The sequence below is a fragment of the Microbacterium sp. SLBN-146 genome, assembly GCF_006715145.1.
GTDB lineage: Bacteria > Actinomycetota > Actinomycetes > Actinomycetales > Microbacteriaceae > Microbacterium.
Map to the genome: position 1 here is coordinate 2,066,766 of NZ_VFMR01000001.1, position 57,671 is coordinate 2,124,436.

Consider the following 57,671-nt stretch of genomic DNA (forward strand, 5'->3'; position numbering starts at 1 on the left):
CCCCGCCGAGCTCAGCTACAACGCGCGGATCGCCGCGAACCTCGGGGCACCCGTTCTTCTCGTCCTGAGCGGACGAGCGGGTGCGGGGGAGCAGTTGGGCACATCGACGGCCCGCACTCCCGCCGAAGTCGGCCAGATCGCTTCGCTCGCGCTTCCCGAACTGGCGCACGCTCGCGCGGGACTCCTCGCGATCATCGCCAACCGTGTGACACCCGACGCGATCTCCGAGGTCGTCGAGGCGCTCGAATCCGTCACGGAGGGTCTCCCTCTCGCGCTGCGCGCGAACGCCGATCGTCCCGTCGCCGTCTGGGCGCTTCCCGAGGACCGTTCGCTCGTCGCGCCGTCGGTGCGCGGGGTCATGCGTTCGGTTGAAGGGCACCTCGTCAAGGGCGATCCCGAACTCCTCACGCGCGAAGTGCTCGCCGTCGTGGTCGCGGGCATGTCGATGGTCAATGTGCTGCCGCGGCTCGAGGAGAGCGCGATCGTTGTGATCCCCGCGGATCGCACCGAGGTGCTCCTCGCGACCCTCCTCGCCAACGCCTCCGGAACATTCCCGTCGCTCGCCGGCGTCGTGCTCAACGGCCCCTTTCCCCTTCCCGAGGCGATCGACACCCTCATCGACGGACTCGACTCGTCGCTGCCGATCATCGCCACCGATCTCGGCACCTACGAGACGGCCGTCGCCGTGATGTCGACACGCGGACGCCTGGCGGCAGACTCGCAGCGCCGCTACGACACGGCGCTCGCTCTGTTCGAGAAGAGCGTCGACACCGCCGAGCTCGCCGAATCGCTCGGCCTCGCCCGGCCCACCGTCGTCACACCGCTCATGTTCGAGTACGCCCTCATCGAGCGGGCACGCGCCGCGCGCAAGCGCATCGTGCTGCCCGAGGGAGGCGACGACCGCGTGCTCCGCGCGGCCGCGACCGTTCTCGCGCGGGGGATCGCCGACCTCACGATCCTCGGCGAGGAGATCGAAGTGCGCTCCCGCGCGATCGAACTCGGCATCGACCTCCGTGCCGCGCAGGTCCTGTCGCCGTTCGATGCCGTCCACGTCGACCGCTTCGCACGCGAGTACGAGCGCCTGCGGGCCCACAAGGGCGTGACGTACGCGAAGGCCGCCGACACGGTGACCGACCTGTCGTACTTCGGGACGCTCATGGTCCACCTGGGTCTCGCCGACGGCATGGTGTCGGGGGCCGCGCACACGACGGCGCACACGATCCGTCCCGCGTTCGAGATCATCAAGACGAAGCCCGGGGTCTCCGTCGTCTCCTCCGTCTTCCTCATGGCCCTCGCCGACCGCGTGCTCGTCTACGGCGACTGCGCCGTCGTCCCCGACCCCACGATGGAGCAGCTGGCCGACATCGCGATCTCGTCGGCCGCGACGGCATCCCAGTTCGGGATCGAGCCGCGCGTCGCGATGCTGTCGTACTCGACGGGCGAATCGGGATCCGGCGCCGACGTCGAGAAGGTGCGGGGAGCGACGGCCCTCGTGCGCGAGCGCGCACCCGAGCTCCTCGTCGAGGGACCGATCCAGTACGACGCCGCGGCCGACGCCGCGGTAGCCGCGGCCAAGATGCCGGGTTCGCAGGTCGCGGGCCGCGCGACCGTCTTCGTCTTCCCCGACCTCAATACCGGCAACAACACCTACAAAGCCGTGCAGCGCTCGGCCGGGGCCGTCGCGATCGGCCCTGTCCTGCAGGGCCTCAACAAGCCCATCAACGACCTCTCGCGGGGCGCCCTCGTCGAGGACATCGTCAACACCATCGCGATCACCGCGATCCAGGCGCAGGGGGAGTCGCAGGCATGAGCAACGTGCTCGTCGTCAACAGCGGATCGTCGTCGTTCAAGTACCAGCTCATCGACATGGCGAGCGAGTCGGTGCTCGCTTCGGGCCTCGTCGAACGCATCGGCGAAGAGACCGGACGCTCGTCGCACACCGTGACAGCTGCAGCGATCGACTCGGTGACGGATGCCGCTCCCACGATGCTCGACGCGACGTACACGCGCGAGGTGCCGATCCCCGACCACACGGCGGGGTTCCGCATCATGCTCGAGGCGTTCGCCGAACACGGGCCCTCGCTCGAGGAGCGCGCCCCGGTCGCCGTCGGTCACCGGGTCGTCCACGGAGGAGCGCGGTTCTTCGAGCCCACTCTCATCACGCCGCTCGTCGAGATCAACATCGACGAGCTGTCGGTGCTCGCACCGCTCCACAATCCTGGAGCGCTCCAGGGGATCCGGGCCGCGAAGGCGGCGTTCGGCGGGATCCCGCACGTCGCCGTCTTCGACACCGCCTTCCACCAGACGCTCCCCGCCGCTGCCTACACGTACGCGATCGACCGCGAGCTCGCGGAGTCGTATCGCATCCGCCGCTACGGCTTCCACGGCACATCGCACAAGTTCGTGTCCGAAGCCGCCGCAGCCTTCCTCGGACGCCCGCTCGGCGAGCTGAAGCAGATCGTCTTCCACCTCGGCAACGGGGCATCTGCGACAGCGATCGACGGGGGACGGTCCGTCGACACGTCGATGGGTCTCACCCCCCTCGAGGGACTCGTGATGGGAACCCGATCGGGTGACGTCGACCCCGCCGTGCTCTTCCAGCTCGCGAGGCGCGCCGGAATGTCGATCGACGACCTCGACACGCTCCTGAACAAGCGCTCGGGCCTGCTCGGACTCGCGGGCGTCTCCGACATGCGCGACGTCGTCGAGGGTGCGCAGTCGGGGGATGCCGCGGCGACCCTCGCCTTCGAGGTCTACCTGCACCGCCTCCGCGCCTATGCCGGGGCATATCTCGCGCAGTTGGGCGGTGCGGACGTCATCTCCTTCACGGCAGGAGTCGGCGAGAACTCGGCCGACGTCCGGGCCGGAGCCCTCTCGACTCTCGGCTTCGCGGGCGTCGAGATCGACCCCGCGAGGAACGCGGCGCGCGAGCGCGGCATCCGTGTGATTTCGACCGACGAATCGCGCATCACCGTCCTCGTCGTTCCGACGAACGAGGAGCTCGAGATCGCCCGCCAGACACTGGAGATTTCACCCTCCTGACGGACTCGTGGCGTGTACGGTCGACCACCTCCGCGCCACTACGCTGACAACCGGTGCGAAAGTGCGTCGCGCCCGCCTGCAGAACTCCGAGCGAAAGGGCCTCGTGACCGCCGCAGCCCCACCCGACCTGACCGCATACGACGCCGTCCTCTTCGATCTCGACGGCGTGCTGACACCCACCGCCGAGGTGCACATGCACGCGTGGCGAACCATGTTCGAGGACCTCTTCGCCGCGTGGGGGTTGACCCCCGCCTACACCGACGACGACTACTTCGCCTACCTCGACGGCAAGAAGCGCTACGACGGCGTCGCGAGCCTTCTGCGTTCGCGCGATGTCGAGGTTCCATGGGGCGACCCGAGCGACCCCGTCGAGGCCGACACCGTGTGCGGGATCGGCAACCGCAAGAACGTCGTGTTCGAGCGGGTGCTGCGGACCGACGGCATCGCCGCCTATCCGGGCTCCCTCGCGCTCCTGGACGTCCTCGAAGCCGCAGGGACCCCCGTCGCCGTCGTGTCGAGCTCGAAGAACGCCGAAGAGGTTCTCCGCGTCGCGGGACTCCGCGACCGCTTCCCCGTCGTCATGGACGGCGTCATCGCAGAGCGCGACCACCTCGCATCGAAGCCGGCGCCCGACGTCTTCCTCGAAGCGGCTCGGATGCTGGGCGTCGAGCCTGCGCGCTCCGTCGCGATCGAAGACGCCATCAGCGGCGTCGAGTCCGCGGCATCCGGTGGTTTCTCGCTCGTCATCGGTGTCGACCGCGGTGTCGGTGCCTCCGCCCTCACCGACGCGGGGGCGCACCTCGTCGTCACCGATCTCCAGGAGCTCGTCCCGTGATGGATCGCGACCGCTTCCCCGTCGACCCGTGGCGGCTCGTCGAGCGCTCGTACTCGGGTGAAGACGCGGGCGTCACCGAGACGATCTTCGCCGTCGGCAACGGATACCTCGGGCTGAGAGGCAACCATGTCGAGGGCCGTCACTCCTATGAGGACGGCACCTTCATCAACGGTTTCCACGAGACCTTCCCCATTCGGCATGCCGAGCAGGCCTACGGGTTCGCAGAGGTCGGCCAGACGATCGTGAACGCCCCCGACCCCAAGGTCATGCGCGTCTACGTCGACGACGAGCCCATTTCGCTCGACGTCGCCGACGTCCGCGAGTACGAACGCTCCCTCGATATGCGCGACGGCGTCCTGCGGCGGCGTGTCGTGTGGATGACTCCGTCCGGCAAAGAAGTGCTCATCGAGGATGAGCGTCTCGTCTCGTTCGACGAGAAGCATCTCGCCGTGCTGCGGCTGCAGGTCACGGTGCTCAACGCCGATGCGCCCGTCACCGTGAGCTGTCAGGTGATCAACCGTCAGGACGGCGAGAACGTGTACGGCGGCACGCCGAACGCCTCGAAGCAGAAGGGCTTCGATCCGCGGAAAGCCGACAAGATCCACGAACGCATCCTGCAGCCACAGGAGTTCTGGCAGGACGAGGAACGGTCGGCGCTGTCGTACTGCGTGACCGAATCCGGCATGACACTCGCTCTCGTCGCCGACCACGTCATCGAGACCCAGAACGAGTACAGCGCGCGACGCCTCATCGAACCGGACATCGCCAAGAACGTCTTCCGGGTGCAGGCGAAGGCCGGGGTTCCGATCCGCATCACGAAGCTCGTGAGCTACCACACGTCGCGAGGCGTTCCCGCTCGCGAACTCGTCGACCGCTGTCGCCGCACGATCGATCGCGTCCTCGCCGAGGGCGTCGACTCCGTCTTCTCGGCTCAGCGCGCCTGGCTCGACCGGTTCTGGGAGCGATCCGACGTGCGGATCGGGGGCCATGACGACCTGCAGCAGGCGACGCGCTGGTGTCTCTTCCAGCTCGCGCAGGCAGCCGCCCGCGCCGACGGTCAGGGCGTCCCGGCGAAGGGCGTCACGGGATCGGGCTACAGCGGCCACTACTTCTGGGACACCGAGATCTACGTCCTGCCGTTCCTCGCGTATACGACGCCGCTCTGGGCGCGGAACGCGCTGCGGATGCGGTACCTCATGCTGCCGGCGGCCCGGCGGCGCGCGTACCAACTCAACGAGGCCGGGGCGCTCTTCCCGTGGCGCACGATCAACGGCGAAGAGGCGTCCGCGTATTACGCCGCGGGCACGGCGCAGTACCACATCAACGCCGACGTCAGCTTCGCCCTCGCCAAGTACGTCCGGGCGACCGACGACGTCGAGTTCCTCTACCGCGAAGGCGTCGATATCGCCGTGGAGACGGCGAGGCTCTGGGCGACGCTCGGATTCTGGCGACAGAGCGACGGCGATGTGGAGATCGAGTCGTTCCATATCCACGGCGTCACGGGACCCGACGAATACACGACGGTCGTCAACGACAACCTCTTCACGAACGTCATGGCCCGGTTCAATCTGCGCTTCGCCGCGCGCACGGTTCGCGACATGGCGCAGGACGCCCCCGAGGCCTACCGGCTCATGGCCGATCGGCTCGGCCTGGAGGAGGATGAGGCCGACGGATGGGACCGCGCCGCCGAGGCGATGCACATCCCCTTCAGCCCGGCGCTCGGCATCCATCCTCAGGACCACGTGTTCCTCGAGCGCGAGATCTGGGACCTCGAGAACACGCCGCCTGACAAGCGACCGCTGCTCCTGCACTTCCACCCGCTGGTCATCTACCGCTACCAGGTGCTCAAGCAGGCCGATGTCGTGCTCGCCCTCTTCCTGCAGGGCAACCACTTCTCGGCCGAGGACAAGCTCGCCGACTTCGAGTACTACGACCCGCTCACGACGGGCGACTCGACCCTCTCGGCGGTCGTGCAGGCGATCCTCGCGGCGGAGGTCGGCTATCAGGACCTCGCACTGGACTACTTCCGTCAGTCGATCTTCGTCGACCTCGCCGACCTCCACCACAACGCCTCGGACGGCGTGCACGTCGCATCGGCCGGCGGAGTGTGGACGGCTCTCGTGTGCGGCTTCGGCGGGATGCGAGACCACTTCGGCGAGCTCTCGTTCGACCCGCGGCTTCCCGCAGCGTGGCCGTCGCTCGAGTTCGTGCTGCACTGGCATGGCACGCGACTCGACGTGACGCTGACGCGCGAATCGCTGAGCATCCGGGCGACGGGGGAGACCCCGGTCGGATTCAGCGTGCGAGGGATCGGCTACGTCGTCGGCGACGGGGATGAGGTCATCGTGCCGCTGGCGGGACAGGGGCCCGTCATCGCGGGGCGCCCGTCGCTGGGGGAACTCAGCGAAGCCCGTCGCGAAGACGGATCGATCCTGTCCGCCTCCGTGCCGACGGTCACGTCGACGATCCCCGTCATCGGCATGGCGACCGACGTCGACCTCGGTCTGGACGCCTGACCTTCCGTGCCATCCGGGCGTCGTTCCCCAGACGGGGACGACGCCCGGACCGATGTCGGCGTCACGCCGTAGGCTAGGCGGGTGACCGCCGCTCTCTACCGCCGCTACCGACCCGAGTCGTTCGGCGAGATGATCGGTCAGGGGCAGGTCACCGAGCCGCTCATGACGGCTCTCCGTGGTGACCGGGTCGGACACGCCTACCTCTTCTCGGGGCCACGAGGCTGCGGAAAGACGACGTCGGCGAGGATCCTCGCGCGCTGCCTCAACTGCGCGCAGGGGCCGACTGACACGCCGTGCGGCACCTGCGACAGCTGCGTCGAACTCGGTCGCGGCGGAGGCGGGTCACTCGACGTGGTCGAGATCGATGCGGCATCCCACAATGGTGTCGACGACGCCCGCGACCTGCGTGAGCGCGCGATCTTCGCGCCCGCGCGCGACCGGTTCAAGATCTTCATCCTCGATGAGGCGCACATGGTGACGCCGCAGGGGTTCAACGCCCTCCTGAAGCTCGTCGAGGAGCCGCCGGACCACGTCAAGTTCATCTTCGCCACGACCGAGCCCGAGAAGGTCATCGGCACGATCCGGTCGCGGACCCACCACTACCCCTTCCGACTCGTCCCTCCGGCCGCGATGCTGGCGTACGTCGAAGAGCTCTGCCGCACCGAGGGCGTCGAGGTCGAGCCGGGAGTGCTGCCGCTGGTCGTGCGCGCGGGCGGCGGGTCACCGCGTGACACGCTGTCGCTCCTCGACCAGTTGATCGCCGGATCCGACGACGCGAAAGTCGCCTATGCGCGCGCCGTCTCGCTGCTCGGCTACACGCACGCCGAACTGCTCGACGAGGTCGCCGACGCGTTCGCGACGAGCGACGCCGCCGCAGCTTTCGCCGCAGTCGACCGCGTGATCCAGACGGGACAGGATCCGCGCCGGTTCGTCGACGACCTCCTCGAGCGGCTGCGTGACCTCATCGTCATCGCCGCCACCGGCGAAGGCGCAAGCGCGGTGCTGCGCGGACTCTCCGCCGACGACATCGCGCACCTCTCGCGCCAGGCCGACGCCTTCGGCTCGGCCAGACTGTCTCGTACGGCCGACATCGTCATCTCCGCGCTCGACGAGATGACGGGTGCGACCTCGCCCCGCCTTCAGCTCGAACTCATGGTCGCGCGCGTGCTCGCTCAGGGCGCCGCCCCGGCTTCCGCGCCGGCCCCCACCGGTGTATCGACCGCGGCTCCCGCTGCGGCGGCCGCTCCCACTGCGCCGACAGCCGCCCCGGCGGGCCCGACCGCTCCCACTACGCCGGCCAGTCCAACTGCGCCGACGGCCGCCCCGGCGGTCCCGACGACGCCGGAGCCGCGGCTCGCGGCATCCGTCACACCTCCCAGTGCTGTCGCCTCGGCGCCCGAGGTTTCTTCTGACGTGGTCGACCCGCCCGCAGCAGCGCCGGCGCCGGTGCCGACCGGACCGGTCACGACGGGCCGATTGCAGGATGCCTGGCCCGAAGTACTCGGTCGACTGGAGGCCATCAGCCGAACGTCGTGGCTCCTCGCGTCGAACGCGCGCGTGACGAACCTGGCCGACGATGTGCTGACGCTGACCTTCTCGAGCGCTGCCGACGTCGCGAAGTTCAAGGAACGCCGCGCCGGCGCGGGACCCAGCGAAGACTTGCGGCGCGCCATCCAGAGCGTCGTCGGGATCACGGTGAAGTACCTTGCGCGGCACGAACCAGACGGTGGCTCGCGCACCGACGACGAGCCGCCACCGCCCCCCGACGACGAACCTCCGCCACCCGACGACGCACCGCCGGCACCGCCGCAACCGTCGTCGAAGCCGTCTGTCGCACCGTCCTCCTCACGACCCGCGGGGTCACAGCGTCCCCCCGCTCCCCGAAGTGCCCCCTCGGCGGCCGCGCCCGTGACGGAGTGGGCGGTCGCGCCGATCCCGACGACGCCCGGAGCCCCATCCGCGCTCCCGGCCCTCGCCGTCGACGACGAGCCCGAAGATGCGGCATCCGCACTCGGCCACTCCCGTGTCGCCACGATCGCTCCCGCTCGCGAGGGCGACGTGCTGCCGTCGGAGTCGGGCACGACCGACGACGATGACGACGACGGTGCGCCCGAGCCCGAGTCGCCCGACGCGCCGGTGCCGCCGGTCGTCGCCCCGCGCATCCAGACGACGTTGCGCACGAACGGCGTGCAGCGTGTGGGTGAGGCCGTCGTCCGGCAGATGCTCGGCGCGCGCTACGTCGGCGACGAGCCTTTCACCCCGCCCACGAGGTTCAACTGACCCATGTATGACGGCATCGTCCAAGACCTGATCGACGAATTCGGTCGGCTTCCCGGCATCGGCCCGAAGTCTGCCCAGCGCATCACGTTCCACATCCTGCAGTCGCCGTCCTTCGACGTCTCACGGCTCGCCGAACTGCTGAGCGTGGTGCGGGAGCGCGTGCGGTTCTGCGACATCTGCGGCAACGTGTCCGAGCAGGAGCGCTGTTCGATCTGTCGCGATCCGCGTCGCAATGCGACCCTGATCTGTGTCGTCGAAGACGCGAAGGACGTCTCCGCCATCGAGCGAACCCGCGAGTTCCGCGGGCTCTACCACGTCCTCGGCGGCGCGATCAGTCCCATCGCGGGCGTCGGTCCCGACGACCTGCGGATCACGCAGCTCATGCAGCGTCTGGCCGACGGCACGGTGCAGGAAGTCATCCTGGCGACGAACCCCAACCTCGAGGGCGAGGCGACCGCCACCTACCTCAGCAGGCTCCTCCGCACCCTCGAGATCTCGGTCACGCGCCTGGCATCGGGGCTCCCCGTCGGAGGCGACCTCGAATACGCCGACGAGGTCACCCTCGGTCGCGCCTTCGAAGGCCGCCGCGCCATCGGCTGAGCCCCGCCGCATCCGCCGCCGGTGTCGCCGAGACCGGGGGTTTCGCCGACTCCGGGTGGTGTGCGGGTGTGTTTCGGCGAGGCCCTCGGTCTCAGCGGCGGTGCGTCCGGCCTGCGACGGCGCGGGCGACGAGGGTCAGCGGAGCACTTCGACGAGTGCCACCCACGACACGACGAGCGCTGTGATGATCGCCAGGATGGCTCCCACCGCCGCGACGGCGAGGGCTGACGGAAGCCCGGCGATGCCGAGCACGCCCGCGGCGAGATACGTCAGGGCGGGAAGGAACCCGATCGCGGCCTTCACGCCACGCGCGCGGTCGCGCCGATCGTCGTCGGTCGCGAGGATCCGAGCCGTCTGGACCGGGAAGACCAGAGCGATGAGCGAGGCCAGAGTCACGAGTACGCCGAACCACATCTCATCGAGATCGGGCATCAACCCGAGCGCCGAGACGACGAGTGCGAGGACGAGCATGACGATCCCCGTGCCCAGGCGGGCAGTGAGTCCGCGCGACTTGACGATGTCGCCGATGTTGACGCTGGCCGCGACGATGACGAGACCCCCGAGCGTCGCCGTCGCCCCCACGATCGCGACGTTGAAGTCCTTCCACTCGGCGAGCACCTCGGTCATGCCCGCACTCTAGCGCTATCCGTCATCTCGCGATCAGACGCCGGTCACAGAGTGCTCACCCGTCGGGCACGCGTCGGTTCCCGGTACGGGCGAAGATGGCGCGCGGTGAGTGCATCTGCCGCGCCGCGCGCCGTTGTCAGGTGCTTCGAGGCACGTTCCGTGGGAAGGCGTCAGTGATAGACGACGTTCCCCCACAGGATCCGCCGATCGGTCTCATCGCCGACAGGTTTCGAGTTGCAGGTCTCCTCGGGACCGGCGGGTCGGCATCCGTCTTCAGAGCCTTCGACAGCACGGAGAACCGCGCCGTCGCGATCAAGCTCCTGCATCCGCACCTGTCGGATGACGCGGGGATCCGTGCCGCGTTCCTCGCCGAGGCGCGGCGATCCCGGGAGCTTCGGCATCCGCGGATCGTCGAGGTGATCGACGTCGGAGTGTTCCACGACGACGGCAGCGTCATCGCCTGGATCGCAGAGGAACTCATCGCGGGCGCAACGCTCGCCGAGCACGTGCGCGCCCACGGTCCGCTCTCGACGCGCCACGCCGTCGAGCTCGGGCGCGGGATCCTCGACGCCCTGAGCGCAGCCCACGACGCTGGGCTCGTCCACCGCGACGTTTCGCCGACGAACGTGATGCTCGAGTTCGACGGCGACACCCTTGTCGACGTGACGCTCCTCGACTTCGGACTGGCCGATGTGACGGGCGCGGATGCCGTCGGCAGCGACGTTCTGCGGAGCAGGTCGCACGCGGGGCGAACGGGAGTCGTCGGCAACGTCCACTTCGCCTCACCTGAACAGCTCAGGGGCGAGCCGATCGACGGACGCGGCGACCTCTATCAGCTCGGGGCTGTGCTCTTCTTCGCCGTGACCGGTCGTCGTCCCTACGACTCGCCCGACCGGACGGCCGTCATGCGAGCCCACCTCTCGTCGCCGCCACCTGTGCCCTCCGTCCGAGCGCCGGGGGTGCCGGGGGCATTCGATCGGGTCGTCGTCCGTGCGATGCTGAAGTCGCCCGAGGATCGATTTCAGGATGCCGCGGAAATGCGCGCTGCGCTCGACACGGTGATCGTGGCGTCCGGGTCGGTCGACGCGACGACCGTCACTCGGGTGTGGGGCCCTCCGCAGTCAGGACAGCGGCCAGCACAGACGGGGGTGTCGGCGACGACGGATGCCGAGCCAGTCCGCCCGCGTGAGTCCATCGCGTGGGGGGTGGGGCTCGCTGCGGCAGCGCTCCTGACGGCCGTCGTCATCGCCGTGCCGCTTCTCATCCCCGCCGAATCCGCAGCGCCGCGGCCGGTGTCCTCGACGCCCGCGGCATCCGTGCCAGCTCCGTCGCCGAGCACGCCGGTACCGAACGCGCCGGCCGTCGCCCAGACGGTCGTCGTTCCCTCTCTCGGCGCACTCGGAGAGTTCCTGACGGCGCTGCACGCAGGTGGGCTCGTCGCGGGAGACATCCGCTACGTCGACTCGCCGGCGGATCCGGACACGGTTATCGACGCCATGCCCGCGCCCGGTGAACAGGTCGCGGCGGGCACCGTGGTCGCGCTGACCGTCGCTTCGGGGGCGAACGTCGTACCCGCCGTGGCGGGCCTCACCCCCGTCCAGGCGCTCGAGGTCGTGCGTTCCGCGGGTTTCGACGCGCAGCTGGCGATCGTGACGTCGTCGGACCTCCCGCGCGATGTCGTGATCGGGACGGACCCCGCGACAGGGTCGCATCGCCTCGGCTCGACCGTGCGGATCGTCGTCTCGGCGGGGCCCGTGCAGCCGACCCCGAAGCCGACTCCGACCCCCGAGCCGACCCCCGAGCCGACGTCGACGGTTCCCGGGAATCCTCCCGACGGTGAGTGACTCGAACCCGTCCAGTCCGCGTTCATCTTTCAGACATGCGACGTGGCGGCTCGACGAGACCCGCGTTCATGACGCGGGCATAACTTCTGGATGCTGGCGGCTCGGGCCGGCCTGTGGGAGAGCGAGTCTGAGGCGTGAAGGGTCCGCGCATCATCGTCAAGCAATTGGCGTCATCACGGCATGTCCGCAAGTGGCGCGACCATTGCATGACAGCCCTTGGAGGGGCAACCGATCGATTCGGTCAAGAGTCCGCTGACGATCTCATCGTCTGGCAGCTGTCGTCGGCGAACAACCGGCCGCTGGCTCGCAGTACGCGTGCGTACGGAAGCTTCGAAGACGCGAATGACGCGGCCACGGCGATCCGCGCTCACGCGGGACAGATCACGTATCGCTCGCTGAAACTGACGTCGCGCTCCGAGTATGTGTGGATCGGGTCGCTGGACTCGCAGAGCGTGCTCATCTCCGCGCGCATCTACTCGACCGTCCGCGATGCGCGAGACTCCATCGTCGTCGTCTCGGGAGCGCTTCCGGATGCCACGGTCGAGTCGGCCGCACGCGCTCTGACGAGAGGCGCGCGATGACCGATGCATCCACCGAGGTCATCGAGACGCGCGCGGATGCCGCGACGGGCACAGCGTCTCCACGCTCCCTCGCGACGCGCGCTTCCGTTGCGGATGTCTGGTTTCGAGGGTTCCTGCGCGCGGCGGGAACCGCGACAGTCGGCATCATGCTCGCGGTCGGGCTGTTCCTCGCTCTTCGTGCGAGCGACGCTCTGTCGGTCGCGGGCTTCTCGTTCCTCACGACGGAGGAGTGGTCGCCGCAGACGGGCGAGTTCGGTGTCGCGGCGGTGCTGTTCGGCACCGTGACGATCGCTCTCGTCGCGATGTGCGTGTCCATCCCGCTCTCGGTGGGAACGGCGCTCCTCCTCTCGGAGGTGGTCCGTGGCCGACTCCGTCAGACGCTCATCTCGCTCGTCGATCTCATGGCGGCCGTCCCCAGCATCGTCTTCGGTCTCTGGGGACTGTTCTTCCTCCAGGCGGCGATCATCCCGGTGTCGCGCTGGATCTCGACGTACTTCGGGTGGATCCCGATCTTCGCCGTCACCGACCCGTCGGGGGCTCCGCTCACGGACGCGAGTGCGTTCACCTCGTCGGCGTTCATCGCCGGTGTCGTCGTGGGGATGATGGTCATCCCGATCCAGACCTCCGTCATGCGAGAGGCGTTCACGCAGGCGCCGCCGGGGGAGCGCGAGGGTGCGTACGCGCTCGGGTCCACGCGGTGGGGGATGATCCGCACGGTCGTGCTCCCGTTCGGTCGCGGAGGCATGATCGGCGGCACGATGCTCGGCCTCGGCAGGGCGCTCGGCGAGACGATCGCGGTGTATCTCGTCATCTCGCCGATCTTCACGATCAACTGGCATGTCCTGCAGACAGGCACCAACTCCGTGTCCGCGCTCATCGCCCTCCGGTACGGCGAGGCCAGCGCCTTCGGCCTGTCGGCGCTCATGGCGGCGGGCCTCGTGCTGTTCATCATCACGCTCATCGTCAACTTCTCGGCGTCGCTCATCGTCGCCCGTTCGCGCTCCGGCGCCGGTTCGGAGGCATGATGAGCACCGTTCTCGAACGCGAGAAGACGATGACTTCCGCGACATCCGCCGGGTGGACGGCGATCCCCGACAAGACAGGGATCGGCGTCGGCGAGCGCCGGCGCCTGCGCGGGATGTCGTTCGACGACACCTTCAACCTCGTGGGTGCGGGAGCTGCGGCGACGTGCACCGCGACGCTGCTCTTCGGATGGCTGACGCCGCTCACGGGGGTGGTCGGATGGATCGCGTTGTCCTATCTGCTGTTCCTCGGTCTCTACGTCGTGCTGACCTCGCTCCGCGCCGACCGCCAGGAGGTCGCCGACCGCGTCGTCACGGTGCTGCTCGTGTCCGCCGGCGTGACGCTGCTCGGTGCCCTCATCTTCGTGATCACGTTCACGATCATCCGAGGATCGAGTGCGCTTCTCCACCTCAACTTCTTCACCCAGACGCTCGAAGGCACCGGACCGCTCGATCCGCTGACCTCCGGTGGCATCCTTCATGCGATCGTGGGCAGTCTCATCCAGATCGGAATCGCGCTCGTCATCACGATTCCGCTGGGACTGGCGACCGCGGTCTTCCTCAACGAGGTCGGCGGGCGATTCGCGCGTTTCGTCAGGACGATCGTGGATGCCATGACGGCACTGCCATCCGTGGTCGCCGGGCTCTTCGTCTACGCGGCCGTCATCCAGCTCGTGACGCAGCAGCGGAACGGCTTCGCGGCATCCCTCGCGATCACGGTCATGATGCTCCCCATCGTCATCCGGGCATCCGACGTCGTCCTGCGCCTTGTCGCGAACAATCTGCGGGAGGCGGCGTACGCGCTCGGAGCCACTCGCGTGAGCACCGTGTGGCGCGTCATCCTCCCGACCGCCCGCTCGGGACTCATGACGGCCCTCATCCTCGGCACGGCTCGCGGTATCGGCGAGACGGCTCCGGTCCTGCTCACGTCGGGCGTGACGGCCGTTCTCAATCTCAATCCCTTCGAGGGCCCGATGATCTCGCTCCCGCTCGCGATCTTCGACCTCGTCAAGTCACCCGAGCCCGCCATGATCGCGCGGGGATTCGGTGCTGCCGCGGTGCTCCTGATCCTTGTGCTCGGACTCTTCCTGACAGCGCGAGCCATCGGCGGTCGCGGTCCCGGCGATCTGACGAACCGTCAGCGCCGCCGCGTCGCCGAGGCATCCCGACGCGACGCGGCGCGCATGTCGCGCCGAGAGTCCATCCCCGTCTTCCCGACGACTGAGGAGTCCCGCCCATGATCCGCCGTTCCCGCGCCCTGCGCGCAGCGCTCGCCGTCGCTGCCTTCGCCGTGGTCGCCTCTCTGATTCCCGGCAGCGCGACGGCCGCCAGCTCGTGGTACGCGATCGGCGGCAGCGGGTCGACCTGGTCCGAGAATGCGCTCAAGCAGTGGAGCGAGAACGCCAAGAACAACTACGGCATGACCGTCAACTTCAGTGGTCAGGGGTCGACGGCGGGGCGTACCGACTTCATCGCGGGCACCGTCGACTTCGCCGTGAGCGAGATCCCGTTCCAGACGAGTCCACAGGACGGCTCGCTTCCCGAGCGGCCGAGCCGCGGATACGCCTACATGCCGATCGTCGCAGGCGGCACATCGTTCATGTACAACCTCAAGATCGGCGGCAAGAAGGTCACGAACCTCCGTCTCTCCGGCGAGGTCATCACGCGGATCTTCACCGGCGAGATCCGGAAGTGGAACGATCCGGCGATCCAGGCGGACAACCCGGGGCTCGCGATGCCCGACAAGAACATCACGCCCGTGGTCAGATCGGACGGTTCTGGCACGAGCGCGCAGTTCACGCTCTGGATGTCGAAGCAGTTCGGCAACATCTGGCCGCACGGCATGACATCTCAGTTCCCCACTCCTGCGAACGGCAAGGCACAGGCGCAGTCGATCGGCGTCGCCGGATACGTCAGCCAGGACTATGGCGAGGGCTCGATCACGTATGTCGAGTACTCCTACGCGATCAATGCCGGATTCCCGGTCGCGAAGGTTCTCAACCGTGCCGGCTACTACATCGAGCCGACGTCCAACTCGGTCGCCGTCGCACTCCTCGGCGCCCAGATCAACAATGACGCCAACTCGCCCGACTACCTGACACAGAATCTCGACAACGTCTACAACAACGCCGACGCACGTACCTACCCCCTGTCGAGCTACTCGTACATGATCGTCCCGACCAAGGTCGAGGGGATCTTCAATAACGAGAAGGGCAAGACCCTCGGTGCGTTCACGCGCTACGTCCTGTGCGACGGCCAGCAGTACGCGTCGCGGTTGGGGTACTCGCCCCTGCCGCTGAACCTCGTCCTCGCCGGTTCGGAGCAGATCAAGCGGATCCCCGGCGCCGGGGGCACCGGCATCGACATCAACAACTGCAAGAATCCGACCTTCGCACCCGGCGACTCACCGGGGAGCAATCGTCTCGCCGCGTCGGCGCCGCAGCCCGCCGACTGCGACAAGCAGGGGCCGAACCAGTGCACGACGGGCACGGCCGGCGCCATCGACGAGACCCCGATCACGGGCGGCGGAGCCGGAGGCGGGTCCACCGACGGTGCGGCAACCGGTGGTGGCGGCGGGGGAGCGGCCGCTGCCGGTCCGGATGCCGTCAGCGCGACGGGCGATGCCGTGTACGACGAGACCGGCGCGCTGATCTCGGGCGGGGGCGCGCTGGCGGGTGGTGCCGTCTCCAGTCCCTTCACCCTCGCGGCGGATGGCATGGGTGCCCCGCAATGGATGATGCTGGCAGCCGGCGTTCTCCTCCTCGCCGTGATCATCGCGCCCGTTTTCGTGGCGCGGGGTCGAGGCGGGACAAGAGGCTCCCCGCCGGCGAAGTAGGCCTGTGGGCGAAGAGCGGCACACGACAGACGTCGGTGCCGCTCTTCGGCGTTCGCCGGACCTCATGAGGGCTTTGCCTCGGGCCGGGAGAACCGGGGAGATCACGGGGGGTTCCGACTACCAGGCGGCGCGGTCGCGTTGGGCAGTTGTTCATGGCGATTCCATCACCTGCCGTTTCGCTGTTACACGTTGCGCGATCTGGGGAGTGTCTGTGAAATCTGAAGCCGTTCGCCGAGGCGGCACGCTCCGGGCGATCTTCGTCGGGGTTGTCGTGATGGGAATCGTCCTCGTCGCGGGACTCGCTGTCGCTCCTGCCAGCCAGGCGGCAGTCGAAGACTCGTCGGCCGTCACCGTCACGGCGCAGGAGCAGGACCCCGACTGGAAGAACGCGCCGTTCCCCGATCTCGAACTGACGGTCTCGCAGACCACGGGTCTCGTCGATCAGGGCATCACGCTGACCTGGAAGGGCGGAAAGCGCTCGGGCTTCCCGGACAGTCAGAACGCGGGATCGAACTTCCTCCAGATCATGCAGTGCTGGGGAGACGATCCCGCAGGGGGGCCCGATCGCACGACGTGCCAGTACGGTTCGACGTTGACGGCAGGCAACACGCGCGACAACTTCGTCCCTGCAGGCAGCGCGGCACCCGAGGATGCCGCCTACACCGCCCCCGGGGCGGGTTCTTTCGGGTCGGACTACGTTTCGATCCCCTTCCGATCCGTCACGGGAACGACCGTTGCGAGCGTCGTCGACGGCAAGCAGAACGTCGCTGTCGATGTCAACACGAATGAGTTCTTCACGCGACTGTCCACCAACGAACTTCCCTGGGCGGGCACCGGCGCCGACGGCACCGGCCGCGTCGGATTCGAGCTGCAGACGGGGCTGCGGGCGCCCGGGCTGGGGTGCGGCGCGCCAACGGGAGACGGAGCTGATGCCGAGGGTCGGTCCTGCTGGCTCGTCGTCGTCCCGCGCGGCACGGCGGATGCCGGAGAGCAGGGAAACATCCTCTCCGGACTCTTCTGGAACAACTGGAAGCACAAGCTCGCCGTGAAGCTCGACTTCCGTGCGCTCGGTGTGAGGTGCCCGATCGGCGCCGCTGAACGACAGGTCGCCGGCAGCGAACTCGCATCCCACGCGATCGCGTCGTGGCAGCCGTCTTTGTGTTCCGTCGAGGACGGCTCGATCTACTCGCTCATCACGACGAACGAGTCCGACGCCCTCCTCGACGCGAATGTCCGCGATACGGCGAGTGCCCTCGCGCTGGCCAGTCGCTCGCTCGGCGACGCGGAAGCCGACCGGCTCCGGTACGCGCCCATCGGTCTTGCCGGTATCGCCGTCGGCTTCGCGATCGACCGGTCCCCACTCAGCACGGACGTCCCCGACGACGTTCGCAACCGTGCACGCCTGCCGTTCGAGCGCGTCAAGCTCACGCCGCGCCTCATCGCGAAGCTCCTGACGTACTCGTACCGCGATTCGCTCCCCGCGGGTGCCGACCGATCCCACATCGGCTACGTCGACAGCGCGAACCCCGGCGACAATCCGCGCAACGTGACGCGCGACCCCGACTTCCTCGCGATCAACGACGAGGAGTGGAAGTACCAGGGGCTGCAGAGTTCGGCCCTGGCGGATCTGCTGATCCCGCAGGGCCGATCGGATGCCGCGTGGGCGGTGTGGCAGTACGTCATCGCCGACGATGAAGCCCGACGCTTCCTCGAGGGTGAGCCGGACCCGTGGGGAATGGTCGTCAATCCCTGGTTCGCGACGACCGCGGAAGAGAACCTGAGCGGAACCGCGCTCACACTCCCGCGCGACAACTTCCCCAAGGCGGACCCGATCGAAGTCCCTGCCGCCGGGGGAGCCGGGGCCATCAACCTCGTCACGTGGCGGCCCTACACGGGCGGCCTCGCGCAGAGCGCCGTCCTGACGCTCCGGGGGGACGGGCAGACGCTCGGGACGTGGGACCCGAACTCGATCCCGCCGCGCTACGCGAAGAACCCTCGGGAGCTACCGGGCGGACAGCGCGTCGTCGGGCTCACCGACTGGGCGTCGGCGTCGCGGTATCAGGTGCTCACCGCCGAACTCCGCAATCCTGCAGGGCAGTTCGTGGCACCGACGACGGAGAGTCTCGAAGCCGCCGCGGCGGCGATGACGCGGGATCCGCAGCAGGATCAGGTCGTCGCGCTCGACCCGCGGTCGGCCGAGGCCAAAGCGGCGACGTCGGCCTACCCACTCGCGATGCCGGTCTACGCCGCCTCCCGGGTCGACCTTCCCGACGCCGACCTGCGTGGTTCCTTCGCTCAGTTCATCCGCTACGCCGTCGGTCCCGGGCAGGAGCCCGGCGAAGGTCTCGGCCAACTCCCGAGCGGCTACGCGCCGATCCCCGAGTCGTGGCGAGACCAGGCGCTCGCGGCTGCGGCAGCGATCGAGACCGGTCCGGTACCGACCACCTCGCCTGCTCCCGTGCCGCCGACCGCGGTCTCCCTCCCGGCCGGACAGGGCGCCGCCGCGGGCACGGTGCCGCCCGCCGCGACCGCGGCCGTCGTCGGTCAGCCCGCCGCCGAGGGAGACGCCGTCACGGTGCTGTCCGGCCCGCCCTCCGCACCGGACGCCGATCTCGGCGCGTTCGGGGCCGTCGTTCCCCTGAGCGCCGGGGCCGGCGTCGCCGCCACGGCCGTCGCGCTCGTCTTCTCGCGTCGCAGAGTCATCTGACGCCGCTCCACGACTCACTCCTCCGCACCATCACCCCACCCAACAAGACAGGGAAACGCATGAAACTCTCCAGGAAGCTCATCGCGGCCGGTGCCGCACTGGGCATCGCCGTCGCCGGTGTCGTGGCAGCTGCCCCGGCCAACGCGGAACCCGTTTCGGACAGCTACGTGCTGGTCGGGTCGGACACGCTGCAGGACATCGGGAACGCCCTCGCCAACGGAAGCCGCAACAACCCCGCCAACGCGCTCGTGCGTGTCACGGCCGGCGCGACGCGCATCGGCTCGTTCGATGCCTTCGGCTCCGCGGTCATCCAGACCAAGGAGAACGGTCCGTACTTCCCGCGCCCGAACGGCTCGGGCGCAGGCGTCAACGCTCTCATCGCCTCCATCAACAACACGACGTACCTGACCAGCGCCAGCCCGATCGGCGGCCAGGTCGACATCGCGCGGTCATCGTCGAGCGCCGGCTCGAACGCCAACGCCGCCGGCGATCTGCTGTACGTCCCGTTCGGCCGCGATGCCCTCGGCTACATCTACCGTGTCGACCCGGCATGGAGCCAGAGCACGAAGGACGCCTTCGCGGCATTGAGCTTCGCGCAGATCAAGGACATCTACGAGGGCAACGTCACCACGATCGGTGGACAGACGGTTCGTCCGCGTCTGCCGCAGTCGGCGTCGGGCACGCGCTCCTCGTTCATCAGCAAGATGGGTCTCACGGGGTCGCCCTCCACCGTCCCCGCTGCCGACAACACGCCTCAGGGACCGCCGGAGAACGACGCGACCGTCCTCACGCAGCCCGGCGAGATCATCCCCTTCTCCGCGGCGAACTGGGTCGCACAGGCCAACGGTGCATCGGCGACCAACACGACCACGACGGCGAACGTGTCCTACGGCAACGCGGACGGCCTGACGCCCTTCACGGTCTCGTCCGGCAAGCTCGTTCCCGGAGCGGCCTACTACGCCTCGACCTGGGGTCGCGACACGTACCTCGTCGTCGAGTACGCCCGCACCGTTGCCACCTACCCGTCGGGCCCCAACGCGGGTCAGCCGAACCCCCGCTACGACGCGAAGCTCACGGCGCTGGTCAACCCCACGGGTGCCGGCCAGACGAGCCTCGTCACGAACGCCGCCAGCGGCTCCAGCGTCGGCGCCGTCAAGCGCTCGTACGGCTTCCTGGCTCCCGCGAGCACGACTCCGGTCCGCTCGCACCCCAACGTCTACGCCGACTCGGTGTGGCCGGGCGTCTGAACTGTCTCGAACTGAATACCGGAAAGGAATTCACTCAATGAACGTCTCCATCAAGAAGCGCGTCCTCGTCGGGGTGGCCGCCATGGCCGCGCTCGGCCTGGTTCTCGCGCCCGCGACGGCTGCCACCGCAGCCCCGCTCGACAACGGCTCGGAGTTCCCGATCTACCTCGTGGATGCCGACACCGAAACGACCATCGCAGGGCAGACCCTGCAGTGGGACTCCGTCGTGTCCGCTGTCGCCAACCTCGAGAGCCCCTACGACCGCTTCCCCGCGAGCCTCGACGCGACCGGCGTGAAGTACTTCATCTCCGCTCCCGGCGAAGAGCTCACGCAGGCGCAGTGGTACGGCACGCGTACCGGTTCGCTCGACACCACCGACAAGACCAACGGCCTGAGCTACATGCCGCTGAACACGTTCGGCGACGGCGACCGCGCGGGTGACGTCAGCGAGGTGCAGATCAACGGCGGTACCTTCAGCCTGGGCTTCGTCTACACGAAGGAGAACGGCAACCAGATCGCCAGCCGCAAGGGCGCCTGGTTCACGATCACGGTCGCAGCGGGCGGCAGCTGGACGTTCACCGAGCCGGTGCCCGTCCAGGGCGACGAGGCGCCGCAGATCACGACGCAGCCGTCCGACACGACGGTCTCCGCAGGTGCGGATGCCACGTTCACGGCCGCGGCGTCGGGTTCGCCGGCGCCGACGGTCGCATGGCAGTCGTCGACGAACGGCACCACCTGGACCGCCGTGGCGGGTGCGACGACCGCGACGCTGACCGTTCCGGCGACGACCGTCGCACAGTCGGGCACGCAGTACCGCGCCGTCTTCACGAACTCGGCCGGCACGGTCGAGTCCGACGCGGCAACTCTCACGGTCAACCGGACGGCACCCACGGAGCCGACCGGATCCGACGCGGGCAACGTCGTCATCGAGGCCCCGGCCGAGGGCGAGTCCACGATCACGGTTTCCGCGGGAATCGCGAACGCCAACAAGACGCTGACGGCGTGGGCGTGGTCGACCCCGACCAACCTCGGTCAGGTGACGACGGACGCGTCCGGTGACGCCGAGGTCGACATCTCGGGTCTCCCCGCCGGCACCCACACGATCGCGCTCGCGGAGTCGGACTTCACCGTCGTCGCGTGGGGCACGATCGAGATCGCGTCGCAGGTCGGCGACCCGATCGCCGGCGACGTCGACCTGTCGGCGACGGTCACGGCGAGCGACCTCTGGGCCCTCCAGGGTGTCCCCGCCGCGATCGACTTCGGTGCGGTGAAGCGCAACGCGACGGCTACGCAGGCGCTCGGCGCCGTCAAGGTCGTCGACGACCGCGCCGAGCTCACGGGCTGGTCGCTGGATGCCACGTGGGAGGACTTCGTCTCGGGCACCGATGAGATCCCGGCCTCCGCGCTGACGATCGCGGCGAAGCCCGCTGCCGGCAGCACGCTCCTGGACGGCATCACGATCGGCACGGGTACCAACCTTGCTCAGAGCACGGCGGTCTCGACCCTCGAGGAGGGCGCTCTCTTCGACGCCGACCTCACCTTCACGGCGCCCAAGGACGCCAAGGTCGGCGAGTACCACTCGACGCTGACCATCACGCTCACCTCCAAGTGAGCCTGTCCGGCGCCGCCGGATGACAGGAACCCTGGTGGGGAGGCCGCGTGCGGCCTCCCCACCAGGCGTCTTGCCCGGAGCATCCGGCATCCGTGACATTCTCCGGAGTGGTCCTGCTCACTCCGTGTTCATCTGCGCTCTGCGCGTTCTTCCTCCTGGTCTGGGGAGATGGAGCGTGTCTTCTTCACCCACCCGACGGAGCGGGCGCATCGCGAAGGCGTTCGGCGCAGTCCTGCTCGTCGGCACGCTTCTCACGGTGCCGCTCCTCACCGCGCACCCCGCGACCGCATCGACGGTCGACGATCCCGAAGGGGCGGGGACGGTCAGCGTCTCGGGGCGACCCGCGGATGCCGAAGGGCGCCCTGACGGGCGGACGCGCTTCAGCTACGCAGCCGATCCGGGTCAGACCGTCACCGATCGGTTCCTCGTCGGAAACCGTGGCTCCGCGCGCCAGGACTTCACCGTCTACGGCACCGACGCGTTCAATTCGCCCGACGGGGGTTTCGCCCTCCTCTCCACGTCGGAGGAGCCGGTCGCCATCGGCGCATGGACGCGATTCGAGAACGGCGAACCCCGGATCCAGTTCTCCCTCGAGCCCGGCGAGGTGCGCGTCCTGCCGTTCACGATCGACTTCCCCGCCGAAGCAACGCCCGGCGACCACGTCGGCGGCATCGTCGCGTCGGTCGTCGAAGCGGGCACGCAGGTGAACGTCGATCGTCGTGTCGCGACCGCCGTCTACGCGCGGGTCTCCGGCGAGCTTCAGCCCAGACTCGTCGTGAGCGAGTTCGAGGCGACGCATGTCGGCGACTGGTGGAATCCGTTCTCCGGGTCGGTCCTGATCAGGTACACGGTCGAGAATCCCGGCAATGTCGCTCTCGCGGCGAACGTCACGATGGGCGTCGATACGTGGTTCGGTATCCCTGCGACGCAGGCGCAGGGCGGGAGCGTTCCCGACATCCTTCCCGGCAATTCAGCCGCGTTCGAGTTCGAGGCGGGCGGCGTCGCGCAGTGGCTCTACCTTCTCGCGCACGTGCGCCTCAACCCCTTCGTCGACGACCCGGACACCGCCAAGCAGCTGCCTGTTCCCGCCACGACACGCGACGTCGTCACGTGGGCCGTGCCGTGGACGGTCCTCATCCTGATCGTCCTCGCAGCGGGAATCGCTGCCGCTGTCTGGTGGAAGCGCCGCCGCGACGATGAGTACGCGCGCGAGTGGCTGGAGAAGACGCAGAGCGAGGCGCGGGCAGCCGCGCAGCGCGAGGTGGAACTCGTCGCAGCGGGCAAGGCGCCGACGAATGACTAGCCCTCCTCGGCCGAGCACGAGGCGAGCGCGGAGCGGACTCGTCGTGGTCGCCCTCGTCGCCTCATGGATGCTGGCGGGCGGCGTCATGGTCTGGGGTGCCGCGGCGGCCTCCGCATCCGACATCGCCGTCGACATCGTCGACGACACGGCGACGCCCGCGCCGTCGGCGCCTGCCCCGGCGCCGCAGGCGTCGTCCGGACCCGGCGGGGGATCGGGTTCGGGATACTCCGGCAGCACCTCCAGCCCTGTGCCCGTGTCGACGCCGATTCCCGTCGACACGGCCCCGCCGGGCGAGCGCATCATGTTCGTCGTCAGCGGTCTGACGGCGGTGGGACATCCGTCGGCGAATCCGCTCGCGGGCGGACGGGTGACGGCCGAGGTGACGGTCCAGAACCTCACGGGCGAGGCCCTCGACGCGTCGGTGGACTTCCGCGTGGACGACATCTTCGGCAACGAGCTCGCCTCGCTGAGCGATGTCCCGATCGGGAACCTCCTTTCCGGTGATCGGCGAACGATCGACGTGGACCTCGGTGACGTCCGCATCTCGGGTCTCGTCCACGTCAGCGCAACCGTGACACCGCCGTCGCAGGTGGGTGACCTGGAGCTTTCGCCGGTGAAGCGCGACGCGTGGACGATGCTCCCGTCCTGGTACGCGGTCGGCTTCCTCCTCGCGACGGCGGCGAGCCTCGCGACGTGGGCGTACCTCAGGTACGGGAGGAAGCTGTGACGGTCGCACCCGCGCACGTGGGTCCCGAGGAGCGCACCGAGGTGCTGCCCGCGGCACGCCCGGACGGAGGGTCGCCACGGCCACCCCGACCGCCCCGGAGCAGGCGCCCCGAGCGTGAGCCCCGGCCACCGCGCCCGCCGCGGAGGCCGCCCCGCACGTTCGCGCCTCTGAGCCCGCGGCAGCGCGCCGTGCGCACGGTCAGCATGCTGGTCGCGGTCGTCTCGCTCGCCTTCGTCTTCTTCCTCGTGATTCTGAGCAGCGTGCAGCATGCCGCGACCCAGCAGCAACTGTCGGATGCGTTTCGCGCACAGCTGGCCGAGGGGACTGCGCCTGTGAGCGAGGGCGACTTCGAAGGGAATCTGCTCGCCGACGGGGCACCGGTGGCGATGATCGAGATTCCCGCGATCGGTGTGCGTGAAGTCGTCGTCGAAGGGACGTCGGCCTCAGAGCTGGCGCTCGGGCCGGGCCACCGGCGCGACACGATCCTGCCGGGTCAGCAGGGGACGAGCGTCATCTACGGTCGTGCCGCCGCGTACGGCGGTCCCTTCGCCCGCCTCCAGCAGTTGGCCATCGACTCCGAGATCGTCGTGACGACAGGCCAGGGCGAGCACACCTACCGGGTCATGGGGATCCGCTACGCGGGGGAGTCGACCCCGCCGCCGATCGGCAGCGACGAGGGACGTCTCGTGCTCGTCTCGGCTCGCGGGCTTCCCTACGTGCCCACGGGTGCCGTCTTCGTCGACGCCGAGCTGACGAGCGAGGTCGAGGATCGCGGGGCGCGCTTCACGACCTATGCGACCGTCCCGCCGAGCGCGAAGCCGTTCGCGAGTGACACCTCAACGGTGTGGGCACTCGTCTTCGCGCTGCAGTTCCTCGTTCTCGCCGAGATCCTCCTCCTGTGGCTCATGCCGCGTCTGGACTCGCGTCGCGCGTGGATCGTGTTCTTCCCCCCGATGCTCCTCGGCGGCATCTGGGCGGCCTACCAGCTCACACTTCTCCTGCCCAATCTCCTGTGAGGGGAACCCGCATGTCGAATGCACCCACCGAACCCCGCGCGGATGTCGTCGAAACGTCCTCGCCCGCCAGCTCGGCGTCGTCCGCTGTCGAATGGACGCCCGGAAGCGACATCACGACGGTCCTCGGCTTCGACGACGATAGAGACGCGGAGTCGACAGGCGGTGACGCGGCGATAGCGTCCGCGTCACCGACCGGCCCGCAGAACTCCGCGCCGGTGCGCGAGCGAAATCGCCGCCGCGGCGCGTTCAGATCGTGGTCGCCGATCGAGCGACGCGGGACAGGGGAGCGCCCGGCGCCCGTCGATGCGACCACTCCTCGGCTCGCGAGTCCGCCCCTGGAACTCGCGTCTCTCGAAGCGCGCGACATCACGGCATGGTTCGGCGACCACCAGGTGCTCGACCGCGTGTCCCTGACGATGCAGGCGGGCCAGGTCACAGCCCTCATCGGGCCGAGCGGATGCGGCAAGTCGACGTTCCTGCGGATCCTGAACCGGATGCACGAGCTCGTTCCCTCCGCGTCGCTCGCCGGCGAGGTGCTCCTGGACGGCGAGGACATCTACGACGCGCGCCGTCGCCTCGTGGACGCCCGCAAGCACATCGGCATGGTCTTCCAGAAGCCCAATCCGTTCCCCGCGATGTCGATCTACGACAACGTCATCGCGGGCTTGAGCCTTACGGGAGTGAAAGCGGATCGCGACACGAAGGACTACCTCGTCGAGCGCTCTCTCACTTCGGCGGGGCTGTGGAAAGAGGTCAAGGATCGCCTCCGCGCCCCGGGCGGAGGCCTGTCGGGCGGACAGCAGCAGCGCCTGTGCATTGCGCGGTCTCTCGCCGTGAAGCCCAAAGTGCTCCTCATGGACGAACCGTGCTCGGCCCTCGACCCCACCTCGACGCGCGTCATCGAAGAGACGATGGTGGAGCTGCAGCGCGAGGTCACGATCGTCATCGTGACCCACAACATGCAGCAGGCGCAGCGGGTGTCGCAGCAGTGCGCGTTCTTCCTCGCATCGCAGGGCACGCCGGGTGCCATCGTCGAGCACGGCGACACGGCGATGATGTTCGACTCGCCCATCGATCCGCGGACGTACGACTACGTCAACGGTCGGTTCGGCTGATCCGCAGATCGGCGTCGTCCCAGAGCCTCCACGTACCATGTCCGACACGGACGGATCGACTCACCACATGCGCGGCATCATTCTCGCCCTCGCGGGAGTGCTCGTCGTCGTGCTCGGCGTCTGGATCTTCCTCGTCGTGGGGTCGATGCCGAGCGCCGATCCGCCGACTCCGCCGCTGCCCGCACCCGCCGAAGGATCGCAGCCCGACCAGGCCGCACCGTCCGCCGACGTCGCTTCTGCGGATGCCCTCCCGAACGTGCACGCCGATCCGGCCTGGGTCGAGCGGACGTCGCAGTCCACCGGCATCCCGGTCCGTGCCCTGCAGGCGTACGCGACGGCTCACCTCATCGTGCAGATCGAGCAGCCCGACTGCGGACTGAGCTGGAACACCCTCGCGGGCATCGGTCTCATCGAGACGGCGCACGGTTCCCACGGGGGAGCGGTGCTCGGGGTCGACGGCCGACCCGAGCCGCCCATCCGCGGTCCCGCGCTCGACGGGAACGGCGTCGCGGCGATCTCCGACACCGACGGTGGCGTGTGGGACGGCGACACCGTGTGGGACCGCGCGGTCGGACCGATGCAATTCATCCCCGACACGTGGTCGCGATGGGGAGTCGACGCCGACGGCGACGGGCGGGCCGACCCGAATCAGATCGACGACGCGGCGCTCGCCGCCGGGAGATACCTCTGCGCGTCCGGCGAGATGCGCAGCGTCGACGGATGGCGCGGCGCCGTCTTCAGCTACAACCACCTCGACACGTACGTCGACGCCGTCGCGGATGCCGCCAACCGCTACGCAACGCCGACGGCATGAGGCCCCTCCCGTGAGCGAGAAGACCCAGACCGCTGCTTTCGGCGCCGAGTTCGAACGGTCTGCGTCTTCTCGGCACCGGGGGACGGGCACCGGAGGGATGAGCGTCGCGGGGATGACCGCCGTCACATGACCGAGCGCGCATGGGCGCATCCGTAAGATGGTGCGGTGGCCGCGGCATCCGCCTGTGCGCCACCACAAGATTCGCTCGCCGCCCAGCGGCATCCCCGGGAGTTCCATCGTGGCGCTGATCGTCCAGAAGTACGGCGGGTCGTCTGTCGCCGATGCCGAGAGCATCAAGCGGGTCGCCAAGCGCATCGTCGACACCCGCCGCGCGGGCAACGACGTCGTCGTCGCCGTCAGTGCGATGGGCGATACGACCGACGAGCTCCTCGACCTCGCGAGCCAGGTCGCCCCGATCCCCGCGCCGCGCGAGCTCGACATGCTGCTCTCCAGCGGCGAGCGCATCTCGATGGCACTCCTCGCCATGACGATCCACTCGATGGGATTCGAGGCGCGGTCGTTCACGGGCAGCCAGGCGGGAATGATCACGGATGCCACGCACGGCGCCGCCCGCATCGTCGACGTCACACCCGTACGCCTTCGCGAGGCCCTCGACGAGGGGGCGATCGTCATCGTCGCGGGGTTCCAGGGGTTCAACCGGGACACACGCGACATCACGACCCTCGGGCGCGGCGGATCCGACACGACGGCTGTGGCTCTCGCTGCGGCCCTCGACGCCGACGTCTGCGAGATCTACAGCGACGTCGACGGCATCTTCACGGCCGACCCGCGCGTCGTACCCAAGGCTCAGAAGCTCGGCTCGGTCTCGAGCGAAGAGATGCTCGAGCTCGCCGCCAACGGGGCGAAGGTGCTGTACATCCGTGCGGTGGAGTACGCACGGCGTCACGGCGTCCTCATCCACGCGCGCTCGACATTCAGCTCGGGCGTGGGAACCTACGTGCTCGGACCCGGGATGACGCTGCCCGCCGGTGAAGGAGAAGAGATGGAAGAACCGATCGTCGCAGGGGTCGCCACCGACCTCGGACAAGCCAAGATCACCGTCATCGGCGTTCCCGACGTTCCCGGCAAGGCCGCCGAGATCTTCAAGGTCGTCGCGAAGTCGGGTGCCAACGTCGACATGATCGTCCAGAACGTGTCGCTGGCCACGACGGGTCGCACCGACATCTCGTTCACGCTTCCGAAGTCCGATGCCACGGCGGCCCTCAAGGCGCTGGCATCCGACCAGGCGGAGATCGGGTTCGAGAGCCTCGTGCACGACGACCAGATCGGCAAGCTGTCGGTCGTGGGCGCCGGGATGCGCACCCACTCGGGCGTCTCGGCGACGCTCTTCGAGGCGCTGAGCGTCTCGGGGATCAACCTCGAGATGATCTCGACCTCTGAGATCCGCATTTCCGTCGTCGTGCGTGGCGACGACCTCGCCGAGGCGGCACGACTCGTGCACACGGCCTACGGCCTCGACGGCGAGGTCGAAGCGGTCGTACACGCCGGTACGGGACGGTAGTCCTCCACCTCCCCGCGTGTTCCGACGCGTCTGATAGTGTGACCGCACGCTCTCATACCACTGGGGTTTGGTGGGCGTCTCCGGTTTGGGGCCGGGAAGAACGTGAGCGGTCGCAACCCGTATGCGGCCGTGACTCTGGGGAGTCTGCACAATGATCGACCGCGTCAGCGCGCCTGTGGCCATCGCCACCGAGCGCGCTCTCACCACCCGCGCGCGGTTCGTCCTCCTCGACCCCATGCTGGCGACCGACGCTGCGCGTCGGTCTGCGCGGCGCTGACCTCCCCCCGGTCGGCATCGCGCCGGGGCCTGGCGAATCCCCCCTCGCCAGGCCCCGCCCCGTGTCCCGGTGCCCTGCAGAGCGTCAGACCGGCCCGTCGTTCGACCGGTAGGATCGGCTCAACCCGCGCACCCGACGTCGTCTGCGCCGCCCGCTCCACGCCGAGGAACACCATGACCCGTATCTCTGACTCAGGACTCTCCGTCGCCGTCGTCGGCGCCACCGGCCAGGTCGGCACGGTCATGCGCGAGATTCTCGCGGAGCGGTCCTTCCCGATCCGCGAGCTGCGACTGTTCGCGACGGCACGTTCGGCAGGCACCGCCGTCGAGTTCGCGGGCGAGACGATCATCATCGAAGACGTCGAGACCGCCGACCCGGCGGACATCGACATCGCGCTCTTCTCCGCGGGGGCGACGGGTAGCCGCGCGCACGCACCGCGCTTCGCGGAAGCCGGTGCTCTCGTCATCGACAACTCCAGCGCGTGGCGCATGGATCCCGATGTGCCGCTCGTCGTCAGCGAGGTCAACCCGCACGCGATCGCCGAGGCTCGCAAGGGGATCGTCGCCAACCCCAACTGCACGACGATGGCCGCCATGCCGGTTCTCAAGGTGCTCGATGCCGAGGCCGGCCTCGAACGCCTCATCGTGAGCACGTACCAGGCCGTGAGCGGCTCGGGCCTCGCGGGCGCCGAGGAGCTCCTCGGGCAGGTGGAGGGCGTGCTCGCACAGGGGAACACGATCGACCTCGTCCACGACGGCGGCGCCGTCGACTTCCCGCAGCCCGAGAAGTACATCGCTCCCATCGCCTTCGACGTCATCCCGTTCGCGGGCAACCTCGTCGACGACGGATGGAACGAGACCGACGAGGAGAAGAAGCTCCGCAACGAGAGCCGCAAGATCCTCGAGCTTCCCGACCTGCGCGTCGCGGGCACGTGCGTTCGTGTCCCCGTCTTCACGGGCCACTCGCTCAGCATCAACGTCGAGTTCGCGCGTGACATCACGCCCGACCGGGCACGAGAGCTGCTCAGTGCCGCTCCGGGTGTCGCGCTGGAGGAAGTGCCCACGCCGCTGCAGGCGGCAGGCAACGACCCGAGCTATGTCGGCCGCATCCGTGCGGATCAGTCGGCGCCCGAGGGCAAGGGGCTCGTCCTGTTCATCTCGAACGACAACCTCCGGAAGGGCGCTGCGCTCAACGCGGTGCAGATCGCCGAGGTCGTCGCCGCGAAGCTCGGCACGAACGCCTGACGACGCGTGGGGGTCCGCCGCGGTCTGCGGCACTCCGTGCGAAGCCTAGAATCGTAGGGTGACTGAACCCGTGGATGTCGTTCTCGTCGGCGGTGGCATCATGAGCGCCACCCTGGGCACACTGCTCTCCGAGCTTCAGCCCGACTGGCGAATCGTCGTATACGAACGCCTGGGCGACGTCGCTCTGGAGAGCTCGAACGCGTGGAACAACGCCGGCACGGGGCACGCGGCCCTGTGCGAGCTGAACTACATGCCGCAGGGCAAGGACGGCTCGGTCGATCCGGCGAAGGCTGTCTCGATCAACGAGCAGTTCCAGCAGAGCCGTCAGCTGTGGGCATCCCTCGTCGAGGAGGGCGTACTCGACGAGCCGTCGACGTTCATCAACTCGACCGCGCACATGACCTTCGTGCGCGGAGAGAAGGACGTCGCGTACCTCAAGAAGCGCTACGAGGCGTTGAAGGACCAGCCGCTGTTCGGCGGCATCCAGTACAGCGAAGACTCCCGTGTCATCAACCAGTGGGCCCCGCTGCTCATGCAAAAGCGCCGCGCAGGTGAGCCGTTCGCGGCGACGCGCGTTCCCGCGGGCACCGACGTCGATTTCGGGGCGCTCACGCGGCAGATGTTCGACAACCTCCGCAAGCGCGGAGTCGAGGTCATCACGAACTGCGAAGTGCGGAAGATCCGTCGCCGGAAGGACGGCACGTGGCGCCTCAACTGGCGCAACACGATCGGACGCACACCCGGTCACACCGATGCGAAGTTCGTCTTCGTCGGGGCGGGTGGATGGGCACTCAAGCTCCTGCAGTCCTCGCGCATCCCCGAGATCTCCGGGTACGGCGTGTTCCCGATCGGCGGGCAGTGGCTCAAGACCTCGAACCCGGCCCTCGTCGCGCAGCACCGGGCGAAGGTCTACTCACAGGCATCCGTCGGAGCACCGCCCATGTCGGTACCTCACCTCGACACGCGCGTCGTGGACGGCGAGGCGTCGCTCCTCTTCGGCCCGTTCGCGACCTTCAGCCCGAAGTTCCTCAAGCACGGCAAGATCACCGACATCATCGCGCAGGTGCGGCCGGGCAACATCGGCCCCATGCTCAAGGTCGCGATCGACAATCCGTCGCTCATCTCGTACCTGGTCGGCGAGCTGCTGAAGAACCACGCCAAGAAGGTCGACAGCCTCCGCGAGTTCATGCCCACCGCGAAGGATGAGGACTGGGAGCTCCTGCAGGCCGGTCAGCGCGCGCAGGTCATGAAGAAGGACCCCGAGAAGGGCGGCATCCTGCAGTTCGGCACCGAGGTCGTGACGTCGGCCGACGGCTCGATCGCGGGTCTCCTCGGGGCTTCTCCGGGAGCGTCGACGGCCGTGTCGATCATGCTGGGGCTGCTGAAGACCTGCTTCCCCGAGCACCAGGAGGCGTGGGAGCCTCGCCTGCGAGAGCTGATCCCGAGCTTCGGGCAGACGCTCAACCCGCAGCCCGAGAAGGCCGCCGAGACGCTTGCGGAGACCGCGCAGGTCCTCTCGCTGACGGCCTGACCCCGCCCGCCCCGCACACGACTACGCTCGGGACGTGGCAAAACTGTACTTCCGCTACGGCGCGATGAATTCGGGAAAGTCGACATCGCTCCTGCAGGCGGCGTACAACTATGAGGAGCGCGGGCAGCACGTGCTCCTCGCGAAGCCGGCCGTCGACACGAAGGATGCTGAGCGCGTCTCCTCCCGCCTCGGTATGTCCCGCCCCGTCGACTTCCTCATCAAGCCCGACGACGACCTGCGCACCCTTTTCGAGCTCCACCGTTCGCGGTTGCGTCATGATGCCGTCGAGACCCTCATTCCGGATGCCACCGTCTCGGGGCGCGCTGCCGATGTCGCGTGCCTCCTCGTCGACGAGGCGCAGTTCCTCACGCGAGACCAGGTCGATGACCTGCTGCGGATCGTCGTGCTCGACGGGGTCCCGGTCCTGGCGTACGGCATCCGCACCGATTTCCGGACGGAAGCGTTCCCCGGTTCCCGCCGCCTGATGGAGCTCGCGCACAGCCTCGAGGAGCTCAAGACCATCTGCCGCTGCGGGCGCAAGGCACTCTTCAATGCGCGACTCGTCGGCGGACGCTTCGTCTTCGACGGTGACCAGGTCGCGATCGACGAACTGACGGCCGACCGCGTCACGTACGAGTCGATGTGCGCCGAGTGCTACCTGCGCGAGTCGGGCGGACGCCTGGGCTGAGCGGGTACGCGCGGACATCTACGCTAGAGATATGCGCGTTCTTCTCGCCGGCGGCGCCGGCTACGTCGGAGCCCACACGGCCGTCGCCCTCCTCGACGCAGGACACGAGATCGTCCTTCTCGACGACCTCTCCAACACGTCGGCTCTCGCGGCCGAGCGGGTGTCGCAGATCACGGGTCGCCCCGCGCCCCTCGTCGTCGGCGACGCGTCCGACGAGAGCGTCGTCGCCGCCACGTTCGACGAGTTCGGACCGTTCGACGCCATCGTGCACCTCGCCGCCTTCAAGGCGGTGGGGGAGTCGATGGAGAAGCCGCTCGACTACTACTCCAACAACCTCGACACGACCTTCGCGCTCGCGCGCGTGGGGCTCGAGCGCGGCATCCGCTCGTTCCTCTTCTCGAGCACCGGCACGGTCTACTCCGACCCGTCCGATCTGCCCTTCACCGAGGAGTCGACGACGAGCGTCGACCTGTCGAACCCGTACAGCAAGTCCAAGCGCATGAACGAGGTCGTGCTCGCCGACATGGCGCGCGTGAACCCCGAACTCGACGTCACGGTCCTGCGCTACTTCAATCCCGTCGGCGCCCACGAGTCGGGCCTCATCGGCGAAGACCCGTCCGGCATCCCGAACAACCTCATGCCCTACATACAGCGTGTCGCCGTCGGATCGCTCGAGCGCATCGGGATCTTCGGAGACGACTACGACACCCCCGACGGCACGGGTCTTCGCGACTACATCCACGTCGTCGACCTCGCGCTGGGACACGTCGCCGCGCTCGAGCGGGCGCAGCCGGGGTTCGTCGTGTACAACCTGGGCACCGGTCGCCCCGTCAGCGTCCGCGAGCTGATCGCCGCCTTCGAGCGTGCCGTCGGACGAGAGCTGCCGAAGGTCGTGCTTCCGCGCCGCGCGGGCGACGTCGATGCGACCTACTGCGATCCGTCGAAGGCCGCTCGCGAGCTCGACTGGGTCGCGACGCGCACGATCGACGACGCTGCGCGGGACGCCTGGAACTGGCAGTCACGCAACCCGCAGGGGTTCGCGTCCGCCTGATTCCTCACGCGGGCTTCGGGGCGGGTGCCTTCGAACCCTTCGGCTTTGCACGCGACCCATTCGCGGGAGAACCCTTGCGCGCCTTCGCCGATGACCGACGCGGCGGAAGCGGCACGAGCATCGACGTCGTGCGCTTGTACTCGGCGTAGGCGGGGTACTTCGACGACGAGATGGACTCTGTGAAGATCGTCGACCCGATGAAGAGGATCGTCAGGAGGATGGCGCCCGCGATCGTCCAATTGATCGCGCCGCCCCAGAACCCCAGACCGGATGCCACGGCGGCCGTCGCGCCGAGCGCGTAGAACGCCCACCACTGCGCCTGCTCGAAGAAGAAGTTGGGGTGGCGGCTCCAGGCGAAGAGGCCGCTCGCGAGGAAGCCTTCGGCTCGCCCTTCGTGCTTCGCGCGGTGGAAGTCCCATTGCTGCTGGTCTGCGATGAACTCGCCCACGAGGAACGCGAGGAACAGGAGCGCGAACACGGCATCCCAGACGCCCATCGGTGCGGGGTTCTGCCACGCCATGAGAGCCGGGAGGGTGATGAGGACGAGGAGTGCGTTCTGGTAGAGCACGATGAACAACAGGTTGAAGATCTGGAACTGCCACGGCTTCATGCGCCCACGCAGGATCGCCCACCGGTAGTCCTCCATGCCGGTGTATCCGCCCTTGCGAGCGAAGTTGTAGGTGAGGCGCGCTCCCCACGCGGTCACGAGGAGCGCCATGACGACGAGGCGCGTCGCGTCGTTCCCGTCGAGGATTCCCGCCACGGCGAAGATCCACACGTAGACGACCGGGACGATCGACCAGATGCGATCGACCCAGGAGGTGTCCTTCGTGATGAGGGACGCAACCCAGCAGAACAGGCAGGATGCACCGGCGACGAGGAGCACGAGGAGGAGCGGATCCATGCGGTCAGACTACAGACGAGGCCCCGTTGGACCCAGGCTCTCCGGTCGGCGGGTCGCTTGCATGTGGTCAGACCATGCATGTACTGTGGTCGGACCACACGCGGGTGGATGAAAGACCGGAGCAACGCATGCCCACGACCTCGACGGAATCCGTCGCGTCCGCGCGCGCATGGCGTGTCGTCCTGGAGAAGATCGAGACGGATCTCCTCGAGGGGCGCCTTGGCCCGGGGGATCGCCTCGCGTCGGAGCGCGACCTCGCGACGTCCCTCGGCGTCGGCCGGTCGAGCGTCCGCGAAGCACTCCGCGTCCTCGAGGTCATGGGGCTCCTGCGCACCGGCACTGGGTCCGGGCCTCACGCCGGGGCCATCATCACGGCGACACCGCAGGGCGGCATGTCGGCTCTTCTCCGGCTCCAGGTCGCGGCGCAGGGGTTTCCGCTCGACGATGTCGTCGCGACCCGTCTCGTCCTCGAGACCGCCGTCGCCGAAGCCCTCGCGAACATGACCGACCCGACGCTCGACGCTGCGCATGCGATCCTCGACGCGATGGACGCCGAGGAGCTGACCCCTGCCGAGTTCCTCGTGCTCGACGCGCAGCTCCACCTCGCCCTGGCCGAAGCCTCCGGGAATCAGGTCATCGCCGCCACGATGGCGGGTCTTCGCACGGCCATCGAGTCGTACGTCCTCGCGGGCGTCGAGCGCATTCCCGATTGGGATGCCGCGGCCACGCGCCTGCGCGCCGAACACTGCGCGATCGTCGCCGCCGTGTCCTCTGGCGACGCACAGGCCGCCCGAACCCTTATCCACGACCACATCACCGGCTACTACGCGGCGGCGGCGCTCTCGCGCCCGTCCGCCTGACGAACCCGCAGAAGGAAACGACCACGATGGTGCAGCGCCAGCTTCCCAAGCCCGCAGAACTCCTCGAACTCATGCAGTTCAAGAAGCCGACTCTCGACGCGAGAAAGCGTCGCCTGGATGCCGCGCTCACAATCTACGACCTGCGCACGATCGCAAAGCGGCGTACACCCAAGGCTGCGTTCGACTACACCGACGGCGCGGCGGAGGCGGAACTCTCGCTCTCTCGCGCTCGTCAGGCGTTCGAAGACATCGAGCTCCACCCCGATATCCTGCGTCCGGCCGCCGAGGTCGACATGTCGACCGAGATCCTGGGAGGCCCGTCCGCGCTCCCGTTCGGCATCGCGCCGACCGGCTTCACACGGCTCATGCAGACCGAGGGTGAGTCGGCCGGTGCGGGTGCGGCTGGGGGAGCCGGCATCCCGTTCACCCTCTCGACGCTCGGTACGACCTCCATCGAAGACGTCAAGAAGGCCAATCCGCACGGACGCAACTGGTTCCAGCTGTACGTCATGCGTGATCGGGAGATCTCCTACGGCCTCGTGAAGCGCGCCGCAGCGGCGGGCTTCGACACGCTCCAGTTCACGGTGGACACGCCCGTCGCCGGCGCGCGCCTGCGAGACAAGCGCAACGGCTTCGCGATTCCGCCGCAGCTCACGGTCGGCACGATCATCAACGCGATCCCGCGCCCGTGGTGGTGGATCGACTTCCTCACGACGCCGAAGCTCGAGTTCGCGTCACTCTCGACGACGGGCGGGACCGTCGGCGAGCTCCTGAACTCCGCGATGGACCCCACGATCAGCTATGACGACCTCGACGTCATCCGCGGAATGTGGCCGGGGAAGATCGTCGTCAAGGGCGTTCAGAACGTCGAGGACTCGAAGCGGCTCATCGACGCGGGTGTCGACGGCATCATCCTCTCGAACCATGGTGGACGCCAGCTCGACCGCGCGCCGATCCCGTTCCACCTCCTGCCGGAGGTCGTCCGCGAGGTCGGCAAGGATGCGACGGTCATGATCGACACGGGCATCATGAACGGCGCTGACATCGTGGCATCCATCGCGATGGGCGCGAAGTTCACCCTCATCGGGCGCGCGTACCTCTACGGCCTGATGGCGGGCGGACGCGCGGGCGTCGACCGCACGATCGAGATCCTGCGCGTCGAGATCGAGCGCACGATGAAGCTCCTCGGCGTCTCGTCGCTCGCTGAGCTCGAGCCGCGCCACGTCACGCAGCTCACGCGTCTCGTTCCCGTGGGGGCCTCCGCCGCGCGCGCGACGACCTCCGCCTAGCGAACCTGAGCCGGGGCGCGGGCGCCTTGCTCAGGCGCGCGCGGGGAGGGTCGGGATGAGTTCCTCGAGGTAGACGGCGGTGTCTTCCCAGCCGTGCACCGCGTGGCACGTGACGCCCATCGCGAGGACGGGGTAGTCGTTACCATCGGGATCGAGGCGGTCACCGACGAAGAGCATGTCGTCGAGCGAGATGCCGGTCTGCTCGGCGAGTTTGTTCATGCCGTACGCCTTGTCGATCCCGCGGTGGGTGATGTCGACCGACGTCGAACCTCCCGAGCGCACTTCGAGATCGGGGATGCGGGCCGCAACCGCCGCCCGCAGCGTGTTCTTCTTCTCGCCCGTCGGATCCCATGCCGTCTTCGCGTCCAAGGGAGCCCGCTGCCCGAGTGCCGAGAAGGTGATCTGCGAGCCACGGTCTTCGAGGATGTCGCCCCACGTCTCGGACTCCCACAGGCCCAGGCGACGTGCCTCCTCCTCGACAGCGGAGAGTGCCCGCGACTTCTCGTCGTCGGTCAGCGACAGGGCGTAGACCGTACGGATGCCGTCGCCGTCGATGCGGTAGTACTGGGTGCCGCACGTCGGGAGCAGGTGGAACGAGTCGGAGACCGCGGCGGCCGAATCCGGGAGCAGATCGATCACCTGGGCGGTGAACTGGGCTAGCTGCCCGCCGGAGATGATGGCGACCTCGACTCGCTCGGCGAGTGCGACGAGGAGATCTCCGATACGGGGATCGATGGCACTCTTCGACGGAGCGAGAGTGTCGTCGAGGTCGAATGCGACGAGAAGCGGGGCGGCGGACATCATGCTCCTTCTTGCGAGAAGGGCCCCACCTTGCGGCGGAGCCCTCCATTGGTCGACCGCTCCTGCCGTGGGTCTGGGGCCGCTGGGCAAGGGGTCAGGCGTCCCCACGAGCCTAGCGGAGTCGATCGATGGCGAGAACGAACGCTCACGACGCGCCAACCAAGACGAAAGAGCCTCCCGCAAATCTGCGGAAGGCTCTTTCGAAATGGTCGGGGTGACAGGATTTGAACCTGCGGCCTCTTCGTCCCGAACGAAGCGCGCTACCAAGCTGCGCCACACCCCGTCACCGCTCGCGCGGCAACCCTGAGAGTCTACCCGATCGTCAGGCCTCGTCAGAACCCGCGGCGGCGCGCGGCAGGAGAGTGATCAAGGATGCCTCGGGCCTGCATGCGAAACGCACGGGCGCGTAGATCGAGTGGCCGAGTCCTGCGCTGACGTTGAGCGGCAGGGTACGACCGTTGTGCGTCCACGAGCTGAGGCCGCGCGCTTGGTCGAGCGGAATGTCGCAGTTCGCGACGAGTGCCCCGTAACCGGGCAGTCGCACTTGGCCTCCGTGCGTGTGGCCGGCGAAGAGCATGTCGGCGTTCAGATCGGTGAAGGCGTCGAGCACGCGCCGATAGGGTGCGTGCGTGACGCCGATAGTGATCTCCGGCGCGCCCTGGGAGCGCAGCTCGGCGAGCGGCTCGGGCAGCAGGTCCAGTCGGTCCCACTTTCGGTGCGCGTCGTTCACACCGAAGGCGTCGACTCTGCGCCCCGCGATGCTCAGAGACCCGACGGCATCGTTGAGATCCAGCCAGCCGAGATCGTTCCGGAGATACCGGTCGAGCGCGGCGGTGTCGAGCGGCTCGGGTGAGTGCTTGGCCTTCGAAGGCCCGGTGAAGTATAGGAACGGGTTGCGGGGCGAGGGGGCGGCATGGTCGTTCGACCCGTGCACGAAGACACCCGGGATGCCGCGCAGCGGATCGAACGCGCGTCGCAGACCCGCGAGTCCCTCGGCGTGGCCGAGATTGTCGCCCGTGTTGACGATGAGGTCCGGCTCGAGCTCTGCGAGCCGAGCGATCCACTGCTGCTTGCGGTGCTGCCACGGAGCCATATGCGCGTCCGACACGTGCAGGACCTTGATCGGCGCGGCATCCGGGGGAAGGATCTCCAGTTCATGCGTCCGCACCGTGAACAGGTACCGCTCGATCCCGATGCCCCACACGGCCGCACCGGCACCGACCGCGCCCACGATCCCGAGGGCGGTGAGCGCGGTCGAGCGTGCGGAACTCACCCGCACTGGCGTGCGGAGAAGTTGAGAGAGATCGCCGAGTTGCGGTTCACGACCGAGCCGGCACCGGGACTGGTGCCCGTGGCCCGGCGCTCATTGCCGTTGAGGCTTCCGTCGGCGGTACAGGTACCCGGCGACACGTTGCCGAAGCCCTGACCGTTGAGGGTGTTCCTCGCGACGTCGTAGGGCTGGCCCGCGACATCCGGGATGCCGACACCCTGCCCGTTGCTCGGGTAGATCGTCACGGTGAGGCCACCGGCGACGCGACCCGCGCCGGGATCCTGGCGCGTGATGATGCCTTCGCTCTCGGCACCGTCGACCGGGTCTCCGACGTTGACGGAGAATCCTGCGTTGACGAGGCGCGAGCGAGCCTGGTCGACCGACAGGCCGACGACGTTCGGAAGGTCGCTCAGCACCTGACGGGTCAGCTGACCGTAGTCCCTCGAGAACGGATTGCCCCCGTACATCGCGTTTGCACTGAACTGCACCGTTCGAGCGAGGGCATAGCGGATGTTGGAGATCTGCGAGCCGTTCGCCGAGCGGCGGAAGATGTCGCCCTGTCCCGTGCTGTTGCCGACCCACGCGGCCGTCGCGACGTTCGTCGAGGACTCGACGAGCCACGACTGGTACTCCTCGTGCGTCCCCGTCTTGCCGAGCACAGGAGCGTTGCCGGGGTTTCCGCCGCCGCCTGTTCCGCCGTTCATGACGCCCTGGAGGGCGAGGGCTGCCGCAGCGGCGACCGTCGGGTCGAGCACCTGCGTGCACGAGCGCTCGGGAAGCGCGCGGTCCTGGCCGTCCGAGTCGACGACGCGGTCGATGACCTTCGGCTGGCAGTAGACGCCGTTGTTCGCGACGGTCCCATAGGCGCCTGCCATCGCGACGGGCGAGATGTTCGCGTCACCGATGACGTTGTTGGCGAACTGCATCTTGATCTCGGTGCCGTCACCGCGTGTCACGCCCATGCGGGTCGCGACCTTGCCGATGTCGCAGAGGTCGAGCTTCTCGGCCATCGCGAGGTAGCCGGAGTTGAGCGAGGTCGCCGTGAAGCGCATCGGAGTGCCGACGAAGCCGCCGACGCCGCCGAAGTTGCCGATCTTGTCGCCCGTCGTGTTGACCCAATCGCCTTCACACGAGTTGGTCATGCGGGGGAAGACGCGGTTCACGCCGTTGAGCGTTTCGTTGACCGAGTGCCCCTTCTCGAGCCAGTCGATGAGGGTGAAGAGCTTGAACGTCGATCCGACGTTGAAGCCTCCGGACTTGCCGGTCACGGAGTCACCGGCATACACGAGGGATGAGTAGTTCGGATCCTCTGCGAGCGACGCGTCTTCGCTGAAGAGCGTGTTCTGCGACATCGCGAGGATGCGGCCGTCGCGGTTGTCGATGCTCACGGTCGCCGAGCCCAGACGTCCCGTCTCAGGACCCGTCCAGCCTTCGACGGAGGTCGGTACGCGCTCCGCCATCGCCTGGTCGGAGACAGCCTGCAGGCGCGGGTCCATCGTGATGTAGACGGTCAGGCCTCCGCGCTGGAGGTTGCGCACGCGGTCGATCGGCTCTTCACCGAAAGCAGGGTCGGAGAGGATCGTGTTCTTGACGTACTGGCAGAAGTAGGCGCGCGAACCGGCTGCCGCACACCCCACAGTGGGGGCGTTGATGCTGGGCGTGATCGGCTCGATGACGGCAGCCTCGTACTGTTCCTGAGTGATCTTGCCGTCACTGAGGAGGCGGCTGAGGACGTAGAGCTGGCGACCCTTGGTTGCGCTGTACGGGTCGGCCGCCGCAGCGTACTGCTCCTGCGTGATCTTGCCCTGGTCGAGAAGCTGCTTGAGGGGGCCGAACTGCGCCGTGTCGATGTCGTCGATGACGCCGTCGGCGGCCTTGTTGTAGCCGTTTCCGTCCTTGTCGAAGATCGATCCGCCGGGCTTGTCGATCCGGTAGGTGTTGGGGTTCTGCACCATCCCGGCGAGGGTTGCGGCCTGCGAGAGGCTCAAATCAGCGGCGGAGACGCCGAAGTAGTAGCGGGATGCCGCGTCGATGCCGTAGTTCGTGCCGCCGAAGTTCGCGATGTTCAGGTAGCCGAGCAGGATCTCGTTCTTGGAGTACTTCTGCTCGAGCGAGATGGCGTACCGCATCTCCTGGAGCTTCCGCTGGACGCCCTCGGCGCCCTGCGCCGTCGTGGCCTCGGTCCAGCAATTCGCCAGCACCTGCGCTTCGGTGAGCTCCTCGGTCGCGGAGGCATTGGCCTCGCAGCGCTGCACGAGCACGTTCTTGACGTACTGCTGGCTGATCGACGATCCGCCCTGCGTCTCGCCGCCGCCCTGCAGGTTGGACAGCATCGCGCGCGTCGTGCCGATGAGGTCGACCCCGCCGTGCTGGTAGTAGCGCGGGTCTTCCGACGACAGGATCGCGTCGTAGAGCACGGGCGCGACCTGGTCGAAGTTGACGGGGGAGCGGTTCTGGTCGTAGAACTTCGCGAGCTCGGACTGCTCGCCCGTCTCGGGGTTCGTGACGATGATCGTCGACGGGAGCATGAGCTTCTCGATGTCGAGCACGCTCGGAAGGTTGTCGAACATGTCGATGGCGCTCGTGGCCGCGGCGCCGGAGACGGCGATCGCGGGCGTGACGGTGGCGGTGACGAGGACTCCCGCGACAGCGCTGAGGCCGACGAGGCCGGCGAGACCGCCGAACACACCTCTGGCCGTACGTTTCGTTCCAGGCATAGGCTTGATCGTAAGGGAGCTAGCTGGACTTTCCCCCGACGGGCCGCCGCTCGCGGGCGATTTCACAGGACAGCCGTGCGCTCCCATCCGCCCATCCCGCACCCCTTCGAGGAGTCCGAATGACGACGTGGGAGTACCTCACGACACCCCTGTTGATCCACAACACCGCCGCGATCCTCAACAACTGGGGCAAGCAGGGGTGGGAGCTCGTCCAGGTGGTCCCCGGCCCCGAGGGCGGTCTCGTGGCGTACCTGAAGCGTCCCGTCGGAGGCGGTTCCGCCAACGCGGGACTGGATGCCGCGGCGACCGCCGCCCAGCAGTTCGAGGGGGCGTGACGATGAGTGTTTCGCAGCGTCTTGCCGAGATGGGTGTCGAGCTTCCCTCGGTCGCAGCGCCCGTCGCCGCCTACATTCCGGCAAAGGTCCACGGCGACCTCGTCTACACGTCCGGCCAGCTCCCGTTCGTCGACGGTCTCCTCCCCGAGACGGGGAAGGTGGGCGAAGCCGAGGGACTCGTCTATCCGCCTGACGCCCAGTTCTACGCCCGCCGCTGCGCGCTCAACGCTCTTGCTGCGGCTGGTGCGGCGGTGGGTGGAGTCGATCGTCTCACCGGCGTGCTCAAGCTGACCGGCTTCGTGGCATCCGTCGTGGACTTCACGGGCCAGCCGGGCGTCATCAACGGCGCGAGCGAGTTCCTCGGTGAGGTCTTCGGCGAGGCGGGCTCGCACGCGCGCTCCGCGGTGGGCGTGCCAGTGCTACCGCTCGACTCGCCCGTCGAGGTCGAGGTCGTCTTCACCTTCGCGTGACGGATGCCGCGGCGCTTCACCCGCCGCGGCATCCTCATCGCTCCTGTCGTCAGCGCACCTGAGCCGAGATGACCGACATGACGGCCGTGTCGGCGAGAGTCGTCGTGTCGCCGACTTCGCGACCCTCCGCGACGTCGCGGAGGAGCCGGCGCATGATCTTGCCCGACCGCGTCTTCGGCAGCTCCTCGACGATGTAGACGTCACGCGGTCGTGCGATCGGACCGATCTGTTCGCCGACCCATCCGCGCAGGGACTGCGCGAGGCCGTCGGGGGAGTGGGCTGCGAGATAGCTCCGCTTGATGATGACGAACGCGGCGACAGCCTGGCCGGTCGTCTCATCCGACGCACCGACGACGGCCGCTTCTGCGACGGCTTCGTTGGCGACGAGGGCCGACTCGATCTCTGTCGTCGAGAGGCGATGACCCGAGACGTTCATGACGTCGTCGACGCGACCGAGGAGCCAGACGTCGCCGTCCTCGTCGAGACGCGCGCCGTCACCCGCGAAGTAGTAGCCCTGCTTCTGGAACTTCTCCCAGTACGTCTCGACGAAGCGCTCGGGGTCTCCCCAGATGCCGCGGAGCATCGACGGCCAGGGCTCGGTGATGACGAGAAGCCCGCCGTTGCCGTTGCCGACGTGCGTGCCGTCCTCGTCGACCACCTCGACCGAGATGCCCGGGAGGGGCACTTGGGCGGAGCCGGGCTTCGTCTCCGTCACCCCGGGGAGCGCGGAGATCATCATGGCGCCCGTCTCGGTCTGCCACCACGTGTCGACGATCGGGGCCTGCTTCGCGCCGATCACCTTGCGGTACCACATCCACGCCTCGGGGTTGATGGGTTCGCCGACCGAGCCGAGCAGCCTCAGCGATGACAGGTCGAACTTCGCGGGGACGTCGCGTCCGATCTTCATGAACGAGCGGATCGCGGTCGGGGCGGTGTAGAAGATAGTGACGCCGTACTTCTCGATGATCTCCCACCAGCGCCCCGGATGCGGCGTGTCCGGCGTTCCTTCGTAGAGGACCTGCGTCGCCCCGTTGGCGAGGGGGCCGTAGGTGACGTAGGTGTGGCCCGTGATCCAGCCGATGTCGGCCGTGCACCAGAACACATCCGACTCGGGGTGGATGTCGTGGACGACCTTGTTCGTGAAGGCCGCCTGCGTGAGGTACCCGCCCGACGTGTGCAGGATGCCTTTGGGCTTTCCCGTCGTTCCTGACGTGTAGAGGATGAAGAGCGGGTTCTCGGCGGGGAAGGCCTGCGCCTCGTGATCGGCAGATGCCTTCGGAACGACGTCGTGCCACCACAGGTCACGCCCTTCGGTCCACGCCACGTCGTTGCCTCCGCGCTGGACGACGAGCACGTGCTCGACTGTCTCCTGCGGGCCCGAGCCGTTGCGGTCGGCGAGCGCCTGGTCGACGGCGGGCTTGAGGGGCGAGACCTTGCCTTTGCGGTATCCGCCGTCGGCCGTGATGACGAGCTTGGCTCCCGCGTCGTCGATGCGCGCCCGCAGGCTGTCCGCAGAGAAGCCGCCGAAGACGACCGAGTGGATCGCGCCGACGCGGGCGACCGCCAGCATCGCGGCGACGGCTTCGGGAATCATCGGCATGTAGATGGCGACGCGGTCTTCGGCGCCGATCCCCAGTTCGCCGAGGACGTTGGCGAGGCGCTTGACCTCGTCGGTGAGCTCGGCATACGTGATGCGACGGGTGTCGCCTGTTTCGCCCTCCCACAGGAGCGCGACGCGGTCGCCGTTGCCCGCTTCGACGTGGCGGTCGAGGCAGTTGTAGGCGACGTTGAGCTCGCCGTCGGCGAACCACCGGGCGAACGGCGGGTTGGACCAGTCGAGCACCTCGGTGAAGGGAGTGTGCCAGTGCAGTGACCGCGCCTGCTCCGCCCAGAATCCTTCGCGGTCGGCGGCGGCCTGCTCGTAGAGCTCCCGCGTGGCGTTGGCCGATGCGGCGAAGGTGTCGCTCGGGGCGAATCGCCTCGTCTCGTTGAAGAGGTGGTCGATCTGGCTGCTCGTGGTGAGGTCACTCATGGGGCGCGCTCCTTTGCGGCGTGTGGTCTGTCGAGCGGGACGGTGGACGTTCCGCGAGCCTGCGAGGAATCTACTGACGGTCGGCCCCACGCACTACCTCCGATAGTGGGTGAACCTGCCCCGCGCCCGCTCGTCCGACCCGCGGCGGATATATGACTGCGAATACACCAGAAGTGTTTTGCCGGGGGTGTGAAGTCGCCTATGCTCTTGACCGGCCGAACATTCGATTCTGGCATTGCGGTGTCGCACACCCCCCCGATTAGCGACGCCGCGTGTGGCGGCATCCCATTCCCCCCATGGGATGCCGCCCTCACTTTTCGCTCCGCGGTTCACCCCGAGGTGGCCGTCGTCTCCTCCCCAGGGAAGGGGATCAACAGGCATATCCACGGATGGGGGATCGTCGCATCGAGCGCGCGGCGCCGGCTCGTACCGTCGGGGGATGCCGCATCCGTTCATCGTCCAGCCGCCCGGCGCCGCCGCGCGCGCAGGCGACGTCGATCGACCCGCGCGGCGCGACGTGCCGCGGCATCAGGCACTCGCACCGCTCGCGCGGTACCTCGCCGATCCCGATGTGACGGACCTCTTCGTCAACGGTGAGGCGGGTCTCTTCGTCGATCGGGGCGAGGGAGTCGTCGCGGTCCCGGAATGGCGGGCCGGCGAGGATGCCGTCCGCGATCTCGCCGTCGCCCTGATCGGGCTCGGAGGCCGCCACATCGACGACGCGACTCCGTGCGTCGACGTCCGGCTCGATCGGGGGATCAGGGTGCATGCCGTCCTGCCACCGGTCGCTGCCGAGGGCACGATGATCTCCGTCCGGATCCCGCGTGTCCATCGACCGACCCTCGGGGATCTCGAGGCGACGGGGAGCATCGGTCCCGCCGCACATGAGCGTCTCCTCGACCTCGTGACGCGGCGGGTGAATGTTCTCGTGACGGGGGCCGCCGGCGCAGGTAAGACGACGGTCCTCGCCGCGCTCCTGGCCGCCGCCGACGAGTCGGAGCGGATCGTGACGATCGAGGATGTCGCCGAGCTCATGCTCGCCCACCCTCACCATGTCCGCCTGGAGGCGCGGCAGCCGAACCTCGAGGGAGCGGGCGGTGTCGATCTCGCGCGGCTCGTTCGCGAAGCGTTGCGGATGCGTCCCGACCGGCTCGTCGTGGGCGAGTGCCGCGGGGCAGAAGTCCGCGAGCTCCTCTCGGCTCTCAACACGGGGCACGACGGGGGAGCGGGAACGCTCCACGCGAATGGACTCCACGACGTGCCTGCACGCTTGGAAGCGCTCGGATCGCTCGCGGGGCTCGATGACCGCTCGATCGCGCGGCAGGTCCACAGTGCGATCGGAGCCGTCGTGCATGTCGCTCGCGATCGCGCCGGACGCCGCCGCGTCCACTCCGTCGGTCGCCCCGCCATCGATCCGCACGGTCGACTCCGTATCGAGGAGCTCGCGTGGCCCGCAGAGTGAAAGGGCAGGATGCCGCGACGGTCGCTGTCACCGTGCAGACGCTCGCGGTCCTGCTCCAGGCGGGGGTCGTGCCGGTGCGGGCATGGGAGCACCTCGCGGCGTCGGGTGATCCTGCCGCGCAACGCGTGTCGACCGCGGTGGGCGAGGGAGTGCCCATCGCCGAGGCGATCGCGACGCGCGCACCCGACCCCGTGGAACCCCGTGCCCGCGGGATCCGTCGGCGTGGTCGCCAGACGCCACGCCGAACGGTGACCCCGGCGGATGCGCCCACGTGGATCGCCGTCTCGGCGGCATGGGGCGTCGCGACGAGCGTGGGTGCCCCGCTCTCCGAGTGTCTGCGAGGGCTTGCGATCGCGCTCCGAGACGCTCACGAGACGGCAGACGAGGTGCGGATCGCGCTGGCCGAACCAGCCGGAACCGCCCGGCTCATGAACGGGCTCCCGCTCGTGGGAGTCGTGCTCGGCTTCGCGCTCGGCTTCGATGTGCTGGGCGTTCTCTTCCGCAACCCTCTCGGCCTCGCTTCCTTGACGGCAGGGCTCGCGCTCGTCGTCGCTGCACGCCACTGGACGAACCGCCTCGTGACGAGTGCGACAACGGCGGAGCAGGCGCCCGGGCTGGATGCCGAGCTCGTGGCGATCGCTCTCAGCGGCGGCGTCTCCATCGAGCGGGCTCATCTTCTCGTCCTTCAGCACACGGGCGCATCACCGGCGGCGGCCACGGAAGAGGTGCTCGCTCTTTCGCGCTCGGCGGGAGTTCCGGCCGTCGAACTGCTCAGGGCCGCGTCGACTCTCGCTCGGCACCGCGCGCGCGTCGAAGGCCGTCTACGGGCTGCGCGGCTCTCGACGCGTCTGCTCCTTCCGCTCGGGGTGTGCACGCTCCCCGCCTTCCTCCTCCTCGGTGTCGTGCCGATGCTGCTCAGCGTGCTCTCCGTCGTTCCCGCGGCCCTCTGATCGTGCCCGTCTCCCACCCTTCGACAGAACGGATGCTTCATGTCCACACCCACCCCGCTCCGCGCCGCTCGACCTGCTCGACAGGACTCGGAGCGCATCACGGCCGCAGGAGTCCCCCCACTCACCCGCCGCTCTGCGGCGTCGCTCTTCGGCGACGACACGGGCGCCGCAACGGCCGAGTACGCGATCGCCACGATGGCGGCGGTCGCCTTCGCCGGCCTCCTCGTCGTGATCATGCGATCGGACGAAGTGCGGGGGATCCTCACGGACCTCGTCCGCCGCGCGCTCACGGTGGCGTGATGCGTCGCGCGCTCGGCGGCGAGCGAGGCTCGGTCGCGGCCGAGTTCGCGATCGCACTCCCCGCGATCGGGCTCGTCCTGCTCCTCGGATGCGGCAGCCTTGCCACCGCATCGCGTCAAGTCCGTCTGCAGGATGCTGCGGCGGATGCCGCGCGCCTCGCCGCACGAGGGGAGTCGCTCGACCGTATCGTGGGCGTCGTCGTCGCGACGTCGTCCGACGCGTCCGTCGAGCTCGACCATCGGGGAGACCTGGTCTGTGCGACGGTGAGTGCGGGCGCTCCCTTGCCCGTGAGCCTCGTCGCTTCGAGTTGCGCTCTCGACGGAGGCGGGTGATGGCGGGCTCGACGATGAGCGTCGGGGTGATCGCCTGCGCCGCCGTGCTCGCTGTCGGTCTCACCTCGGCGGCGGGTGCGCTTGTCTTCTCCCAACGGCTGTCGGCGGCGGCGGATGCAGCGGCGCTCGCCGCTGCCGACGCGGCGTCCGGAGCCGTCGCGGGTGTGCCCTGCGAACGTGCCGACGAGGTCGCGGCAGCAGGCGGAGCCGTACTGTCGGCGTGCGACCTCGACGGCCTCATCGCCACGGTCACCGTCTCGGGTCGGTTCGGCGGGATCGAGGCGTCGGCGATGGCGCGCGCCGGTCCACCGCCGGCGTCGCCGTGAGCATGACGTCAGCTCGTCGGAGGGTGGGCGGCGGAATGCTGCGGACGCGGCAGCGGTTGCTGCCCGAGCCGTTCACAGCGCGTGCACTGTATTCCGACGTGTATGGTGTGCGACGAAGAAAGGACGCCCCCTTGGCACAAGGCAAAAAGCTCGTCATCGTCGAATCCCCGACCAAGATGCGGTCGATTCAGGGATACCTCGGCGACGGCTACGAAGTGCTGAGCTCGGTCGGCCACATCCGTGATCTCGCAGATCGCAAGGCCATCCCTGCAGAGCTCAAGAAGACGTCCGTCGGAAAGTACTCGATCGACATCGAGAACGGCTTCACCCCGTTCTACGTCGAGTCCGAGCGCGGCAAGAAGACCGTCGCCGAACTCAAGCGCGCACTCAAGGGAGCAGACGAACTCCTGCTCGCGACCGATGAGGATCGCGAGGGCGAGGCCATCGCGTGGCATCTTCTCGAGGCGTTGAAGCCCAAGGTCCCCGTCAAGCGCATGGTCTTCCACGAGATCACGAAGGACGCTATCCAGGCGGCCGTGCAGAACACGCGCGAGCTCGACCTCGCGCTCGTCGACGCGCAGGAGACCCGGCGCATCCTCGACCGGCTCTACGGCTGGGACGTTTCTGACGTGACCCGCCGCAAGGTCGGGCAGGGAACGTCGGCCGGTCGTGTGCAGTCCGCCGCGACGCGCCTCGTCGTCGACCGCGAGCGCGAGCGCATGGCCTTCGTCTCGGCGTCGTACTGGGATCTCGAGGCGCTCGCCGCAGCGAAGCGCCCGCAAGCCGAGGCCTTCACGTCGCGCCTCGCCCGTATCGACGGCGCACCCCTTGCACGCGGCACCGACTTCGACGATCGCGGTGAGCTCAAGAAGGCTGTGGTCGTGCTCGACGAAGCGCGTGCCACCGCCCTCTCCGAGGCCATCTCCGCCGTCGGCGAAGCGACAGTCTCGAATCTCGAGTCGAAGCCCGGCACCCGCAGCCCCAAGCCCCCGTTCACGACCTCCACGCTCCAGCAGGAGGCCGGTCGCAAACTCTCGATGAGCGCGAAGCACGCCATGGGCGTCGCGCAGCGGCTCTACGAGAAGGGGTACATCACTTATATGCGCACCGACTCGACGGCGCTCTCGGCGCAGGCCGTCGAAGCAGCGCGTGCGCAGGCCGTGACGCTCTACGGCGAGAAGGCCGTGCCGCTGAACCCGCGCGTCTACCGCAGCAAGAGCAAGAACGCGCAGGAGGCGCACGAGGCGATCCGTCCGTCGGGTGAAGAGTTCCGCACCCCGGCATCCGTCTCCGCGAACCTCGATCGCGACGAGCAGCGTCTGTACGACCTCATCTGGAAGCGCACGATCGCCAGCCAGATGTCGGACGCGAAGTACGAGACGACGACCGTCACGCTCCTCGTGCAGACCCCGAGCGAGAAGGCCGAGTTCACGGCATCCGGCACCGTCTACACCTTCAAGGGCTTCCTCGAGGCGTATGAAGAGGGGCGCGACGAGAAGCGCGCGGACGCCGACAAGTCTGACGACCAGTCGCTGCCCGTCATGGAGGTCGGAGAGGTCCTGCGGCTCAAGGACGTCGAGGCCAAGGGGCACGCGACGAGCCCCAAGCCCCGGTACACGGAGGCTTCGCTCGTCAAGGCGCTCGAAGAGAAGGGCATCGGGCGCCCGTCGACGTTTGCGAGCATCATCGACGTCATCCTGCAGCGCGGCTACGTCACCAAGCGCGGCCAGGCCCTCGTGCCCAGCTGGCTCGCCTTCAGCATCGTGCGGCTCCTCGAGCAGCACTTCGCCGACCTCGTCGACTACGACTTCACGGCAGCTCTCGAAGACGACCTCGACGCGATCGCCCGCGGTGAGCAGAACCGCGCCGCGTGGCTGGGGGAGTTCTACTTCGGGTCCGACTCCCACGTCGGACTCCGCCACATCGTGGAGAACCTCGGCGAGATCGACGCGCGCGAGCTCAATGCGACGCGCATCTCCGATGTCGCGACCCTGCGCTTCGGTCGGTACGGTCCCTACCTCGATGTCGTCGACCCGCAGAATCCCGACGCCGAGCCGCGGCGCGTCAATCTGCCGGAAGACCTCGCGCCCGACGAACTGACGCCCGAGAAGGCGCAGGAGCTCATCGACGCACCCGTCGCGGGCAACCGGGTGCTGGGCGAGAACCCCGAGAACGGACGTCTCATCGTCGTCAAGGACGGTCGCTACGGTCCGTATCTCGAGGAGGAGATCCCCGAGGAGTCGCCGCAAGTCGACGAGGTGACGGGCGAGATCGTCGAGGCCCCCAAGAAGCGGACGACGAAGAAGGATGCCGCACCCAAGCCCCGCCGCGCATCGCTCTTCAAGACGATGTCCCCCGAGACGATCGACCTCGATACGGCACTGCAGCTCCTCTCGCTGCCTCGCGTCGTGGGGACCGACCCCGAGTCGGGCGAGGTCATCACGGCGCAGAACGGTCCCTACGGCCCGTACATCAAGAAGGGGACCGACTCGCGCACGATCGACAGCGAGCAGCTCATCTTCGACATCACTCTCGAGCAGGCCCTCGAGATCTACGCGCAGCCGAAGTACGGCGCGCGTCGTCCGTCGAGCGCGCTGAAGGAGTTCGACAACGATCCCGTGAGCGAGAAGCCCATCCGCATCCGCGACGGGCGCTTCGGTGCGTACGTGACCGACGGAACGACGAACGTCACGATCCCACGCGGTCAGACGGTCGACGACATCACCTTCGAGATCGCCGTGCAGATGCTCGCCGATAAGCGCGCGAAGGGCCCGGCTCCCAAGCGCGCACCCGCCAAGCGCGCCACGACGCGCAAGGCTCCGGCGAAGAAGTGACGGCTCGGCCCCATCCGGGATTGTTCGTCACGCTGGAGGGCGGCGACGGCGCGGGAAAGACGACGCAGTCGGCGCTCCTCGAGGAGTGGCTGACCCGGCAGGGGCGGAGCACGCTGCGCACGCGTGAGCCGGGTGGGACAGAGGTCGGTCTGCTCGTGCGCGACATCGTGCTCCACCATCGCGGCGACATCGCTCCGCGTGCGGAGGCGCTGCTCTACGCCGCCGACAGGGCTCACCACGTCGAGACGGTCGTTCGGCCGGCTCTGGAACGTGGCGACGTCGTGATCCAGGACCGCTACCTGGACTCGTCCGTCGCGTATCAGGGCGCCGGACGCGTGCTCGGCCGCGCCGAGGTCCGAGACCTCTCGTTGTGGGCGGTGGACGGACTCCTCCCCGACCTCACGGTGCTGCTCGACCTCGATCCCGCTGCCGCGCGAGCTCGCCTGAATGCGGACGACAAGCCGTTCGACCGGCTCGAGGCGGAGAAGGACGCCTTCCACGCCCGGGTGAGACAGGAGTTCCTCGCGCTCGCCGCGGAGGAGCCCGATCGCTTCCTCGTGCTCGACGCGTCCCGAGCCCCCGACGAGATCGCCGCCGCTGTCACGGCACGTGTGAGCGACCTGCTCGCCCACTGAGTCGAGCGTGCGGTTTCGGCCTCCCGCGTCCACACGTTCCTGTCGGCCACCGCAACTAGGCTGAACCCCATGGATGCCACGACGACCGCACAGCGTGCGGCCGGGGTGCCCGCGGCAGACGCGACGCGTCCTGAAGAGGTTCCGTGGGGTTCCGTGTGGGGGCAGCCCGCCGCCGTCGAAACGCTGCGCGCCGCGGCATCCGACCCGTCCGGTCCCGCCCACGCGTGGCTCATCACGGGCCCTCCCGGGTCGGGGCGATCGACCCTCGCTCACGCCTTCGCCGCTGCGCTCATCGCCGAACCGGGTGACGAGCGCGCCGTGCACCAGGTGCTCTCCGGGACGCATCCCGACCTGACCGCGCTGCGGACCGAGGGCGTCATCATCTCGATCAAAGACGCCCGCGCGCTCGTCGAACGCTCGTACTTCGCCCCCTCGCTCGGTCGCTACCGCGTCATCGTCGTGGAAGACGCCGACCGCATGGCCGAACGCACGTCGAACGTTCTCCTGAAAGCTCTCGAAGAGCCTCCCGAGCGCACTGTCTGGGTGCTGTGCGCCCCGAGCGACGCCGACCTGCTCCCCACGATCCGATCCCGCGTGCGCACGCTGCGCCTCATCGACCCCGAGATCGCCGACGTCGCAGCTCTCATCGCGCGCAGGACGGGCGTCGATCCCGCTCTTGCCGAGCAGTCGGCTCGCCACGCACAGCGCCACATCGGGATGGCGCAGCGGCTCGCCACCGACGACGCCGCGCGGGCCCGCCGCGACGAGACGTTGCGCGCCGTACTGGGTGTGCGCTCGATCGGAGACGTCGTCGAGGTCGCGGGGCGGATCGTCCAGATCGCGACCGACGACGCGAAGGCTCTCGTCGCCGAACGCGACGAAGCCGAGCGTGCGAGCCTCCTGCGCACGCTCGGGGTCGCGGAAGGCGCCCCCGTGCCGCCGGCTGTGAGGTCGCAGCTCAGTGCCCTCGACGAGGAGCACAAGCGTCGCGCCACGAGGAGTCTTCGTGACGGACTCGATCGTGTGCTGACCGACCTCCAGTCGCTGTACCGAGACGTGCTCATGGCGCAGTTCCGTCGCGGCGACCTCATCAACCGCGAACTGGATGCCGAGATCCAGGCTCTCGCCGCAGCCTGGACGACCGAGCGCACCCTCGTCGTCCTCGATCGGATCGCCGAGACCCGCCGCAATCTCGAGCAGAACGTCGCCCCCGCCTTGGCCCTCGAGAGCATGCTCGTGACTGTCGCGAGCGGAAGGACCCCGTGAGCAGCAGTGTCACCCGCCGCGCCCGACGCGGTATCGCCGCAGTAGCCGCCCTCGTCGTGGCATCCGTCGCGTTGACGGGATGCCTCTACGCGATGATCCCCGAGACGTCGTCGCGACCGACCACGAGCCTCGCACCCGACACGGACGGGATCCCCGCCGAGCTGCTTCCCTTCTACGAGCAGGAACTCGAATGGAGCTCGTGCGAAGGGGCGGGTGGCGGGTTCGACTGCACGACCGTCACGGCGCCGCTCGACTGGCAGGACCCCGGTGCGGGCGAGATCGAGCTCGCCGTCATCCGGCATCAGGCGACCGGGGGAGCACCCCTCGGTTCCCTCCTGACGAACCCGGGAGGCCCCGGGGCGAGCGGCTATGACATCGTCCGCGACGCCGTCACGTTCGTCGTCGGTCAAGACCTCGCCGCTGCCTACGACGTCATCGGCTTCGATCCGCGCGGCGTCGGCCGATCCACGGCAGTGGCCTGCCTCGACGCGCCGGAGATGGACGCGTACCTCTTCGACATCCGACCTGGCACGAGAGGGTCGGAGGAATGGGAGCAGGCCTCGCTCGCCGAGCACGCGGAGTTCGCCGAGGCGTGCGAGGCGAACAGCGACGGCATCCTGGAGTACATCACGACCGACAACGCGGCCCGCGACATGGATCTGCTCCGCGGCGTCCTCGGCGACGCGAAGCTCAACTACCTCGGCTACTCGTACGGCACCTTCCTCGGAGCGACGTACGCCCAGCTGTTCCCTGAGCGTGTCGGGCGACTCGTCCTCGACGGTGCCATCGATCCGTCGACCTCCAACCTGCAGGTGTCCACGACGCAGGCGCTCGGATTCGAGTCCGCGCTGCGGGCCTACATGGCCGACTGTCTCACGCAGCAGGAGTGCCCCTTCCGGGGAACCGTCGATGAGGGGATGGCCGATCTCGGCGTCCTGCTCGCCAGTGTCGACCGCAGCCCCATCGAGGCCGTTGACGGGCGGATGCTCGGAGCCGATTCCCTCACGACGGCGATCGTCTCGGCGCTCTACGCGCAGGAGTCCTGGCCCCTCCTGACCCAAGCGTTCACGCAGGTGCTGGAGGGTGATCCCGAGATCGCGTTCTACCTCGCCGACTCGTACTACGGTCGGACCGAAGGCGTCTACGCCGACAACTCCACCGAGGCGTTCCGCGCCTACAACTGCATGGACTACCCCGCGACGGACACTCCGGAGGATGTCGCCGCGGCGAACGCGCTCCTGGCGCGAGAGGCGCCGACGATCGCTCCCTACTGGGAGGGTCCCAACCCGTGCGAGGTCTGGCCGTACCCCGCGACGGGCGTACGCGAGCCGATCGCGGCCGAGGGGGCGGCGCCGATCCTCGTCATCGGTACGACGAACGACCCGGCGACGCCCTACGAGTGGGCCGTCGCGCTCGCGGATCAACTGTCGTCGGGAGTGCTCATCACACGCGTGGGGGAGGGGCACACGGGCTTCAACAAGGGGAACGCATGCGTCGATTCGGCCGTCGTGTCGTACTTGATCGACGGCACCGTTCCCGCCGACGACGTGAGGTGCGAGTGATCGGCGTCCCCGTGTTCGCGGTCGCCCTTTCGACCCTGTAGGATCGTTGATCGTGCATCGCTCACGCGGCGCGCGCCACCTTAGCTCAGACGGCAGAGCGATTCACTCGTAATGAATAGGTCAAGGGTTCGATTCCCTTAGGTGGCTCCAAGATGAGAAGGCCCCGGTCCCGCGGAAACGCTGGGATCGGGGCCTTTCTGTGTTCCCAGGAAATGGCCTGTGCCCACGCTTTCCCCACACTTGCTGCGCGGGTGACCTCTTCGAGGCGGTCGCCAGCACCATTCCGGACCGCCCTTTTCGATCCGTCTTGGCCTTTGGCCTTTGGCCTGTGGTTGGATTCGACGATGGACGGACGGACCGGGATCGATCTCCTTCTGGAGCGTGGAAAGCTCAGGGTGGACGAGCTGGTTGCTCTCGCCCGTGAGCTGTTCGCATCAGGAGCGGTCGCTCACGAGCCGATCCCCGGAACGGAGACCGCTCGAGTCCATATAGGTGCGAAGCCGGACGCGGCGTGGGCGTTTCTCGCAATGGAGGCTACCCACAACGTTAGGTGCGCGCTTGATCAGCTTGCTTGGAGACTCGTCGAGATCGACGGAGGGACGCCTGGTAGACACACGTGCTTCCCAATCGCCGACAAGGCCGAAGGGTATGGCGCCGCGCTGAAGAATGCACTGCGTGGCGCTAGTCAGGCGCATCGGGACGCAGTGCGCGGGCTGATGCCGTACCGAACGGGTGATGACCGATTCCCGGATCTGCAAGATGTCGACAACACATACAAGCATCGGCTAATGATCCCCGCGGTGGTCAGTAGCACCGGCCTTGAGATGAGGGTGAGCCTGGAGGGAGTGGAGCAGCTCGCGTTTCGCGTGAACATTCCAGGAGGCGGTGCGTTGACAGATGGTCAGGTCGTTGTGACGCCGGCGCCGTTTGAGGCGGGCGGAGGCGACGGCGAGCTACCCCCGATGCGGATAGACCACGGCGTTACCGTCGAGGTTGCATTCCACCTTCCACACCTCGGCCGCACCATCTCGGTCGAGCGGCTCTATGAGTGCGTGCACGGGATCGCTGAGGCGATAGAACCGCTCGTCGCCGACGTCGCCTGACGTTTCTGCTCCTAGCTTGCGTGTTAGAGCGGCGCTTGCCTTTGAGGCGGAATTGGGAAGGTAGCGAAGGTGTCTCCGAGATTGTGGACTGAGGCGATGCTGGCCCGCAGGGCTGGCGGCCAACCTCCATCTGGCGGCCATATCTGCGCGGTCGTATAGGGAGGAAACCCCGCGGATTCGACGTGCTTCACGACGGACGAGCTAGCGACGACGAACGCAACGGTGCCCATCGCGAAGTAGGTGATGTGCCCCGCGACGCCGCGCAGACTCGAGTAGCTGGTGTGCCTGGAGCGCACGGATGGCTCGTGCTCTCGAAGTCTGACGAGCCAGACGCGTGCGCCCAGCGGGGGTACGCCACGACGGCGCACGAACTGTCTGTCTTCAGCCGTGATCACTGGATTCGCGGGGGCCTGGGTATCCCGCAGGCAGGTGACGATGTAGATCCAGGTGGCGAGATCACGTTGCATCTGGCGCGTCAGTTTCACGGGCCGTCCGAGCGCCAGGTCCGCGACCGTGCTCCGGGTTCGCTCTGAGTCACCCCGGTGTGTCCGGAGGGCAGATTCCTTGGAAGGATCTGTCTTATGGGACGTCCCAGTAAGTATCCGCGTGAGCTTCGTGAGCGCGCTGTCCGTATGGTCGCCGAGGTGCGGCCCGATTATCCGAGCGAGTATGCCGCGATGGCGGCGGTGGCGGGGATGCTCGGTATCGGTTCGCCGGAGACGATCCGGACGTGGATTCGCCGGCGTGAGGTCGATGCCGGCGACCGGCCGGGTGTCACGACCGACGCGCAGGCCGAGATCAAGAAGCTGAAGCGGGAGAACGCCGAGTTGCGGCGGGCGAACGAGATATTGAAGGCGGCTTCGACTTTCTTTGCGGCCGAACTCGACCGGCCACACCTGCGTTAGTCGCCTTCATCGAGGCGCACAAGGACCGCCGTGATGGTGGGCTGCGATGGGGTGTCGAGTCGATCTGCGCCGTGCTCACCCAGCATGACGTGAAGATCGCCCCATCGACCTACTACGACGCGAGACGGCGCGGCCCCTCCCCCCGGGAGGTGTCGGACGAACGGTGGAAGCCGATCATCCTGATCACCTGGCAGAAGCAGCGAAAGCTCCTCGGCGCCCGGAAACTCTGGCTGAGGCTCCGTCGTGACGGGCACGATATCGCCCGCTGCACGGTCGAACGCCTCATGCGCGACCTCGGGATCGCCGGTGTGATTCGCGGGCGCCGGAAGCGCCCGGTCGATGCGGACCCGCGGGAGACCAGACCAGCTGATCTCGTCGACCGGCACTTCGCGAGATTCCGCACGAACCAGCTCTGGGTGGCGGACTTCACGTATGTCTGGACGTGGTCCGGGTGGGTCTACGTCGCGTTCGTGTTCGACGCGCACTCCCGCCGCATCCTCGGCTGGCGCGCCGCGACCTCGATGACGACCCCGCTCGTTCTGGACTGTCTCGAGATGGCGCTCTGGACCCGCCGGCGCGAAGGCGTCACCGGATTCGCCGGTCTCACCCATCACACCGACGCCGGGTCCGTCTACACGTCGATCGCGTTCACCGACCGGCTCATCGACGAGGGCATCGATCCCTCCGTCGGGTCCGTGGGCGACGCCTACGACAACTCCCTCGCGGAATCACAGATCGGACTTTACAAGTCCGAACTCATCCATCACGAGGGCCCCTGGCGCGACGTCGATCAGGTCGAAGTCGCGACCGCGGACTGGGTGCAGTGGTTCAACACCGAACGCACCCACGGCTCGATCGACGACCTGACACCCGTCGAGCTCGAACAGCTCGACTACGCTCACACAGAACCCCTCGAACGAGCGGGCTAACACCAACAAAACGCTCTCCGAACATGCCGGGGCGACTCACTCCTCGTAGTCGTTCATCCATGTGCCATTGCAGTCCGCGCAAAGTCGCTTGACCTGCTGATTTGCGGGTTGCACGTTGATGACCCGCGCCTGCCCGCGGACTTTCCAGTCATTGTCAAGCCACGACCCTTCGAGACGCATCGGGTCTTTCGAATCGATCTCGAGCAGCTCTTGCAGCTTGATGGAGAAAAGATGCGCGGACGTGAGCGGTCGCTGACCACAGAAGATGCAGCCGCGGGCCTGTTGAGGGCCGGGAGTCATGCACACCAGGTTACGGCGCCCGATGTGTGACTGCCTGCCGCCACACGATCACTGTGCGCCCGAGCGCTCCGGTCTCCCATGAGACGGCGACGATGCGGTCGTTCCATCCGTGCGCGAGACATGCCACCTTCTCGGCGGGTCCGTCACCGTATTGCAGCCACGCCCACACCGGCACCGGAGTCTGCACCCAGACGACGTCGCGCGGCCCCCACGCCGCCGGCGGGAGCGTTACCGGCGCTGAGCGCTCCGCGGCTTGCGCGATCCGCGCGTCGTTGAGGCGGTCGTAGTGCGCCTCGTATCGACGGTTCTTCGTCAAGATGGCCGGGGTCCCCTTCTCCGGCCGAGGAGGACGATGTTACGCCGACACCTCCGACATCACTCGAGGCAGGCGATCGCGTCCTCTGCGCCTGGCTCGACGATCGAAAGCTCCTCGCCGTTGATCGTCCCGGGCCATACAGTGAACTGCTGAGCGAAGCCATCGACCGCCGCAATCGGCGGGGGACTGCCTTCGATCGCGGCTGTCATCCAGACGCCGACTTCCGGGTCGCCTCCGGCGGCGTCGAACTCCATTGCGACCAGGTAGGCGTCTGCTCGACCAGGCGCCTTCACCGCAGCGATACGTCCGGTGGGCGTGATCGGAAGATCATTTGCTCCGCTGGCTATCGCGGGCGCAACGTCAGCGCCCACCTGCAGACATTCGGCAGTGGGTGCCGCTGAGCTTGGCGTACTCGTGTTGACCGGCTGTGATTCGGTAGCCGGGGTGGACGTCCCGCAGCCTGCAATGAGGAGCAGCCCTGCCAGTGCCGAGGCGACCAGCGGCAACTTCCTCGTCGAGTTCATGCCGTTGAGCGTAGCCCCTTCGACACGAACGAAGCCCCCACCCTACCTCGGGAGCGGTGGGGGCTTTTCGTGGGTCTATGAGGCGCACACGGGCGATCAGACGCTCAACGTGGGTGATCTACAGATACGGGTCGCACCGGTTGAGAAGCTCGAGCGAGGCCGCTTTGAAGTCGACGAGATCGAGATTGCTGTTCTCTCCGGTCCTGAGCGCG

At 68.2% G+C, this 57,671-nt stretch carries 49 protein-coding genes and 2 tRNA genes (2 of these 51 cut by a window edge); 40 read left to right on the forward strand and 11 right to left on the reverse strand.

Annotated features, from left to right (window positions below):
* The 6 genes from pta to recR all read left to right on the forward strand — a co-directional run.
* Positions 1-1,810 carry the 3' portion of a phosphate acetyltransferase gene (pta, locus tag FBY39_RS08885; RefSeq protein ID WP_141931969.1) on the forward strand. The gene continues 335 nt to the left of window position 1, outside the view, so only the last 1,810 of its 2,145 coding nucleotides appear in the window; its start codon lies beyond the left edge, outside the window; its stop codon occupies positions 1,808-1,810.
* Positions 1,807-3,042, forward strand: coding sequence for an acetate/propionate family kinase (locus FBY39_RS08890; protein ID WP_141931970.1), 1,236 nt, complete (start codon positions 1,807-1,809; stop codon positions 3,040-3,042). The genes pta and FBY39_RS08890 overlap by 4 nt, the downstream gene beginning before the upstream one ends.
* A gap of 103 nt (positions 3,043-3,145) precedes the next feature.
* A complete protein-coding gene (locus FBY39_RS08895; RefSeq protein ID WP_141931971.1) occupies positions 3,146-3,877 on the forward strand; it encodes an HAD family phosphatase in 732 nt (243 codons plus the stop codon).
* Entirely contained in the window at positions 3,877-6,393 is a 2,517-nt protein-coding gene (locus FBY39_RS08900) for a glycoside hydrolase family 65 protein (protein ID WP_186337004.1), read from the forward strand. The genes FBY39_RS08895 and FBY39_RS08900 overlap by 1 nt, the downstream gene beginning before the upstream one ends.
* 81 nt (positions 6,394-6,474) lie before the next feature.
* Entirely contained in the window at positions 6,475-8,673 is a 2,199-nt protein-coding gene (locus tag FBY39_RS08905; RefSeq protein WP_141931973.1) for a DNA polymerase III subunit gamma and tau, read from the forward strand.
* 3 nt (positions 8,674-8,676) lie between these two features.
* Positions 8,677-9,273, forward strand: coding sequence for a recombination mediator RecR (recR, locus tag FBY39_RS08910; protein WP_141931974.1), 597 nt, complete (start codon positions 8,677-8,679; stop codon positions 9,271-9,273).
* 135 nt (positions 9,274-9,408) lie between these two features.
* On the opposite strand, the gene FBY39_RS08915 is transcribed toward recR, so the two are convergent.
* Positions 9,409-9,900, reverse strand: coding sequence for a hypothetical protein (locus FBY39_RS08915; protein ID WP_186336937.1), 492 nt, complete (start codon positions 9,898-9,900; stop codon positions 9,409-9,411).
* A gap of 173 nt (positions 9,901-10,073) precedes the next feature.
* Here FBY39_RS08915 and FBY39_RS08920 point away from each other — a divergent pair, with 173 nt between their 5' ends.
* The 18 genes from FBY39_RS08920 to galE all read left to right on the forward strand — a co-directional run bounded on the left by FBY39_RS08920 (position 10,074) and on the right by galE (position 33,037).
* Positions 10,074-11,744: a protein kinase domain-containing protein gene (locus FBY39_RS08920; RefSeq protein WP_160133061.1), complete on the forward strand. Its 1,671-nt coding sequence runs from the start codon at positions 10,074-10,076 to the stop codon at positions 11,742-11,744.
* A 206-nt stretch (positions 11,745-11,950) separates the two neighbouring features.
* Positions 11,951-12,325, forward strand: a complete 375-nt coding sequence (locus FBY39_RS08925; RefSeq protein ID WP_141931976.1) for a hypothetical protein — start codon at positions 11,951-11,953, stop codon at positions 12,323-12,325.
* Positions 12,322-13,350 carry a phosphate ABC transporter permease subunit PstC gene (gene pstC / locus FBY39_RS08930; RefSeq protein WP_141931977.1) on the forward strand — a complete coding sequence of 343 codons (1,029 nt, stop codon included), beginning with the start codon at positions 12,322-12,324 and terminating at the stop codon, positions 13,348-13,350. Before FBY39_RS08925 ends, pstC begins: the two co-directional genes overlap by 4 nt.
* A complete protein-coding gene (pstA, locus tag FBY39_RS08935; protein ID WP_260837504.1) occupies positions 13,350-14,588 on the forward strand; it encodes a phosphate ABC transporter permease PstA in 1,239 nt (412 codons plus the stop codon). The genes pstC and pstA overlap by 1 nt, the downstream gene beginning before the upstream one ends.
* Entirely contained in the window at positions 14,585-16,183 is a 1,599-nt protein-coding gene (gene pstS, locus FBY39_RS08940; RefSeq protein WP_141931978.1) for a phosphate ABC transporter substrate-binding protein PstS, read from the forward strand. Before pstA ends, pstS begins: the two co-directional genes overlap by 4 nt.
* 211 nt (positions 16,184-16,394) lie before the next feature.
* Positions 16,395-18,890 carry a hypothetical protein gene (locus tag FBY39_RS08945; protein WP_141931979.1) on the forward strand — a complete coding sequence of 832 codons (2,496 nt, stop codon included), beginning with the start codon at positions 16,395-16,397 and terminating at the stop codon, positions 18,888-18,890.
* A 59-nt stretch (positions 18,891-18,949) separates the two neighbouring features.
* Positions 18,950-20,137 carry a substrate-binding domain-containing protein gene (locus FBY39_RS08950; RefSeq protein ID WP_141931980.1) on the forward strand — a complete coding sequence of 396 codons (1,188 nt, stop codon included), beginning with the start codon at positions 18,950-18,952 and terminating at the stop codon, positions 20,135-20,137.
* Positions 20,138-20,174: 37 nt separating this feature from the next.
* Positions 20,175-21,749 carry an immunoglobulin domain-containing protein gene (locus FBY39_RS08955; protein ID WP_141931981.1) on the forward strand — a complete coding sequence of 525 codons (1,575 nt, stop codon included), beginning with the start codon at positions 20,175-20,177 and terminating at the stop codon, positions 21,747-21,749.
* Between the two features lie 175 nt (positions 21,750-21,924).
* Positions 21,925-23,052, forward strand: coding sequence for a hypothetical protein (locus FBY39_RS08960; protein ID WP_141931982.1), 1,128 nt, complete (start codon positions 21,925-21,927; stop codon positions 23,050-23,052).
* Complete coding sequence (locus FBY39_RS08965; protein ID WP_141931983.1) at positions 23,045-23,779, forward strand: hypothetical protein; 735 nt, start codon at positions 23,045-23,047, stop codon at positions 23,777-23,779. The genes FBY39_RS08960 and FBY39_RS08965 overlap by 8 nt, the downstream gene beginning before the upstream one ends.
* Before the next feature lie 188 nt (positions 23,780-23,967).
* Positions 23,968-24,795, forward strand: coding sequence for a sortase (locus FBY39_RS08975; protein WP_260837505.1), 828 nt, complete (start codon positions 23,968-23,970; stop codon positions 24,793-24,795).
* A gap of 335 nt (positions 24,796-25,130) precedes the next feature.
* The gene (locus FBY39_RS08980) at positions 25,131-25,910 is read left to right on the forward strand and encodes a phosphate ABC transporter ATP-binding protein (protein ID WP_260838064.1); all 780 of its coding nucleotides are present in this window, start codon (positions 25,131-25,133) and stop codon (positions 25,908-25,910) included.
* Positions 25,911-25,977: 67 nt separating this feature from the next.
* Positions 25,978-26,724 (forward strand): lytic transglycosylase domain-containing protein, encoded by a 747-nt coding sequence (locus tag FBY39_RS08985; protein ID WP_186336938.1) that lies wholly within the window; start codon positions 25,978-25,980, stop codon positions 26,722-26,724.
* Positions 26,725-26,962: 238 nt separating this feature from the next.
* Positions 26,963-28,246, forward strand: coding sequence for an aspartate kinase (locus tag FBY39_RS08990; RefSeq protein WP_141931986.1), 1,284 nt, complete (start codon positions 26,963-26,965; stop codon positions 28,244-28,246).
* Between the two features lie 450 nt (positions 28,247-28,696).
* Complete coding sequence (locus tag FBY39_RS08995) at positions 28,697-29,767, forward strand: aspartate-semialdehyde dehydrogenase (protein ID WP_141931987.1); 1,071 nt, start codon at positions 28,697-28,699, stop codon at positions 29,765-29,767.
* A gap of 58 nt (positions 29,768-29,825) precedes the next feature.
* Positions 29,826-31,298 carry a malate:quinone oxidoreductase gene (locus FBY39_RS09000; RefSeq protein WP_141931988.1) on the forward strand — a complete coding sequence of 491 codons (1,473 nt, stop codon included), beginning with the start codon at positions 29,826-29,828 and terminating at the stop codon, positions 31,296-31,298.
* A 34-nt stretch (positions 31,299-31,332) separates the two neighbouring features.
* Positions 31,333-31,986, forward strand: coding sequence for a thymidine kinase (locus tag FBY39_RS09005; RefSeq protein WP_141931989.1), 654 nt, complete (start codon positions 31,333-31,335; stop codon positions 31,984-31,986).
* Between the two features lie 31 nt (positions 31,987-32,017).
* The gene (gene galE / locus FBY39_RS09010; RefSeq protein WP_141931990.1) at positions 32,018-33,037 is read left to right on the forward strand and encodes a UDP-glucose 4-epimerase GalE; all 1,020 of its coding nucleotides are present in this window, start codon (positions 32,018-32,020) and stop codon (positions 33,035-33,037) included.
* Between the two features lie 4 nt (positions 33,038-33,041).
* Here galE and FBY39_RS09015 read toward each other — a convergent pair whose 3' ends face one another.
* Positions 33,042-33,941 carry a DUF1295 domain-containing protein gene (locus FBY39_RS09015; protein ID WP_141931991.1) on the reverse strand — a complete coding sequence of 300 codons (900 nt, stop codon included), beginning with the start codon at positions 33,939-33,941 and terminating at the stop codon, positions 33,042-33,044.
* 128 nt (positions 33,942-34,069) lie between these two features.
* On the opposite strand from FBY39_RS09015, the gene FBY39_RS09020 reads away from it, so the two are divergent.
* Together FBY39_RS09020 and FBY39_RS09025 are read left to right on the forward strand one after the other, a co-directional pair.
* Positions 34,070-34,801 carry a FadR/GntR family transcriptional regulator gene (locus FBY39_RS09020; RefSeq protein WP_141931992.1) on the forward strand — a complete coding sequence of 244 codons (732 nt, stop codon included), beginning with the start codon at positions 34,070-34,072 and terminating at the stop codon, positions 34,799-34,801.
* A 26-nt stretch (positions 34,802-34,827) separates the two neighbouring features.
* Positions 34,828-36,090, forward strand: a complete 1,263-nt coding sequence (locus tag FBY39_RS09025; protein WP_141931993.1) for an alpha-hydroxy acid oxidase — start codon at positions 34,828-34,830, stop codon at positions 36,088-36,090.
* Positions 36,091-36,120: 30 nt separating this feature from the next.
* Here FBY39_RS09025 and FBY39_RS09030 read toward each other — a convergent pair whose 3' ends face one another.
* From FBY39_RS09030 to FBY39_RS09045, 4 genes are all read right to left on the reverse strand, one after another.
* Positions 36,121-36,894: an HAD-IIB family hydrolase gene (locus tag FBY39_RS09030; RefSeq protein ID WP_141931994.1), complete on the reverse strand. Its 774-nt coding sequence runs from the start codon at positions 36,892-36,894 to the stop codon at positions 36,121-36,123.
* Positions 36,895-37,097: 203 nt separating this feature from the next.
* Positions 37,098-37,174 (reverse strand) — tRNA-Pro (locus tag FBY39_RS09035).
* A 39-nt stretch (positions 37,175-37,213) separates the two neighbouring features.
* Positions 37,214-38,164, reverse strand: a complete 951-nt coding sequence (locus tag FBY39_RS09040; protein ID WP_141931995.1) for a metallophosphoesterase — start codon at positions 38,162-38,164, stop codon at positions 37,214-37,216.
* Positions 38,161-40,878 (reverse strand): transglycosylase domain-containing protein, encoded by a 2,718-nt coding sequence (locus FBY39_RS09045; protein ID WP_141931996.1) that lies wholly within the window; start codon positions 40,876-40,878, stop codon positions 38,161-38,163. The genes FBY39_RS09040 and FBY39_RS09045 overlap by 4 nt, the downstream gene beginning before the upstream one ends.
* A gap of 119 nt (positions 40,879-40,997) precedes the next feature.
* Between FBY39_RS09045 and FBY39_RS09050 the strand changes: the two genes are divergently transcribed.
* Positions 40,998-41,213, forward strand: coding sequence for a DUF4177 domain-containing protein (locus FBY39_RS09050; RefSeq protein ID WP_141931997.1), 216 nt, complete (start codon positions 40,998-41,000; stop codon positions 41,211-41,213).
* A 2-nt stretch (positions 41,214-41,215) separates the two neighbouring features.
* Positions 41,216-41,683, forward strand: coding sequence for a RidA family protein (locus FBY39_RS09055; protein ID WP_141931998.1), 468 nt, complete (start codon positions 41,216-41,218; stop codon positions 41,681-41,683).
* Between the two features lie 49 nt (positions 41,684-41,732).
* On the opposite strand, the gene acs is transcribed toward FBY39_RS09055, so the two are convergent.
* The gene (gene acs / locus FBY39_RS09060; RefSeq protein WP_141931999.1) at positions 41,733-43,715 is read right to left on the reverse strand and encodes an acetate--CoA ligase; all 1,983 of its coding nucleotides are present in this window, start codon (positions 43,713-43,715) and stop codon (positions 41,733-41,735) included.
* A gap of 439 nt (positions 43,716-44,154) precedes the next feature.
* Here acs and FBY39_RS09065 point away from each other — a divergent pair, with 439 nt between their 5' ends.
* The 12 genes from FBY39_RS09065 (at position 44,155) to FBY39_RS09120 (ending at position 56,319) form a co-directional block, all read left to right on the forward strand.
* A complete protein-coding gene (locus tag FBY39_RS09065) occupies positions 44,155-45,177 on the forward strand; it encodes a TadA family conjugal transfer-associated ATPase (protein ID WP_141932000.1) in 1,023 nt (340 codons plus the stop codon).
* Positions 45,162-46,127: a pilus assembly protein TadB gene (locus FBY39_RS09070; RefSeq protein WP_141932001.1), complete on the forward strand. Its 966-nt coding sequence runs from the start codon at positions 45,162-45,164 to the stop codon at positions 46,125-46,127. Before FBY39_RS09065 ends, FBY39_RS09070 begins: the two co-directional genes overlap by 16 nt.
* Before the next feature lie 96 nt (positions 46,128-46,223).
* Positions 46,224-46,427, forward strand: coding sequence for a DUF4244 domain-containing protein (locus FBY39_RS09075; RefSeq protein ID WP_141934051.1), 204 nt, complete (start codon positions 46,224-46,226; stop codon positions 46,425-46,427).
* Positions 46,427-46,759, forward strand: a complete 333-nt coding sequence (locus tag FBY39_RS09080; protein ID WP_186336939.1) for a TadE family type IV pilus minor pilin — start codon at positions 46,427-46,429, stop codon at positions 46,757-46,759. Before FBY39_RS09075 ends, FBY39_RS09080 begins: the two co-directional genes overlap by 1 nt.
* The gene (locus tag FBY39_RS09085) at positions 46,759-47,085 is read left to right on the forward strand and encodes an Rv3654c family TadE-like protein (protein WP_141932003.1); all 327 of its coding nucleotides are present in this window, start codon (positions 46,759-46,761) and stop codon (positions 47,083-47,085) included. The genes FBY39_RS09080 and FBY39_RS09085 overlap by 1 nt, the downstream gene beginning before the upstream one ends.
* Before the next feature lie 131 nt (positions 47,086-47,216).
* Positions 47,217-49,919 (forward strand): type I DNA topoisomerase, encoded by a 2,703-nt coding sequence (gene topA / locus FBY39_RS09090; protein ID WP_141932004.1) that lies wholly within the window; start codon positions 47,217-47,219, stop codon positions 49,917-49,919.
* A complete protein-coding gene (tmk, locus tag FBY39_RS09095) occupies positions 49,916-50,554 on the forward strand; it encodes a dTMP kinase (RefSeq protein ID WP_141932005.1) in 639 nt (212 codons plus the stop codon). The genes topA and tmk overlap by 4 nt, the downstream gene beginning before the upstream one ends.
* A 69-nt stretch (positions 50,555-50,623) precedes the next feature.
* Positions 50,624-51,820, forward strand: coding sequence for a DNA polymerase III subunit delta' (locus FBY39_RS09100; protein WP_141932006.1), 1,197 nt, complete (start codon positions 50,624-50,626; stop codon positions 51,818-51,820).
* On the forward strand, positions 51,817-53,382 hold the full coding sequence (locus tag FBY39_RS09105) for an alpha/beta hydrolase (protein ID WP_260837506.1): 1,566 nt from the start codon (positions 51,817-51,819) through the stop codon (positions 53,380-53,382). Before FBY39_RS09100 ends, FBY39_RS09105 begins: the two co-directional genes overlap by 4 nt.
* A gap of 74 nt (positions 53,383-53,456) precedes the next feature.
* Positions 53,457-53,532, forward strand: a tRNA-Thr gene (locus FBY39_RS09110).
* A 194-nt stretch (positions 53,533-53,726) separates the two neighbouring features.
* Entirely contained in the window at positions 53,727-54,485 is a 759-nt protein-coding gene (locus FBY39_RS09115; protein ID WP_141932007.1) for a hypothetical protein, read from the forward strand.
* Between the two features lie 581 nt (positions 54,486-55,066).
* A protein-coding gene (locus FBY39_RS09120; RefSeq protein WP_141932008.1) for an IS3 family transposase occupies positions 55,067-56,319 on the forward strand; the annotation gives its coding sequence in 2 pieces (ribosomal slippage) (positions 55,067-55,349 and positions 55,349-56,319; 1,254 coding nt in all).
* Between the two features lie 36 nt (positions 56,320-56,355).
* On the opposite strand, the gene FBY39_RS09125 is transcribed toward FBY39_RS09120, so the two are convergent.
* The 4 genes from FBY39_RS09125 to FBY39_RS09140 all read right to left on the reverse strand — a co-directional run.
* A complete protein-coding gene (locus FBY39_RS09125) occupies positions 56,356-56,619 on the reverse strand; it encodes a hypothetical protein (RefSeq protein WP_141932009.1) in 264 nt (87 codons plus the stop codon).
* A 10-nt stretch (positions 56,620-56,629) separates the two neighbouring features.
* Positions 56,630-56,935 carry a hypothetical protein gene (locus FBY39_RS09130; RefSeq protein ID WP_141932010.1) on the reverse strand — a complete coding sequence of 102 codons (306 nt, stop codon included), beginning with the start codon at positions 56,933-56,935 and terminating at the stop codon, positions 56,630-56,632.
* A gap of 59 nt (positions 56,936-56,994) precedes the next feature.
* A complete protein-coding gene (locus FBY39_RS09135; protein ID WP_141932011.1) occupies positions 56,995-57,459 on the reverse strand; it encodes a hypothetical protein in 465 nt (154 codons plus the stop codon).
* A 118-nt stretch (positions 57,460-57,577) separates the two neighbouring features.
* On the reverse strand, positions 57,578-57,671 hold the 3' end of the coding sequence (locus FBY39_RS09140) for a hypothetical protein (RefSeq protein WP_141932012.1). It continues 380 nt past the right edge of the window; only the last 94 of its 474 coding nucleotides appear in the window; the start codon falls outside the window, past its right edge; its stop codon occupies positions 57,578-57,580.

Coding starts and splice junctions, on each gene's coding strand:
- FBY39_RS09115 (WP_141932007.1), top strand. CDS start 53,727: ATGGACGGACGGACCGGGATCGATCTCCTTCTGGAGCGTGGAAAGCTC.
- FBY39_RS09125 (WP_141932009.1), bottom strand. CDS start 56,619: ATGACTCCCGGCCCTCAACAGGCCCGCGGCTGCATCTTCTGTGGTCAG.
- FBY39_RS08890 (WP_141931970.1), top strand. CDS start 1,807: ATGAGCAACGTGCTCGTCGTCAACAGCGGATCGTCGTCGTTCAAGTAC.
- pstS (WP_141931978.1), top strand. CDS start 14,585: ATGATCCGCCGTTCCCGCGCCCTGCGCGCAGCGCTCGCCGTCGCTGCC.
- acs (WP_141931999.1), bottom strand. CDS start 43,715: ATGAGTGACCTCACCACGAGCAGCCAGATCGACCACCTCTTCAACGAG.
- FBY39_RS09050 (WP_141931997.1), top strand. CDS start 40,998: ATGACGACGTGGGAGTACCTCACGACACCCCTGTTGATCCACAACACC.
- FBY39_RS09015 (WP_141931991.1), bottom strand. CDS start 33,941: ATGGATCCGCTCCTCCTCGTGCTCCTCGTCGCCGGTGCATCCTGCCTG.
- FBY39_RS08950 (WP_141931980.1), top strand. CDS start 18,950: ATGAAACTCTCCAGGAAGCTCATCGCGGCCGGTGCCGCACTGGGCATC.
- FBY39_RS09055 (WP_141931998.1), top strand. CDS start 41,216: ATGAGTGTTTCGCAGCGTCTTGCCGAGATGGGTGTCGAGCTTCCCTCG.
- FBY39_RS09065 (WP_141932000.1), top strand. CDS start 44,155: ATGCCGCATCCGTTCATCGTCCAGCCGCCCGGCGCCGCCGCGCGCGCA.
- recR (WP_141931974.1), top strand. CDS start 8,677: ATGTATGACGGCATCGTCCAAGACCTGATCGACGAATTCGGTCGGCTT.
- galE (WP_141931990.1), top strand. CDS start 32,018: ATGCGCGTTCTTCTCGCCGGCGGCGCCGGCTACGTCGGAGCCCACACG.
- FBY39_RS08925 (WP_141931976.1), top strand. CDS start 11,951: ATGACAGCCCTTGGAGGGGCAACCGATCGATTCGGTCAAGAGTCCGCT.
- FBY39_RS09020 (WP_141931992.1), top strand. CDS start 34,070: ATGCCCACGACCTCGACGGAATCCGTCGCGTCCGCGCGCGCATGGCGT.
- FBY39_RS08900 (WP_186337004.1), top strand. CDS start 3,877: ATGGATCGCGACCGCTTCCCCGTCGACCCGTGGCGGCTCGTCGAGCGC.
- FBY39_RS08915 (WP_186336937.1), bottom strand. CDS start 9,900: ATGACCGAGGTGCTCGCCGAGTGGAAGGACTTCAACGTCGCGATCGTG.
- FBY39_RS09085 (WP_141932003.1), top strand. CDS start 46,759: ATGGCGGGCTCGACGATGAGCGTCGGGGTGATCGCCTGCGCCGCCGTG.
- FBY39_RS09045 (WP_141931996.1), bottom strand. CDS start 40,878: ATGCCTGGAACGAAACGTACGGCCAGAGGTGTGTTCGGCGGTCTCGCC.
- FBY39_RS08955 (WP_141931981.1), top strand. CDS start 20,175: ATGAACGTCTCCATCAAGAAGCGCGTCCTCGTCGGGGTGGCCGCCATG.
- FBY39_RS08965 (WP_141931983.1), top strand. CDS start 23,045: ATGACTAGCCCTCCTCGGCCGAGCACGAGGCGAGCGCGGAGCGGACTC.
- pstA (WP_260837504.1), top strand. CDS start 13,350: ATGAGCACCGTTCTCGAACGCGAGAAGACGATGACTTCCGCGACATCC.
- FBY39_RS09100 (WP_141932006.1), top strand. CDS start 50,624: ATGGATGCCACGACGACCGCACAGCGTGCGGCCGGGGTGCCCGCGGCA.
- FBY39_RS09080 (WP_186336939.1), top strand. CDS start 46,427: ATGCGTCGCGCGCTCGGCGGCGAGCGAGGCTCGGTCGCGGCCGAGTTC.
- FBY39_RS08995 (WP_141931987.1), top strand. CDS start 28,697: ATGACCCGTATCTCTGACTCAGGACTCTCCGTCGCCGTCGTCGGCGCC.
- FBY39_RS08985 (WP_186336938.1), top strand. CDS start 25,978: ATGCGCGGCATCATTCTCGCCCTCGCGGGAGTGCTCGTCGTCGTGCTC.
- pstC (WP_141931977.1), top strand. CDS start 12,322: ATGACCGATGCATCCACCGAGGTCATCGAGACGCGCGCGGATGCCGCG.
- FBY39_RS09030 (WP_141931994.1), bottom strand. CDS start 36,894: ATGATGTCCGCCGCCCCGCTTCTCGTCGCATTCGACCTCGACGACACT.
- FBY39_RS09135 (WP_141932011.1), bottom strand. CDS start 57,459: ATGAACTCGACGAGGAAGTTGCCGCTGGTCGCCTCGGCACTGGCAGGG.
- FBY39_RS09025 (WP_141931993.1), top strand. CDS start 34,828: ATGGTGCAGCGCCAGCTTCCCAAGCCCGCAGAACTCCTCGAACTCATG.